The organism is Pseudomonas syringae group sp. J248-6, assembly GCF_032586995.1.
In the GTDB taxonomy this organism is placed as follows: Bacteria; Pseudomonadota; Gammaproteobacteria; order Pseudomonadales; family Pseudomonadaceae; genus Aquipseudomonas; species Aquipseudomonas amygdali.
The window spans coordinates 452,833-509,218 of sequence record NZ_JAWHOP010000002.1; the positions used below are offsets into that span (position 1 = coordinate 452,833).

The 56,386-nt window shown below is 58.2% G+C and carries 43 protein-coding genes; 15 read left to right on the plus strand and 28 right to left on the minus strand.

All coding sequences use genetic code 11. From position 1 onward, the window contains the following. Positions 1–146: 146 nt before the first annotated feature. The 3 genes from RYC17_RS04155 to RYC17_RS04165 all read right to left on the minus strand — a co-directional run bounded on the left by RYC17_RS04155 (position 147) and on the right by RYC17_RS04165 (position 3,073). The gene (locus tag RYC17_RS04155) at positions 147–1,208 is read right to left on the minus strand and encodes an SDR family oxidoreductase (protein ID WP_005757221.1); all 1,062 of its coding nucleotides are present in this window, start codon (positions 1,206–1,208) and stop codon (positions 147–149) included. Positions 1,209–1,326: 118 nt separating this feature from the next. After that, positions 1,327–1,689, minus strand: coding sequence for an NUDIX hydrolase (locus tag RYC17_RS04160; protein WP_005743561.1), 363 nt, complete (start codon positions 1,687–1,689; stop codon positions 1,327–1,329). 307 nt (positions 1,690–1,996) lie between these two features. Then, a complete protein-coding gene (locus RYC17_RS04165; RefSeq protein WP_316902556.1) occupies positions 1,997–3,073 on the minus strand; it encodes an NAD(P)-dependent alcohol dehydrogenase in 1,077 nt (358 codons plus the stop codon). Between the two features lie 267 nt (positions 3,074–3,340). On the opposite strand from RYC17_RS04165, the gene RYC17_RS04170 reads away from it, so the two are divergent. Both RYC17_RS04170 and RYC17_RS04175 read left to right on the plus strand, forming a co-directional pair. Continuing rightward, a complete protein-coding gene (locus tag RYC17_RS04170) occupies positions 3,341–6,223 on the plus strand; it encodes an EAL domain-containing protein (protein ID WP_316902557.1) in 2,883 nt (960 codons plus the stop codon). Positions 6,224–6,401: 178 nt separating this feature from the next. Further along, a complete protein-coding gene (locus RYC17_RS04175; RefSeq protein WP_044343996.1) occupies positions 6,402–6,956 on the plus strand; it encodes a hypothetical protein in 555 nt (184 codons plus the stop codon). 221 nt (positions 6,957–7,177) lie between these two features. Here the strand turns inward: RYC17_RS04175 and RYC17_RS04180 are convergent, their stop codons facing one another. From RYC17_RS04180 to RYC17_RS04215, 8 genes are all read right to left on the minus strand, one after another. Then, positions 7,178–8,116 (minus strand): carbohydrate kinase, encoded by a 939-nt coding sequence (locus tag RYC17_RS04180; protein ID WP_316902558.1) that lies wholly within the window; start codon positions 8,114–8,116, stop codon positions 7,178–7,180. A 22-nt stretch (positions 8,117–8,138) separates the two neighbouring features. Next, complete coding sequence (xylB, locus tag RYC17_RS04185) at positions 8,139–9,620, minus strand: xylulokinase (RefSeq protein WP_058407473.1); 1,482 nt, start codon at positions 9,618–9,620, stop codon at positions 8,139–8,141. A 9-nt stretch (positions 9,621–9,629) separates the two neighbouring features. After that, positions 9,630–11,111 carry a mannitol dehydrogenase family protein gene (locus RYC17_RS04190; protein ID WP_316902559.1) on the minus strand — a complete coding sequence of 494 codons (1,482 nt, stop codon included), beginning with the start codon at positions 11,109–11,111 and terminating at the stop codon, positions 9,630–9,632. A gap of 17 nt (positions 11,112–11,128) precedes the next feature. Continuing rightward, entirely contained in the window at positions 11,129–12,235 is a 1,107-nt protein-coding gene (locus tag RYC17_RS04195) for an ABC transporter ATP-binding protein (protein ID WP_219171544.1), read from the minus strand. A gap of 30 nt (positions 12,236–12,265) precedes the next feature. After that, positions 12,266–13,099, minus strand: coding sequence for a carbohydrate ABC transporter permease (locus RYC17_RS04200; protein WP_002553633.1), 834 nt, complete (start codon positions 13,097–13,099; stop codon positions 12,266–12,268). A 10-nt stretch (positions 13,100–13,109) separates the two neighbouring features. After that, positions 13,110–14,042 carry a sugar ABC transporter permease gene (locus tag RYC17_RS04205; RefSeq protein WP_316902560.1) on the minus strand — a complete coding sequence of 311 codons (933 nt, stop codon included), beginning with the start codon at positions 14,040–14,042 and terminating at the stop codon, positions 13,110–13,112. A gap of 87 nt (positions 14,043–14,129) precedes the next feature. Further along, the gene (locus tag RYC17_RS04210; protein WP_122281345.1) at positions 14,130–15,461 is read right to left on the minus strand and encodes an ABC transporter substrate-binding protein; all 1,332 of its coding nucleotides are present in this window, start codon (positions 15,459–15,461) and stop codon (positions 14,130–14,132) included. 241 nt (positions 15,462–15,702) lie between these two features. Continuing rightward, positions 15,703–16,608, minus strand: a complete 906-nt coding sequence (locus RYC17_RS04215; RefSeq protein WP_058401567.1) for an AraC family transcriptional regulator — start codon at positions 16,606–16,608, stop codon at positions 15,703–15,705. A gap of 129 nt (positions 16,609–16,737) precedes the next feature. Between RYC17_RS04215 and cobF the strand changes: the two genes are divergently transcribed. Continuing rightward, positions 16,738–17,496 carry a precorrin-6A synthase (deacetylating) gene (gene cobF / locus RYC17_RS04220; RefSeq protein WP_058401461.1) on the plus strand — a complete coding sequence of 253 codons (759 nt, stop codon included), beginning with the start codon at positions 16,738–16,740 and terminating at the stop codon, positions 17,494–17,496. Here the strand turns inward: cobF and RYC17_RS04225 are convergent. Both RYC17_RS04225 and RYC17_RS04230 read right to left on the minus strand, forming a co-directional pair. Further along, on the minus strand, positions 17,493–18,827 hold the full coding sequence (locus RYC17_RS04225; protein WP_316902561.1) for a glycosyltransferase family 4 protein: 1,335 nt from the start codon (positions 18,825–18,827) through the stop codon (positions 17,493–17,495). The two genes, cobF and RYC17_RS04225, sit on opposite strands and share 4 nt — an antisense overlap. After that, positions 18,820–19,179: a response regulator gene (locus RYC17_RS04230; protein WP_058401463.1), complete on the minus strand. Its 360-nt coding sequence runs from the start codon at positions 19,177–19,179 to the stop codon at positions 18,820–18,822. The genes RYC17_RS04225 and RYC17_RS04230 overlap by 8 nt, the downstream gene beginning before the upstream one ends. Positions 19,180–19,512: 333 nt before the next feature. Between RYC17_RS04230 and RYC17_RS04235 the strand changes: the two genes are divergently transcribed. From RYC17_RS04235 to RYC17_RS04255, 5 genes are all read left to right on the plus strand, one after another. Beyond that, positions 19,513–23,025, plus strand: a complete 3,513-nt coding sequence (locus RYC17_RS04235) for a response regulator (protein ID WP_058401464.1) — start codon at positions 19,513–19,515, stop codon at positions 23,023–23,025. 49 nt (positions 23,026–23,074) lie between these two features. Further along, positions 23,075–23,896 carry a CheR family methyltransferase gene (locus tag RYC17_RS04240; protein ID WP_058401465.1) on the plus strand — a complete coding sequence of 274 codons (822 nt, stop codon included), beginning with the start codon at positions 23,075–23,077 and terminating at the stop codon, positions 23,894–23,896. Next, positions 23,893–24,507 (plus strand): chemotaxis protein CheB, encoded by a 615-nt coding sequence (locus RYC17_RS04245; protein WP_058407468.1) that lies wholly within the window; start codon positions 23,893–23,895, stop codon positions 24,505–24,507. Before RYC17_RS04240 ends, RYC17_RS04245 begins: the two co-directional genes overlap by 4 nt. Further along, a complete protein-coding gene (locus RYC17_RS04250) occupies positions 24,501–25,682 on the plus strand; it encodes a hybrid sensor histidine kinase/response regulator (protein ID WP_058401466.1) in 1,182 nt (393 codons plus the stop codon). Before RYC17_RS04245 ends, RYC17_RS04250 begins: the two co-directional genes overlap by 7 nt. A gap of 144 nt (positions 25,683–25,826) precedes the next feature. After that, positions 25,827–26,204 (plus strand): response regulator, encoded by a 378-nt coding sequence (locus tag RYC17_RS04255; protein ID WP_054986020.1) that lies wholly within the window; start codon positions 25,827–25,829, stop codon positions 26,202–26,204. A gap of 69 nt (positions 26,205–26,273) precedes the next feature. On the opposite strand, the gene RYC17_RS04260 is transcribed toward RYC17_RS04255, so the two are convergent. Next, positions 26,274–28,304 (minus strand): response regulator, encoded by a 2,031-nt coding sequence (locus RYC17_RS04260; protein ID WP_122259051.1) that lies wholly within the window; start codon positions 28,302–28,304, stop codon positions 26,274–26,276. Next, a complete protein-coding gene (locus RYC17_RS04265; protein WP_058401468.1) occupies positions 28,301–29,785 on the minus strand; it encodes an ATPase domain-containing protein in 1,485 nt (494 codons plus the stop codon). Before RYC17_RS04265 ends, RYC17_RS04260 begins: the two co-directional genes overlap by 4 nt. A 220-nt stretch (positions 29,786–30,005) precedes the next feature. On the opposite strand from RYC17_RS04265, the gene RYC17_RS04270 reads away from it, so the two are divergent. Together RYC17_RS04270 and nudC are read left to right on the plus strand one after the other, a co-directional pair. Next, the gene (locus RYC17_RS04270; RefSeq protein WP_316902562.1) at positions 30,006–30,818 is read left to right on the plus strand and encodes a crotonase/enoyl-CoA hydratase family protein; all 813 of its coding nucleotides are present in this window, start codon (positions 30,006–30,008) and stop codon (positions 30,816–30,818) included. A gap of 39 nt (positions 30,819–30,857) precedes the next feature. Continuing rightward, positions 30,858–31,694 (plus strand): NAD(+) diphosphatase, encoded by an 837-nt coding sequence (nudC, locus tag RYC17_RS04275; protein WP_316902563.1) that lies wholly within the window; start codon positions 30,858–30,860, stop codon positions 31,692–31,694. On the opposite strand, the gene RYC17_RS04280 is transcribed toward nudC, so the two are convergent. From RYC17_RS04280 to RYC17_RS04305, 6 genes are all read right to left on the minus strand, one after another. After that, positions 31,662–32,441 carry a TSUP family transporter gene (locus tag RYC17_RS04280; RefSeq protein WP_058401471.1) on the minus strand — a complete coding sequence of 260 codons (780 nt, stop codon included), beginning with the start codon at positions 32,439–32,441 and terminating at the stop codon, positions 31,662–31,664. The genes nudC and RYC17_RS04280 overlap by 33 nt on opposite strands. A 92-nt stretch (positions 32,442–32,533) precedes the next feature. Next, positions 32,534–33,682, minus strand: coding sequence for a Gfo/Idh/MocA family oxidoreductase (locus tag RYC17_RS04285; RefSeq protein WP_316902564.1), 1,149 nt, complete (start codon positions 33,680–33,682; stop codon positions 32,534–32,536). 102 nt (positions 33,683–33,784) lie between these two features. Then, on the minus strand, positions 33,785–34,552 hold the full coding sequence (locus RYC17_RS04290; RefSeq protein WP_122281340.1) for an SDR family oxidoreductase: 768 nt from the start codon (positions 34,550–34,552) through the stop codon (positions 33,785–33,787). 27 nt (positions 34,553–34,579) lie between these two features. Then, a complete protein-coding gene (locus RYC17_RS04295; RefSeq protein ID WP_316902565.1) occupies positions 34,580–35,647 on the minus strand; it encodes a phosphotransferase family protein in 1,068 nt (355 codons plus the stop codon). A gap of 215 nt (positions 35,648–35,862) precedes the next feature. Continuing rightward, a complete protein-coding gene (locus RYC17_RS04300; protein ID WP_055008848.1) occupies positions 35,863–36,180 on the minus strand; it encodes an SCP2 sterol-binding domain-containing protein in 318 nt (105 codons plus the stop codon). 55 nt (positions 36,181–36,235) lie between these two features. Continuing rightward, the gene (locus RYC17_RS04305) at positions 36,236–36,946 is read right to left on the minus strand and encodes a histidine phosphatase family protein (protein WP_316902566.1); all 711 of its coding nucleotides are present in this window, start codon (positions 36,944–36,946) and stop codon (positions 36,236–36,238) included. A 205-nt stretch (positions 36,947–37,151) separates the two neighbouring features. On the opposite strand from RYC17_RS04305, the gene sohB reads away from it, so the two are divergent. After that, positions 37,152–38,174 carry a protease SohB gene (gene sohB, locus RYC17_RS04310; protein WP_058401476.1) on the plus strand — a complete coding sequence of 341 codons (1,023 nt, stop codon included), beginning with the start codon at positions 37,152–37,154 and terminating at the stop codon, positions 38,172–38,174. Positions 38,175–38,737: 563 nt separating this feature from the next. Here the strand turns inward: sohB and RYC17_RS04315 are convergent. Beyond that, a complete protein-coding gene (locus tag RYC17_RS04315) occupies positions 38,738–39,232 on the minus strand; it encodes a DUF934 domain-containing protein (protein ID WP_002553657.1) in 495 nt (164 codons plus the stop codon). Next, on the minus strand, positions 39,216–40,874 hold the full coding sequence (locus RYC17_RS04320) for a nitrite/sulfite reductase (RefSeq protein WP_002553658.1): 1,659 nt from the start codon (positions 40,872–40,874) through the stop codon (positions 39,216–39,218). The genes RYC17_RS04315 and RYC17_RS04320 overlap by 17 nt, the downstream gene beginning before the upstream one ends. Before the next feature lie 554 nt (positions 40,875–41,428). Here RYC17_RS04320 and RYC17_RS04325 point away from each other — a divergent pair. Beyond that, the gene (locus RYC17_RS04325) at positions 41,429–42,529 is read left to right on the plus strand and encodes an ABC transporter substrate-binding protein (RefSeq protein WP_316902567.1); all 1,101 of its coding nucleotides are present in this window, start codon (positions 41,429–41,431) and stop codon (positions 42,527–42,529) included. Between the two features lie 11 nt (positions 42,530–42,540). On the opposite strand, the gene metH is transcribed toward RYC17_RS04325, so the two are convergent. Beyond that, positions 42,541–46,260 carry a methionine synthase gene (metH, locus tag RYC17_RS04330; RefSeq protein ID WP_316902568.1) on the minus strand — a complete coding sequence of 1,240 codons (3,720 nt, stop codon included), beginning with the start codon at positions 46,258–46,260 and terminating at the stop codon, positions 42,541–42,543. Positions 46,261–46,592: 332 nt separating this feature from the next. Here metH and RYC17_RS04335 point away from each other — a divergent pair, with 332 nt between their 5' ends. From RYC17_RS04335 to nfuA, 3 genes are all read left to right on the plus strand, one after another. Further along, complete coding sequence (locus tag RYC17_RS04335; protein ID WP_316902575.1) at positions 46,593–48,725, plus strand: fatty acid cis/trans isomerase; 2,133 nt, start codon at positions 46,593–46,595, stop codon at positions 48,723–48,725. A gap of 180 nt (positions 48,726–48,905) precedes the next feature. Further along, positions 48,906–49,928 (plus strand): acyltransferase family protein, encoded by a 1,023-nt coding sequence (locus RYC17_RS04340; protein WP_058409383.1) that lies wholly within the window; start codon positions 48,906–48,908, stop codon positions 49,926–49,928. Between the two features lie 70 nt (positions 49,929–49,998). Continuing rightward, positions 49,999–50,592, plus strand: a complete 594-nt coding sequence (gene nfuA / locus RYC17_RS04345; protein ID WP_002553665.1) for a Fe-S biogenesis protein NfuA — start codon at positions 49,999–50,001, stop codon at positions 50,590–50,592. 68 nt (positions 50,593–50,660) lie between these two features. Here nfuA and RYC17_RS04350 read toward each other — a convergent pair whose 3' ends face one another. From RYC17_RS04350 to RYC17_RS04365, 4 genes are read right to left on the minus strand one after another with little or no spacing between them, the layout of a single operon-like run. Next, entirely contained in the window at positions 50,661–52,610 is a 1,950-nt protein-coding gene (locus RYC17_RS04350; RefSeq protein ID WP_316902569.1) for an acetyl/propionyl/methylcrotonyl-CoA carboxylase subunit alpha, read from the minus strand. Next, the gene (locus RYC17_RS04355; protein WP_058401570.1) at positions 52,607–53,467 is read right to left on the minus strand and encodes a gamma-carboxygeranoyl-CoA hydratase; all 861 of its coding nucleotides are present in this window, start codon (positions 53,465–53,467) and stop codon (positions 52,607–52,609) included. Before RYC17_RS04355 ends, RYC17_RS04350 begins: the two co-directional genes overlap by 4 nt. A gap of 14 nt (positions 53,468–53,481) precedes the next feature. Beyond that, a complete protein-coding gene (locus RYC17_RS04360) occupies positions 53,482–55,089 on the minus strand; it encodes a carboxyl transferase domain-containing protein (RefSeq protein WP_316902570.1) in 1,608 nt (535 codons plus the stop codon). A gap of 13 nt (positions 55,090–55,102) precedes the next feature. Beyond that, a complete protein-coding gene (locus RYC17_RS04365; protein ID WP_122259039.1) occupies positions 55,103–56,266 on the minus strand; it encodes an isovaleryl-CoA dehydrogenase in 1,164 nt (387 codons plus the stop codon). Positions 56,267–56,386 lie beyond the last annotated feature (120 nt).

The window sequence follows — 56,386 nt, forward strand, 5'->3', positions numbered from 1 at the left end:
GCGCCTACCAGATAAAATCCGCTCTGCTGGGCGGTAAAAAAAGGGTCAACCGAGAGGTTGACCCTTTTTTGTTGCGTCTGTTTCGCTCGAAGCCAGTGCCTGCTCTTATGCCAACGCAGAGCCTTGGCACAAGAGGGCAGGCAGCTTCATGGAATCAGTCGGTCACGGCGCAGCTTTTCAAATACCTCGAAAAACGCATCGTCACTTGCCTGGAACGCCGTGAAGCCCAGTTTGCGACTTTTCGACATATCCGTAACCACTTCGATCGGACGGCCCAGGTCGGCGTCGGTGTGCCATGGCGAAATCAGGCGATTGATATCACCTTCCTTGAGTTGATGCTCGCGGACAATATCGGTCCAGGCAGCCTGATCATCGGCCATCTGCGTTTCCAGCGGGGCTGGCTCGCTCGGAAAATCGGCTGGCTGCAGGTCGAAGTACTCGGCGATCTGCCCCCACATCCAGCTCCAGCGGAATACGTCGCCATTGGTGATGTTGAACGCCTGATTTGCCGCAGCAGGCGTCGTGGCGGCCCACAATTGCTGATGGGCCAACTGACGTGCATCGGTCATGTCGGTCAGGCTGTCCCACTGCACACGTGAGCCCGGGAACACGAAAGGTCGGCCGGTTGCCTTGCAGATCGAGGCATAGACGGCGAGGGTGGTCGCCATGTTCATGGCGTTGCCGACGGCGACACCTGTCACGGTGTGCGGGCGATGGACGCTCCAGGTAAAACCGTCTTTCTCGGCGGCAGCGAAGACTTCATCTTCTTGCGCGTAATAGAAGTTCTCGATATCCAGGCGCGCTTGCGTTTCCCTGAACGGAGTCTGTGGCAGCGTACCTTTGCCATAGGCTTCGAACGGGCCAAGGTAATGTTTGAGCCCGGTGACCAGCGCGACATGTTTCACGCTGCCAGCGGGGCGCACAGCGTCCAGCACATTGCGCACCATTGCAGCATTGACGCGAATGTTCTCTGCTTCAGTGGCCTGACGCGACCATGTGGTGATGAAAACGTGGGTGGGCTTCAAATCAGCCAGGGCCGCACTGACGGACTCCGGGTTCTGCAGGTCTGCAGCCACCGGAATTACGCCGGGCCGCGCTGAAGGGCTACGGGAGAGGGCGGCAACCTGCCAATCGTTTTCCAGTAACAACTGTGTGATTGCACTGCCGACAATGCCACTTGCGCCAACAACCAGGGCGGTCTGAGTCATAGGGGATCTCCTGAGACGGGGATGAAGGTAATGAACCGTCTGCTCTCTCAGAACAGCTTCAGGCCTGACCGTTCAACCCGATCTGGCCGATCACCCTTTGGCGTTGCGCCATATGCTCTCAGGCCCGCTGGGCATACGACTTGACGATGGTCTTGGTCGCACTGCTGGCCTTCAAGTCTGCGAGTTTCTTCGGAGCCAGCCATTTGCAGGCGGCAATCTCATTCTGCGGCGAAGGCTCGCTTGAGGCCGGGACCTGCGTAGTGAATACGTAGTGAGTAACCTGATCTTTCTCATAGACCTCGAGGTAGAGCAGATCAAGATTTTTCAGGCCTGTTTCCTCGCACAATTCACGCATGGCGGCCTGAGCAGGCGTTTCACCGGCCTCGATCTTGCCACCAGGCAATGCCCAGCGCGATTTTGGTTTGCGCACGTAGAGGACCTGGCCGTCGCGTTTGCAGATGACTGTCGCTCGTTGTTTCATGATTCGTTCACCTGTTAAAACGTCCGTTGACATGAGTATCTGCAAGGACTTCGTGAACTTGAGACCCAAAGGCAGTCAGTGATAGTCACTAAAATGTAATAAATAGTTCATTTTTCTGGCCGGGACAAGCTCATGCCAGCGTGAGCCAGGCGCAAGTGCCGGCTTCAAGCCGCTGCCGACACTTACAGTGAGTATGAGTATCAGTGGGTTATTGTCTGTAGTCAGTTCATGCCTTGCGACGTACGGCATGTCTGTGCGCGCAGCCGTCCTTGGCAGCGCTAGGCTCTTCAGGTGCATTCAGCCCGCATCATGCGGCGTTTGAGTCAGCAGGAATTTCCTGCTTGAGGCTGGCCATGTCGATGACAAAACGATATTTCACGTCGCCTTTGAGCATCCGCTCGTAAGCCTCGTTGATGTCCTGCATGGCGATCATTTCAATGTCTGAAACGATGCCGTGTTCAGCACAGAAATCCAGCATTTCCTGGGTTTCCTGAATGCCGCCGATCAACGACCCTGCCAGACTGCGGCGTTTGAAGATCAAATTGAAGACTGCCGGTGACGGGTGCGGTTCTGCCGGTGCGCCGACCAGCGTCATGGTGCCGTCACGCTTGAGAAGGGACAGAAATGCATCCAGATCATGCGGTGCTGCGACTGTATTGAGGATGAAGTCCAGGCTATTGGTCTGGGCTGCCATCTGTGCCGCATCTTTGGATACAACAACCTCGTCGGCACCCAGCCGCAAGCCATCTTCACGCTTGTCGGGCGATGTGGTGAACAGCACCACATGAGCGCCCATGGCGTGGGCGATCTTGACGCCCATGTGGCCGAGCCCTCCGAGCCCGACAATGCCCACTTTTTTGCCCGGGCCGACTTTCCAGTGGCGCAATGGCGAGTACGTGGTGATACCTGCGCACAACAGCGGCGCGACGGCGGCCAGATTGGCGTCGTGAGAGATGCGCAGGACGAACTTCTCCTTGACCACGATCTTGTCGGAGTAGCCGCCGAAGGTGTTCTCGCCGCCAAATACCGGGCCGTTGTAGGTGCCTGTGAAGCCGCTCTCGCAATATTGCTCGTCACCCTCTGCGCAGGGTGTACATTGCTGGCAACTGTCTACCATGCAGCCGACACCCGCGAGGTCGCCGACCTTGAAATGTTTGACGTCTGCACCGACTGCAGTTACCCGGCCAACGATTTCGTGGCCTGGAACCGAAGGATAGAGTGTGTTGTGCCACTCATTGCGTGCGGTATGCAGGTCCGAGTGACAAACGCCGCAGTAGAGAATGTCGATCTGAACGTCTTCGGCACCGGGTGAGCGGCGTTCGAACTGATACGGTTTGAGCACTTCCTGAGCAGACTGCGCTGCGTAACTGTAAGTCTTGACCATGACTGTCACCTGTTCAGTGGGGGAAGAATATGTAACGCCGCGAGCAAGCATAGCCGAGCCCTGCTCATTCACCTTGGCGGTCTCGCGACACACCTGAATCTGACCCGTATGGCAGCCGTGTAGTGCCCCACGTCACATGGATGTCATCTGACAGGCAAAGGGTCTGCCAAAAAGGTATGAACTTTGCAACAATGCAGCAGCACACTTGTTACCTTTGGTCATGGTTTTTACGGATGACCGTCGTCGGCTCATGCATCTGGTGTTTCCATGACAGTCTCACATCTGGCCACGGGTATATGCCCGAGCGTAGCGTTCAGTCCAGACACCACGTTGGCTGCCAACCATGACAGATTCGCCAGTCACGCGCCCATCGACGCACTTTTGAGCGCTGCACGGGAACAGATACCGGATATCGCCTGGGCAGCCTACGCTGCAGGCGAGCTGAAATGTCTGCTCGGGCAGGGCGACCCTGCAGTCGTCTGGCCTGCGCACATCGCTGCTGAAGACTTCGACACATACTGTGCTCAATTGCAGCTTCATTGCCGAGTCGCCGGGCAGGGCGAGGGCGTGTTGGGCTGGGTGCTGGCACCAATGGCTGAAAAAGACCATCCCGCGCTGGTGGATCTCGCTGCCAGACTGGGTTCACTGTTGCAGACCGCTGCGTTGATCCGGGCGCAGAACACCCAGCGGGTTCTCTATGAAATCAGCCTGCTGGCCAGCTCCACGCTGGATCGCGGGGCTTTTCTGCAGGGTATTCATGAGCAGTTGAGTGCGCTGATCGATGCCGAGAACTTCTACGTCGCGCTGTATGACCAGCAAAGCCGCAAGATCACTTATCCGTATTACATCGACCGTTTCGATGACGAAGCGATGGGCCACGAGACGTTCGAATTCATCGACGCCGATCGAATGTCGCTCACCGGGTATGTCTTGAGCACCGGGCAACCCTTGTTTCTCGAAGCAGCCTGTATCGAGCGGGCAAAAGCCGAAGGTCGTTTTTTCTGGGTGGGGCGTCTGCCGGAGTTCTGGATGGGCGCGCCCCTGAAAAACGCCTCGGACGAAGTATTCGGCATGGTAGCGATGCAGGTCTATGACGTGTCCCGCGTCTACAGTGCTCAGGATCGCGCGTTGTTTTCCGTGGTGTCGCGGCATGTGGCGATGGCCTTGGACCGGCTGCTGCGCCGTACCGACCTGGAGCAGATCGTGGCACTGCGCACGCAACAGCTTTCGGCAGCCAACGACGCCCTGCGCCAGGAAGTGCGCGACCGTGAACGCGCCGAGCATTTGCAGAGTGCCCTGTTCCAGATTGCCGAGCTGTCCAGCCAGCCCGGCGACATGAATGAGCTGTTTCGCAGCCTGCACATGATTGTCGGCGAGCTGCTGGTAGCGCTCAATTTCTACATCGCCCTTTACGACAGCGCCACGGGCGAAGTGACCTTTCCTTATTACATCGACGAATTCCAGCCCACGCCGCCACGTTCACGGCGTGGGCAGCGCGGCTTTACCGAGTATGTGATAGGCCAGCGGCGACCGTGCCTGATCGATTACGACGATGCCCGCCGGCTGGAAAGCCTGGGCGAAATCGAGGTGCAAAAAAATACCGGTCGTTCTTCTTCCTGGCTGGGCATTCCGTTGTTCGATGGCGAGCAAGTGCGCGGCGTTCTGGTGGTGCAAAGCTATTCGAAGGATGTCAGCTATACCTTGCGTGATCAGGAACTGCTGACCTTTGTCTCTCGCCACATCGACACGGCACTGTCCCGCCGCAGCGCGGCAGAAGCGATCCACACCGCCAATGTGCTCCTCGAAGCCCGGGTTCGCGACCGGACCCGGGAACTGGATCAGGCCAACGCCAGGTTGCAGCATGAAAACTCCCACGACTCGTTGACCGGGTTGCCCAACCGCAGTCACTTGCAACATCGCCTGAAACAGGCGTGGCAGGACTTTTGCCTGAACGGCCAGCAGCTGATTGTCATGTTCATCGATCTGGATCGTTTCAAGATGATCAATGACAGCCTTGGCCACCACTGCGGCGATATCCTCCTGGTGCAGGCCGCCGAGCGGCTGCGCAGTTGCATGCGTGAAGGGGATCTGCTGGCCAGGCTTGGAGGTGACGAATTTGCGGTGCTAAGCATCGATGCACCGTTACAGGCCGGTACGGATATAGCCCAGCGGATCCTGACCGCGTTCGAGCAACCGTTCGTGATTGACGATCACAGCGTCTTTTCTTCCTGCAGTATTGGCGTGGTGGGTGCCGACAGCCGCTTTCATCAGGAGCCGGCAGACCTCTTGCGTGATGCCGACACCGCCATGTACCGGGTCAAGAATGGTGGGCGTGACAGCTTCGCCGTGTTCAATCAGGCTCTACGTCGGGAGGTTTCGGATCAGGTCGAACAAGAGGGTGCGTTGCGCACGGCCCTGAAGCGTAGCGATCAACTGATCCCCTATTTTCAGCCGGTCATCTGTGTCAGGACCGGAGAGTTGCTGGCGTTTGAAGCCCTGATCCGCTGGCGCATGCCGGATGGACGGATCGTCGGGCCGGAAAGCTTTTTGCCCGCGCTGGAGGGGTTGCGCCTGATTGGTCGTCTGGATATCTACATGCTCAAATGTGTAGTGAACATCCTGGCGCAACCCGAGAACGGCCGCTGGCCGCCAGTGCATGTGAACTGCTCCAGCTACAGCATCACCCGTCCGGCATTCGCTGCAGAAGTGCTGGCGATGCTTGCTGAACAGAATGTTGCGCCCTGGCGTCTGTGTCTGGAGCTTACAGAGGGGGCTCTGGTGGCCGACCCCGAGCAGGCACGCCTGTCAATGAAGCAACTGGCCGAGCAGGGCATGTCGGTCATGCTGGACGATTTTGGCGCGGGGTTTTCTTCGCTCAGCTATGTGCATCAATACCATTTCAGCGGCTTGAAAATCGACAAGTCGTTTATCTTCGGACTGGCCTCCAGCGTACGCAGCCGGGCCATCGTGCGGGCCATCGTACGCATGGCCGAATCCCTTGATCTGAACGTCGTCGCCGAAGGTGTCGAAGATCTGGAAACACTCGAGCTGCTGCGCGAGATCGGCGCGACCCAGGCGCAGGGTTACTACTTCTCTGAACCGTTGCCGATCGAGCTGTTGAACGTCAATACCGGTCGTGCGGCAGGCTGAAAGCGGCCTGTGTCGGTGAATGTTTGCCGCAAACGGCAGAACGTATGGGTTTTTTTGACAGTGCTGATCCTGAGATTCTGAATTTAAGGTTTAAAAATCAGTAGCTTATGAATTTATTGCGCACTTGGCACTGGACTTGCTGTTGAACCTGCGCAACAGGTTCCTCAGGAGGTGAAAGATGATTATTGGCACGAGTGCGCTTGAGCAGCTTGTTTCCCGGGCTGTGGTTGGGCGCAAAACCGTAGATGAGGTGTCTCAGGACGCATTCAGCTCGGTTGCCGCCGCTGGCCTGACATCAGGTTCGGCACCGGTTACCACGCCGGTCAGCAATTCAACATCGCAAGACAGCAAGCAGGACAACAGCGGTTACAACGAATCCTTCGCGCGGATGATGATCAACCTCAAGTCTGCCGGTGATTCGTCACTGTCGGAAAAGACGGCTGATCGCGACAACGGTGTCATCGGTTCAGTGGCCAGCGCCACCAGCACCACTGACACTGCATCGACGGGTTCGGTAGAACAGAAGTTCATGGACTCTCTGAAGCAGACAGCCGAAGAGAAAGTGCGCGAGAAGCTGACGGGCGTCACCCAGAAAGACTACGACGCCATGGCACCTCAGGACCAACTGGCCATCGACCAGAAAGTCCAGGACGCGCTCAAGGACAAGCAGAACAACGTTGCGGATGACATCAACACCCGCATCAGAGGTATCAAGGCCGGGATGGTGGCTTGACCAGGCAGTGGGTTCAGTTGCTTGTTCGGCGACTGTAATGGCTCTTTCGTGAGCAAGCTCACTCCCACAAATGGAATGCTTTCCAAATGGGAGTGAATCCTGAAACTTCTCCCGCTTGGAACAGGTTCGGAATGTGGGAGTGAGCTTGCTCACGAAGACTTTATTTCATGCGTTACATGTTGCGGATGTACCGCTGTTTTTGTTTCTCGTCGAAAACTGAATCACCCCAACTGATGCCGATACGGCAGATCCGGCCCGACCTTTGTGCAGGTCAGCGCGGCTGCGCCGACGGCAAAATTCAGCATCTCGTCCAGTGTTTCCCGTGACAGCGTCGACAAGCCTTCTGGCGTATCGAGCTGACGCTCGCTGAGGAAGGTCAGCAGCGCCGCCTGAAAAGTATCCCCGGCCCCGACGGTATCGGCGGTGACCACCGTTTTTGCCGGCACTGACCAAGTACCATGCTGCCGGGTAAAGACGCTGGCACCTTGCGTGCCGCGGGTGACGATGACCAGTTGCGTACGCTTGCCGAGCCAGCCTTCGGCGATTTTTTGTGGATCGCTGTCCGGGTACAACAGGTGCAGGTCTTCGTCACTGACCTTGATCAGGTGCGCATGTTCGGCGAACGCTGCGACCTGGCTGCGCCAGCGCTGAATGTCCGGTGCCGGGTTGAGGCGCACGTTGGGGTCCAGTGAAATCAGGCGCGTCGCACTTTCGCGGGCGACCAGCGCCAGCAGTGTGTCGGCAATCGGCTGCACCACCAGCGAAAACGAGCCGACGTGAATGCCGCGTACCTGCGCATCGAGTTCCGGCAGATGTTCAAGGCGCAACTGCCGGTCCGCGCAGCCGTCGCCGCGAAAGCTGTAAGTCGGCGAGCCATCGCTGCCCACGGCGACCATGGCCAGTGTCGTGGGCGCGTCGAAGTCGATCAGGTGATCGGTATTGACCGTTTCCTTTTCCAGCACGGCACGCAGCCGACGGCCCAGGTAATCGGTGGACAGCCCGGCAAGAAAGCTGGCTTCCACACCCAGACGGCGCAGTCCGATCGCAACGTTGAACGGCGAGCCGCCAGCAATCGCATCGAACCCCAATCTGTTCAGGGAACCGCTGTCATCAGCGCGGGTGAAAATATCGAACAGTGCTTCGCCACAAACCAGAAACATAAGTGCTCCATGAAAAAACGGTTCAAACCTTGCGCAGTTGCGCCTGATAACGCTGATAGACCTGCTGATAGGCGGCCACATTATGCACCACGGGGTGCGTCTCACTGCTTTGATCAAGGCTCACACAGCGTTCGCACAGTTGTTGCAGGTCCTCAGCCTTGCCGTGGGCATGCGACCAGCACCATGCGGCCTGAATGGCCGCGCCCAGCGCGGCGGCTTCTGCGTGGTCGGTGCAGATCACCGGAGTGTCCATGATGTCAGCCACGATCTGCCGCCATACTGCACTTTTGGAACCGCCGCCAATCAGGCGGATTTTCTCGCTTTTGATGCCGCTGTCGCGCAGCAGGTCCAATCCGTAGCGAAGGCCGAAGGTGGTGCCTTCGACCACGGCGCGGGACAGGTTGGCCTGGGTCAGATTGGTGCTGTCCAGGCCGACGATGCTGCCGGTAGCATCGGGCAGGGCGGGCACGCGTTCGCCGTTCAGAAAAGGCAATATCAGCACGCCTTCGGCCCCTATTGGCGCTTGGGCGACGGCCTGGTTGAACCCGACGATATCCAGAGCGAACAATTCACGAATAGCCGTGGTCGCATTGGTCAGGTTCATGGTGCAGATCAATGGCAACCAGCCACCGGAGGATGAGCAGAAGGTAGCGACCGACTCATGCTCGCTGACCCGCGCCTCATCGGCGTAGGCATAGACAGTGCCTGACGAGCCCAGGCTCATGGTGATCAGACCGGGCTGGATATTGCCCGTGCCAATGGCGCCCATCATGTTGTCGCCGCCACCACTGGACACCAGTGCGGCGGGGTTCAGGTCCAGCAAACGGGCGATTTCAGGACGCAGCACGCCAACCGCTTCGTGTGCTTGCACCAATTGCGGCAGCGCCTTGCCCAGACGGCCGCTCGGGTCGATGTGCGCGAGCAGCGGCAGGTCCCATTCACGGGTGCGCACATTGAAATAACCGGTGCCCGATGCATCTCCGAATTCAGTGCAGCAGCGGCCGGTCAGCCAATAGTTGAGGTAGTCGTGGGGCAGCAGCACCTTGTCTATGCGCTCAAACAGCTGCGGGTACTGCTCCTTGGTCCACAGCAGTTTGGACACGGTATAGCCCGGCGCAATGACCAGGCCAAGGCGTTGCAGAGAACCCTGCGCGCCGCCCAGGTAATCCAGCAAGCGCTGGTTTTCCGGGGCCGATTCAGTGTCGCACCACAGTTTGGCCGGGCGCAGCACCTCACCTTGAGCATCGAGTAGCACCAGACCATGTTGCTGGCCCGATACGCCGATGCCGAGAATCTGCTGTCCCGACACACCCGATTGCGCCAAAGCATCGCGGGTGGCCTGTTGCAGCGCGTTCAGCCATTGCCCGACGTCCTGCTCGCGGCGGCCGTTATGGTCGCTGATCAGGCCATGCGAGGCCGAACCCTCGCCCAGTACAGTACCGCGTTCGGTATCGAGCACCAGCACCTTGGTGCCTTGGGTGCCGCAGTCAATTCCAAGAAACATGGGCGCACCTCAAAGGCGGTTGGCCAGAAGTTTTTCCAGCGTGCCGCTGACGCCCAGCGTGCGCAGGTCATTGAGGTTCTGCTCGAACGCTGCGACGAACTCGGCTGATTTCGGAATGGCAACGCCAAATATTTCCTCAACCTGCAACAGCCGCTGGGTAATCAGCGCGTCGTCGGCCACCAGTGCCTGACAGAAATCGGCGCGTGGGTCGGGAATTTTGTAGGTCGTGCCGTTCTCGTCGACACCCTTCAGATACAGCGCCCACGCGGCGACCACCAGCGAGGCGCGTTCGAAATTACCCTGATCGACGATCAGACGATTGATCGTCGGAATAGTGAACTTGGGAAATTTGGACGAACCGTCCGAACAGACCCGTTCCAGCTGATCAGCGATTGCCTGGTTGGAAAAGCGCTCGATCAGTGTGTCTTTATAGCCTTCCAGGTCGATGCCCGGCACCGACGCCAGCTGCGGCGTGACGTCCAGGTCCATGTAAGCGCGGATGTAGCGTACGAACAGCGGGTCATTCATGGTTTCGTGGACAAAGCGATAACCCTTGAGGAAGCCCAGATAGGTCAGGGCAAGGTGGCTGCCGTTGAGCAGCTTGATCTTCATTTCCTCGTAGGGTGTTACATCATCGGTGAACTGCACGCCGACCTTTTCCCAGGCTGGGCGACCGTTGACGAACTTGTCTTCCAGCACCCATTGCACGAACGGTTCGCAGACCACCGGCCAGGCGTCGTCGATGTGCTTCTCGTCCGCCAGCTTCAGTCGGTGAGCAGCGCTGGTCATGGGGGTGATGCGGTCGACCATCGCGTTGGGAAAGCTGACGTTGTGTTTGATCCAGTCATGCAGATCGGCATCGCGCAAGGTGGCAAACGCCAGCAACGCCTTGCGAGTGACTGCGCCATTGTGCGGCAGGTTATCGCAGGACATCAGGGTAAAGGCTGGCGTACCTTCGGCGCGGCGGCGCGCCAGTGCGGCGCAGAGGAAGCCGAATACCGTCCTGGGCTGATCCGGGTGTGCCAGGTCGTGCTGGATCTGTGGCAGATGCGCCATGAACTGGCCATTGCTGTCGTCGATGCAATAGCCGCCTTCGGTGATGGTCAGCGAGACGATGCGGATGTCCGGGCTGGCCAGCTTGTCGATCAACGCCTGCGGGCTGTCACCGGCCAGCAGCATGCCGCTGATCGAGGCAATCACGCGGGTTTCGGTATCTGGCGTGTCGCCCAGTTCGTAGAGCGTGTACAGATAGTCCTGCTGCGCCAGTGCGTCACGTACGGCTTTGTCTTCAGGGCGCAGACCGACGCCGCAGATGCTCCATTCAAAGCCTTCGCCGCTGTTCATCAGTGCATCGGTGTAAAACGCCTGATGCGCCCGATGGAAGCCGCCAACGCCGATATGGGCAATGCCCTGACGGGTGCTTTCGACGGTGTAGGCGGGCAGGGCAATGTCGGCGTCCAGTCGGGACAGATTGTTTTTGCTCAGTTTCATGAAGGGCTCTCCGGAACTCAGGCGGCGACAGTCTGCAAGGCTTTGGCAATCACCAGACCTTGAGCGTCGAACAGGTGGCATTGGGCACTGTCCAGGTGCAGGTTCAGCGTCTCGCCGTACTGGCTGGCCAGGTCGCCACGAATACGCATGGTCAGCGCCTCGCCCGAGCGGGTACGCACATGGCAATAGGTATCGCTGCCGAGGCGTTCGCTGACATCGGCGATAACCTGCAACTGGCAATCGCTGTTCTGGGCAAGATTCAGGTGTTCCGGGCGAATGCCCAGCGTCACGGGTGCTCCGACACTCAACCCTGCGCCGTTGACCGGCAGGCTGATGCGGGTTCCGGCGTCCAGTTCGACTTCACAGCTGGCGTTGTCCACTCGACTGATCTTGCCCTTGAGGAAGCCCATTTTTGGCGTGCCGAGAAAGCCTGCGACAAACAGATTGGCAGGGTGGTGATAAAGCTCCAGCGGCGAGCCGACCTGCTCGACCTTGCCGCCGTTGAGCACCACCACCTTGTCGGCCAGCGTCATGGCCTCAACCTGATCGTGGGTCACATAGATCATCGTGGCCTGCAGCTCTTTGTGCAGGCGCGACAGCTCCAGGCGGGTTTGCACGCGCAACGCGGCGTCGAGGTTGGACAGTGGTTCGTCGAAGAGAAAAATCTTCGGATTGCGCACGATGGCCCGACCAATCGCAACACGTTGGCGCTGACCGCCGGACAACTGCTTGGGCTTGCGTTCCAGCAACGGGCCGAGCTCCAGAATACGCGCGGCTTCATCGACCTTCTTCTTGATCTCGGCCTTGTCGCCACCCGCCAGGTCCAGCGCGAATGACAGGTTCTTGCCTACCGTCATATGCGGGTAAAGCGCGTAGGTCTGGAACACCATCGCCAGATCGCGCTTGGCCGGCGTGACCTGGGTAATGTCGCGGCCATCGAGTTCGATGGTCCCCGAGGTGACTTCCTCCAGCCCGGCGATGAGTCGCAGCAGGGTGGATTTGCCGCAGCCCGAAGGCCCGACGAAGACCACGAACTCGCGGTCATTCACGTCCAGATCGATACCCTTGATGATTTGATGACCATCAAAGCCTTTTTGCAGGTTGCGGATGCTCAGGTTAGCCATGTTGGATTCCTTCTTGTTCTTGGGGTCGGGCTATTTGACAGCGCCGAACGACAGGCCGCGAACCAGTTGTTTCTGACTGATCCAGCCGAAAATCAGGATGGGCGCACACGCCAGGGTCGAGACCGCCGACAGCTTGGCCCAGAACAGCCCTTCGGGACTGGAGTAGGAGGCGATCAGTGCCGTCAACGGTGCTGCTGCGGACGAGGTCAGGTTCAGTGACCAGAACGCTTCGTTCCAGCACAGGATCAGCGATAGCAGTGCTGTGGAAGCCAGCCCGCCCTTGCAGATCGGCATCAGCACGCGAAAGATCTCCTGGCGGGTGCTGGCACCGTCCAGCCGTGAGGCCTCGAGGATCTCGCCAGGAATATCCTTGAAATAGGTGTAGATCATCCAGACCACGATCGGCAGGTTGATCAGCGTGTAGATGATGATCAGCGCCAGCCGCGAATCCAGCAGGCCAAAGGTCTTGGCCAGCAGGTAGATCGGCATCAGCACGCCCACTGGCGGCAGCATCTTGGTCGAGAGCATCCAAAGCAGGGTGCTTTTGGTGCGTTTGGTTTCGAAGAACGCCATGGAATACGCCGCAGGAATGGCGATCAGCATGGCCAGGGCGGTGGCGCTGAAGGAAATCAGCACCGAGTTCCAGGCAAAGTGAAAGTAATCGCTGCGTTCCTGGATGTGCAGGTAGTTTTCCAGCGTCGGGGTAAAGAACAATTGCGGCGGCGTCGCAAATGCGTCGATCTCGGTCTTGAAGCTGGTCAGCACCATCCAGAAGATCGGAAAAAACACCAGCGCAGCGATCAGCCAGGACAGGCTCCCGAGCAGCAGGCTTTGCAGGCGGCGTGATTGTTTGAGGGTCATCATGGCAAGGTCCTCATGACTTGTCGGTGAGGTTTTTGCCGATCATCCGGATCAGGATGATCGCCGCGATGTTGGCGATTACTACCGCGATCAGTCCGCCCGCCGAGGCCATGCCGACGTCGAACTGCAGCAGCGCCTGTATGTAGATCAGATATGCCAGGTTGGTCGAGGCAAAGCCGGGTCCGCCATTGGTGGTGGTGAAGATTTCAGCGAACACCGAGAGCAGGAAGATCGTCTCGATCATGACCACCACGGCAATCGGACGTGCCAGGTGCGGCAGGGTCAGGTGCCAGAAGATCGCAATCGGGCCGGCTCCATCCAGACGTGCCGCCTCTTTCTGTTCCTGGTCCAGCGACTGCATGGCGGTCATCAGGATCAGAATCGCGAACGGCAGCCACTGCCAGGACACGATGATGATGATCGACAGCATCGGGTAATGGGCAAACCAGTCGATGGGCTGCGCGTCGAAGAACTTCCACACTGCCGCGAGTACGCCGGACACCGGATGGAAAATCAGGTTTTTCCAGATCAGCGCGCTGACCGTGGGCATGATGAAGAAGGGCGAGATCAGCAGTACGCGAACGATGCCACGGCCGAAAAACTCACTGGCCTCGAGCAGCGCCGAGATCAGCACGCCGAGGATCACACTGATGGCCAGCACGCTGCCGACCAGCAGCAAGGTGTTACCGGCACCGGGCAGAAAGCCGCTGTCGGTGACGAAATACTGGAAGTTCTCCAGCCCGACGAATTCGTTTTCGCCGGGGGAGAGCAGGTTGTAGCGGATCAGCGAGAAATAAATGGTCATGCCCAGTGGCACGATCATCCACACCAGCAGAAGTGCCACTGAAGGACTGACCAGAAACCAGCCCGGCTTGAATCGACGGCTTTTGAGCGGTTGCTGCTCGCCGGACAGGTCCGTGCGTTCAGGGGAGGCTGAGGTATTCATGGGGAGCTCCGAACCGGATTGCACCAGAGTTGTTGCGCAGGTTAGCGGCAGGGTGAAAGCGTTCGCCTTCACCCTGGTACAGGACGGTTACTCTTTCTTCTCTTTCGGGTAACCCGCTCGTTTCATGTCACGCGCAGTCGCTGTTTGCGCATTCTGCAAGGCTTGATCCACAGTGGACTGGCCTATGAGCGCTGCGGAGAACTGCTGACCGACGCTGGTGCCGATGGCCTGGAACTCAGGAATGGTGACCAGTTGAATACCTACGTAAGGCACTGGTTTGAGCGCTGGCGATTTGGGATTGGCCTTCTTCAGCGACTCCAGCGTGATGTTGGCGAAAGGTGCGGCTTTCTTGTATTCATCGGTGTAGGTCGAGGCACGGGTGCCTGGCGGCACGTTGGACACACCGTCGGTATCGGCAACCAGTTTGGCGTACTCTTTCGAGGTGGCCCACTGGGTGAACTCGGCAGCGTCCTTGGTGTTCTTGGCGCTGGTCGGGATCGCCAGCGACCACGAGTACAGCCACGACGAGCCCTTGTCGGTCACCTCATGCGGGGCGTAGGTGAAGCCGACGCTGTCGGCCACTTTGCTCTGCTTCTTGTCGGTCACGAACGAACCGGCAACGCTGGCGTCGACCCAGATGGCGCACTTGCCGCTGTTGAACAGCGCAAGGTTCTCGTTGAAACCGTTGCTGGAGGCGCCCGGCGGCCCGGACTGCTTCATGGTGTTGACGTAGAAGTTCAGCGCATTCTTCCACTCTGGCTGATCGAACTGTGGCGTCCACTTCTCATCGAACCAGCGTCCGCCAAAGGCGTTGGCCAGCGTGGTGATCAGCGCCATGTTTTCGCCCCAGCCAGCCTTGCCACGCAAGCAGATACCGTACTGTTCCTTGGACTTGTCGGTCAGTTTGCCAGCGAATTCGGCAATCTGTGTCCAGGTAGGGCGCTCGGGCATGGTCAGGCCAGCGGCCTTGAACAGGTCGGTGCGGTAGTAAGTGATCGATGCTTCAGCATAGAACGGCAGGGCGAACAGTTTGCCATCCACCGACAGGCCGTCACGTACCGAGGGGAATACATCGTCCAGTTCATAACTGGCAGGCAGGTCTTTCATTTCCTGCAGCCAGCCTTTCTCGCCCCAGAGTGAGGCTTCGTACATGCCGATGGTCAACACGTCGAACTGACCGCCTTTGGTGGCGATGTCGGTGGTCAGGCGCTGACGCAGGACGTTCTCTTCAAGCACAACCCAGTTGAGTTTGATGTCAGGGTGTTTTTCTTCGAAAGTCTTGGAGAGGCGCTGCATGCGAATCATGTCGCTGTTGTTGACCGTGGCGATGGTCACGGTCCCGGCCGTGGCGCTGCCACTGAACACGAAACAGGTGCTGAGGACGGAGCTGGCGAGCAGAAGTTTTGCTGAGTTCTTCATTGATCACTCCTCTTCCACGCCCAGTGAGCAGTAGAAGGATGGTTATTGTTTTTTTTCTCTTCCGGAGGTGAGGAAGATGTGGATTGATTACACCGGCGTTTGGCCTGAAAGACAAATCCTGCGCCGCACTCTGACTGATACTTTTTTGCACTGACGCACGAAAGGCCGATAGAGCCGAATCGCCCATAGGCTGGCTTCGCCGCAACTGCAGCGTAGACGATAGGCGCAAGGGCAGGGTGAATCAGTACAGGTTTTGTTCGGTCAGGCGCTGCATGGCCAGGCGGCGATAATGCGAGGGCGTCATGCCCTTGAGTTGCTGGAAGCGCCGATTGAAGTTGGAAATATTGTTGAAGCCGGATTCAAAGCACACATCAGTGACCGGTTTGTCGCCATCAGCCAGCAATTCGCACGACTTGCTGATGCGCAGTCGATTGACGAACTCCACAAAGCATCGGCCTGTAGCCTGCTTGAACACTCTGGAAAAATAGGTTGGCTTCATGCCCAGATACTCGGCAACTTCCTCCAGCGGCAGCTCCCGGCCATAGTGGGCAAAGATGTAATCCACCGCCCGGTTGGTGCGATCGACGCTGTGCTCGTCCGCGGTATGGGCGACCGCAGTGCCGGAGAGCAACTGATAATCGTCGCTGGCGGCCAGCAACTCGAGAAGAATGAAGAAATGCCCCAGGCGGGTGATGCCACGTGAGTCGGCAATCTTCTGCATCTGCTTCATGGCCTGACGAATCGTGCGCTTGCAGCGAAATTCGATGCCGTAGCGGGCGCGTTCCAGCAGCGGGGTGAGGGTTTTTAGTTCGGCAAACACCTGATTGCCACTTTCCAGCAGTTCATCGGTGAAGTTGACCAGCATGTCGCGCTTGGCCACAACTTCACCCTCGTCGATCTGGCTGATCCAGTTATGCGGCAGGTTGGGGCCGGTCAGAAACAGGCTGGCAGGGTTGAAATTGCCGATGTAATCGCCGACAAATACCTTGCCGGAGCTGGCAACAATCAAATGCAGCTCATATTCCTTGTGAAAGTGCCAACGCACCAGCGGACAGGGGAAACCGTGCTCGCGATAAATGATCGACAGCCCGTTGTGGTCGTCCATCAGTTCGTAGGAAGGGTCGGCGATTCTTGTTGTTTTACTCATGGCTATGTCGTGTTCAGCAGTTGCCAGAACGATAATGTGCCTGATTTTCAGCTTCAATGCCCGGTCGCTGACAAAAATCACCTACGATCACGCGTCTCACATGATTTGCCACAGTGGAGTGGTTATCCGATGAAACAGATCCTGCTGATCGGCATGGGGGCCGGTGATCCCGAGCAGATCACCTTGCAGGCCATTGCTGCGCTGAACCGTGCCGATGTGATCTTCATCCTCGACAAGGGCTATGTCGACGATGAGTTGCTGCGCCTGCGCAAAGAGCTTTGCCAGCGCCATATCACTCATCAGAGCTACCGTCTGGTACAGGTTCAGGACCCACGGCGCGAAGGCGACCCTGACGTCTACGAGCGGGGTATCGAGAGTTGGCACGAACAGCGCGCTGCATTGTTCGAACGGCTGTTGACCGATGAGCTTGGCGCAGATCAGGTCGGCGCGTTTCTGGTCTGGGGCGATCCGTCACTGTATGACAGCACCATGCGCATCCTTGATCGCGTATTGGCGCGCGGCAGGGAATCATTCGAGTATCAGGTAATTCCCGGCATCACCAGTGTTCAGAGCCTGGTGGCGCAACACCGGATACCGCTCAATCGCATTGGTGAGTCGATTCATATCACCACAGGGCGACGCCTGGCGACGGCTGCGCTTGAGCAGCACAGCAATGTCGTGGTGATGCTGGACGCACAGTGCACATTCGAGCGTTACCTCGGGCAGGGGCTGGATATCTATTGGGGTGCTTATCTGGGCACCGCGGACGAGATACTGGTGTCTGGCAGGCTCGATGACGTGTGCGAGCAGATCAAGCTATTGCGCGCCGAAGCGCGCGACCGCAGGGGGTGGATCATGGATACCTATCTGCTGCGCAAACCAGCTTAGACCGTATCTTCAGCCTTGTTACGGTTCTTGGCTTCGATCCACTGCGCCATGTATTTGGTGCTCTTGTGGTGATGGTGGCGCAGCATGGCGCCGGTGAAGTTCGCCAGACGATGCTCTGCCAGTCCGTTGCGAAGGGTCTGAATACGCTCGATCAGGCTCGTGCAGTGTTGCCGATGCTGGTAACGCGCCTGCAGCAACGCCAGCCCGGCGCTCTGCGCCTCTAGCCAGCGGGGCTGGTCTTTATAGAGTCTGACCGCCGCATCAGCGATGTCTTTCGGGTTATCGGCAATGACGCCAGGCCACGGCAGCCCGCCGCCCATGGCTTCTGCGCCAATCGCAGTGGTGATTGACGGAGTGCCGCAGAGCATGGCATCCATCAGTTTGCCCTTGATGCCGGCACCGAAACGCAACGGCGCAAGACAAATACGTGCAGATGACATGACCTGCAGCGCGTCTTCGGCCCAGTGCTTCACATGAAACCCTTGAGCGCCATTGTGCAGCGCCGTCGCCTTGGGTGGCGTGTAGGCACCGTAGATATGCAGCTGCGCTTCAGGCAATTGCTGGCGGATAAGCGGCCAGATCGCGGTTTTCATCCATAACACCGCATCCCAGTTGGGGGCGTGACGGAAATTGCCGATGCTGAGGAAGTGCGCGCGCTCTGCAAAAGGCCGAAAGCTGTCGGGAACGCCGTCAATCATCAGCGGACACCAGTGCAGCAGCGAGGCGGGCAGCCCAAAGGAACCGGTCAGCAATGCTATTTCAACGTCAGATGTCATCAGGTTCAGGTCGCAGCGATACAACGATGCGACCTCGCGCTGCGCCAGCTCGCTGGAAGCTATCTGCTTGAAAAGCCGAGGCGTTGAGGCGTCACAAATATCGCCCCGTTCAGCCGCCGAATCACTGTTCAGCGAATCCTTCAGGATCTGATAGCGTGCATGGCGCAGGCTCTGGAAATCCGACGTTTCCAGAATGCGCAGAGCGTCGGGGCATTGCTGCTCGACGCGCCAGCCAAACTGCTCTTCAATCATGAACTGATCAAAAACAACGACATCGGGCTGCAATTCGCTGACAAACAGGTCAAAACTGCTGTCGTTGAGCGCGATGCGTACTTCCTTGACGCCCAGGCTGACCAGATCGGCCCGATGCTCACCTTCAGTGGCAGGGCTGGCGAAGGTAATCTGCCAGTCCTGCTCTAGGAAACATTGAATCAGTTGCATCATGTGCCCGCTGGCTGCCGAAGAGCGTGGCTCTGGCCATACGTAGCCGATGATCAGTACGCGTGTACTGGCGTGCGTGTCGGTGTGACTGACAACAGTTTTGATATCAGTCAAGGATGCTTTTTACCTTGTCACGCAACTGGTCGATGGAAAAAGGCTTGCCGATCGAGTGCATGCCTGGCGGCACCTCAATGTTTTCGGAGTAACCGCTGGCGAACAGTACCGGCAATTGAGGCCGCAGTTCGATGACCTTTTTGGCCAGTGCGGTGCCCTTCATGTCGGGCAACCCCTGATCAGTCATCAACAGGTCGATGTGCCTGGCGTCGTCAGCAACAAAAGTCAGGGCTGAAGTGGCGTCCTCGGCTTCCAGTACCTTGTATTCCAGCTCTTCGAGCACATCGACAATCAGCATGCGCACAATGGCGTCGTCTTCGACCACGAGAATGGTGCGGGCTGTGTCCGGCATTGTTGACTCCTTAAACCTGAAAAATGGTGATCGCGCAGACAGCATGGAATGCCATGCATCCTTTCCCGGCAGCTCAGAGTAACCGAGCGGCGGCCTGCCCACTGTTAATACAGTCCTTGTATCAGTAAATAAAAACCGGGTGGAAGTTCAATCAACGTTCAAATACTGCGAATTGTGAGGGTGATTGACGGCTTTACGTCATGAACGCGATATGTGGGTGAGCTTATCGCCGATTTATGTGTGAAATTTCAATCCTCTATGTCAGAAATAAGAGTGTTTTTCGTGGCTTTGCGGCAAACTCTACGGTTTTGATCCACTCGTCAGGGATATTTCATGAATCGGACGTCTGTTGTCGATGAGCAACGCTTTCGAAAACTGCTGGGGCGTAACGTCGGCTTGCCATTGGGTGTGGGGGTACTGAGCGCCGTTTTCTTCATTTTGCTGATCAGTTATCTGCTCACGGCCATACAGTGGGTCGAGCACACTGACCGGGTGATCAATAACACCAACCGCTCGATGAAACTGTCGATAGACATGGAAACCGGCATGCGCGGTTTTCTGCTAACCGGTGATCAGCATTTTCTTGACCCCTATGAAATCGCCAAACCCTTGCTGGTTGCCGAGCTGGAAGGGCTCAAGGGTCTGGTCGAAGACAACCCGACGCAACAGGACCGCTTCAGGCGTCTGTCCACGATGCAACAGGAGTGGAATGCGTTTGCTCAGGAGATGATCAATCTACGGCGCAACAACGGCGACTATCAAACCGCCGTGCTGGCCGGACGCGGCAAACGAATTACTGATCAGATCCGCACCGAGTACGATCAGGCTGTCGAAATGGAGCAGCAACTTCGCTTGACCCGCAACGCAGAGGTCACGCGCAGTACCATTCTTTCCGTCAGCCTGTATCTGATATTCGTGGTCATTGTCAGCGCTATCCTGGCGTATATCGGGCGACGGGATTTGCTCTCGCTTTCGGCCACCTACAGTGAAAACCTCAGGCTGCAGGAAATCAATGCCGAGCGTCTGCAGAAAGTCGCCTGGCTGCGCAACGGTCAGAGCGAACTGGCCGAACAGGTACTCGGGCAGTTGACACTCAATATGTTGGGTCGAAACATCCTTCAGTTTCTGACTCAGTATCTGGGCGCGTCGGTGGCGGCGGTCTACATTCGCCAGGATCACGGCGGCTTGACGCGTGCTGCTTCCTACGGTTTCTCTCGCGAACAGGAGCAGCAGGATCAGACCATTCACAGTGATGAAGGCATTGTCGGGCAGGCCGCACAACAGGACCGGATCATCACGCTGGATGAACTGCCCGAAAACTACTTCAAAGTGGCTTCCGGTCTGGGTGAAGGCTCGCCGCGCAGCATAGTAGTGGTGCCGACCAGCAATGACGATCAGGTCAACGGGGTGATCGAACTGGGCTTTTTGCGCCCGCTCACCGAGCAGGATGTAGAGTTTCTTGAACTGATTGCGGACAACATCGGCACCTCGATCGAAGCGGCCCGTTATCGCCAGCGTCTTCAAGAGGTGCTGGCCGAGACCCAGCAACTCAACGAAGAATTGCAGGTACAGCAGGAAGAATTACGCACGGCCAACGAAGAGCTGGAAGAGCAGTCGCGTATTCTCAAGGAGTCTCAGGCACATCTGGAAACTCAGCAGGCCGAGCTGGAACAGACCAACGAGCAACTGGCCGATCAAAGTCAGGCACTGGCCGATCAGCGTGATGCGCTGGACCGCAACAACGAAGAGCTGAGCATCGCTCAGGCCGAGTTGCAGGCGCGAGCGGACGAGCTGCAGCGTGCCAGCAAATACAAGTCCGAGTTCCTTGCCAACATGTCCCATGAGCTGCGTACGCCGCTCAATAGTTCGTTGATCCTGGCCAAACTGCTGGCCGAAAACCCGGGCGAAAACCTGACCGCCGAACAGGTCAAGTTTGCCGAGTCGATCTATTCGGCGGGTAATGATCTGTTGAACCTGATCAACGACATTCTGGATATTTCCAAAGTTGAAGCTGGCAAGCTCGAAATGCGCCCGGAAAACAGCAGCGTATCTCGCCTTGTCGAAGGCCTGCGCAGCATGTTCCAGCCGCTGGCCGCCGAGAAGAAGCTGGCGTTCACGGTCGACATCCAGGCAGGCGCGCCGACCATGCTGTTCACGGATCGCCAGCGTCTCGAGCAGATCCTCAAGAACCTGCTGTCCAATGCAATCAAATTCACCGAGGCGGGCGCTGTCAGCATGGTCGTTTCGCGCCAGCCGGGCGCAGGCATCGTGTTTATCGTGCGCGACTCGGGCATCGGCATCGCCGAGGAGCATCAGCAGGGTATTTTCGAGGCATTCCGTCAGGCAGATGGCACCACCAACCGGCGTTATGGCGGTACCGGGCTGGGGTTGTCGATTTCCCGTGATCTGGCGGCATTGCTGGGTGGGTCCATCAGTGTCACCAGCGCGCCAGGGCAGGGCAGTATTTTCAGTCTGGTGTTGCCGGAAAGCTATGTCGAGCAAGGCTCTCAGGAGCCAGGCAGTGAGTCTGCGGTTGTACTCGCGCCTCCCGCGCCACCGTTGCCGGTTCCTGCCGCGCCGGTCATCCAGCAGTCGGCCCCGCTGCCGGTGGAAACACCTGTGGCTGTGTTCGCCGATGATCGTGACAAGGCACCGTTCCAGCGGCGCTGCATTCTGGTCATCGAAGATGAAGTGCGCTTCGCTCAGATCCTCTTCGATCTGGCCCATGAACTGGGTTACGACTGTCTGGTCGCGCATGCCGCGGATGAGGGCTTCAACCTGGCATCACGTTACACGCCGGACGCGATCCTGCTGGACATGCGCCTGCCGGATCACTCGGGCCTGACCGTACTGCAGCGTCTCAAGGAGCTGGCACCTACCCGACACATCCCGGTGCATGTGATTTCCGTCGAGGATCGCCAGGAAGCTGCGCTGCACATGGGGGCCATTGGCTACGCCGTCAAGCCGACCACTCGCGAAGAACTCAAGGATGTGTTCGCCAAGCTGGAAGCCAAGCTGACCCAGAAGGTCAAGCGCATCCTGCTGGTCGAAGACGATGCGCTGCAACGTGACAGCATTGCACGCCTGATCGGCGACGATGATATTGAAATCACTGCGGTAGGTTTTGCCCAAGAGGCACTGGACCTGCTGCGCGATAATGTCTACGACTGCATGATCATCGACTTGAAACTGCCGGACATGCTCGGCAATGAATTGCTCAAACGCATGTCCACGGAAGACATCTGCGCCTTTCCGCCGGTGATTGTCTATACCGGGCGCAACATGACCCGTGATGAAGAAGCCGAGCTGATGAAATATTCGCGCTCTATCATCATCAAGGGCGCACGCTCGCCTGAGCGCCTGCTGGACGAGGTCACGCTGTTCCTGCACAAGGTCGAGTCGCAACTCTCCAACGAGCGGCAAAAGATGCTCAAGACCGCGCGCAGCCGTGACAAGGTCTTTGAAGCGCGCAAGATCCTCGTGGTCGATGACGACGTTCGTAACATCTTCGCCCTGACCAGCGCTCTGGAGCACAAGGGTGCAGTGGTGGAAATTGCCCGCAATGGTCTTGAAGCGATTGCAAAGCTCAATGAGGTCGACGACATCGACCTGGTCCTGATGGACGTGATGATGCCTGAAATGGACGGTTACGAAGCGACCATCGAGATCCGCAAAGACCCGCGCTGGCGCAAGCTGCCGATCATCGCCGTTACTGCCAAGGCCATGAAAGATGATCAGGAGCGTTGTCTGCAGGCAGGTTCCAACGATTACCTGGCCAAGCCCATCGACCTGGATCGACTGTTCTCACTGATTCGCGTCTGGCTGCCAAAGATGGAGCGCATTTGAATGAGGGCTCAATGTTTGCGCTTTCCGGAGCGCAAAAACGGATGGCATCATGCACCTTGATCGAAGCATCGAGATCGAGCTGCGCCTGCTGATAGAGGCGATCTACCTCCAGTACAGCTACGATTTTCGCGACTATTCCGGTGCGTCAATCAAGCGCCGCGTGATCCATGCGTTGCGCCAGTTCGATTGCGCGACCATCTCGGCCCTGCAGGAGCGTGTGCTTCACGACCCGGCAGTGTTCATGCAGCTGTTGCAGATTCTCACCATACCGGTGAGTGAGATGTTCCGTGACCCTTCGCACTTTCTGGCGATCCGCAACGAGGTCGTGCCGGTGCTGCGCACTTACCCGTCGATCAAGGTGTGGATTGCCGGTTGCAGTACGGGTGAGGAGGTTTATTCCACGGCGATTCTATTGCGCGAAGAGGGGCTGCTGGAGCGGACCATCATTTATGCGACCGACATCAATCCCAGCTCTTTGGAAAAGGCCAAGCAGGGCATCTTTTCCATGGATAACCTGCGCACCTATACCGAGAACTACCGTAACTCGGGAGGGCAGCGCAATTTCGCCGATTACTACACGTCTGCCTACGATTACGCGATCTTCGACAAGACACTGTGCGAGAACGTCACTTTTGCCGATCACAGTCTGGCCACAGATAGTGTATTCTCCGAAACGCAATTTATTTCCTGTCGTAACGTGCTGATTTACTTCAACAAAAAGCTTCAGGATCGAGCTTTCGGGTTATTTCATGATTCGCTGTGTCATCGCGGCTTTCTGGCGCTGGGCAGTAAGGAAACCCTGGATTTCTCTGCCTACGGCGGGGCGTTCGAGACGCTGGTGAAACCCGAGCGGATCTACCGGAAATTATGAGAACCGCCTTTGACGATGACCTGTCCTGCGGCCCGTTGCCCGTGGTCGATGCTATTGTCGTAGGCGCGTCAGCGGGTGGTGTAGAGGCCCTGCTGAAAATATTCAGAAACCTGCGGCCAGGTTTCAGTCTGCCTATATTGATGGTGTTGCATTTGCCGGATGACCGGCGCAGCCAGTTGGCCCATGTATTTCAGAATCGCTTGGCTATCCCGGTCAAGGAAGCCGATGACAAGGAAGATATCGTGCCGGGCACTTTGTACGTTGCGCCAGCGGGTTACCACGTCTCGGTGGAGTCTGACTTTTCACTGTCATTGAGTCAGGAAGACAGGGTGTTTTACTCAAGGCCCAGTATCGACATTCTGTTCGGTTCGGCCGCGGATGCCTACGGCCCGCGACTGGCTGGCGTATTGTTGACCGGCGCCAATAATGACGGCGCACAAGGTTTGCTGCAGATCAAGAAATATGGTGGTTTCACGGTGATTCAAGACCCCTCGCAGGCCCAGGCGTCGACCATGCCCGAGGCGGGCCTGGCGTTACACTCGCCGGATTACCTTCTTTCCCTGAACGATATTGGCCGCTTGCTGGTCGAGTTGGAACGAACCGCATGTTAAGTGAAATTCAGGCAAAACTGCTTATCGTTGATGATTTGCCGGAAAACCTGCTGGCCCTCGAGGCGCTGATCAAGCGCGGTGATCGACTCGTCTACAAGGCGCTCTCGGCGGACGAAGCATTGTCTCTGCTGTTGCAGCATGAATTCGCGCTGGCCATCCTCGACGTCCAGATGCCTGGGATGAACGGGTTCGAGCTGGCCGAGATGATGCGCAGCACCGAGAAAACCAAGAGCATACCGATCGTTTTCGTCAGTGCTGCCGGTCGCGAGCTCAATTATGCCTTCAAGGGCTATGAAAGCGGTGCCGTGGACTTCCTGCACAAGCCGCTGGATATCCATGCGGTAAAGAGCAAGGTCAATGTTTTCGTTGATCTGTATCGGCAGCGCAAGGCCATGAAACTGCAGGTCGAAGAGCTGGAGCGCAGTCGTCAGGAGCAGGAAGCCTTGCTCAAGCGTCTGCAGTCGACCCAGGGCGAACTGGAGCACGCGATCCGTATGCGTGATGACTTCATGTCCATAGTTTCCCACGAGGTGCGTACGCCGCTCAACGGTCTGATTCTGGAGACCCAGCTGCGCAAGCTGCACCTGGCCAAGGACAACGCGTCGGCGTTCACCATGGAAAAGCTGCGGGCAATGGTCGACCGCGACGAGCGGCAGATTCAGAGCCTTATCCGCCTGATCGAAGACATGCTCGATGTCTCCAGAATTCGCACCGGCAAGTTGTCGATCAGGCCGAGCCCGTTTGACTTGAGCGAACTGGTCAGTCAGTTGCTGGAAAGTTTTGCCGCACAGATCGCCGCCGCCGATTCGACGATCACCCGGTTTGCCGACGAGCCGGTGATCGGTGTCTGGGACGAGTTCCGTATCGAGCAAGTGGTTGCCAATCTGTTGACCAATGCACTGCGCTACGGTGCGCGCAAACCGATTGAAGTGCATGTGTACAGCAGGGAGAGTGAGGCCTTCATTGAGGTTCGGGATCAGGGCATCGGCATCACGGCTGAAAACCAGAAGCGCATCTTTCAGCAATTCGAGCGGGTTTCGAGTAGCCATGCTGTTGCCGGGCTTGGCCTGGGGCTGTTCATTTCCGATCAGATCGTCATGGCTCACGGCGGTCGTATCGAGGTAGAGAGCGAAGAGGGCAAGGGTTCGGTCTTTCGTATCTGCCTGCCTTTATAGATGACAGCTGCTGTCGATACAGGTGAAAGCCGCTGGCGATGTAGATGATAGCCACTGGCAATCAAGTTTAATCACACATCGGCGCAACCTCCCATGCATGCCGTGGTCGTAATGGCAGCTATTTATAAGATCAAAGGCAGTTCAATGAGCGCTGATGCAGAAAACGTCGTATTAATCGTCGAAGACGAACCCCTGATCCTGATGCTTCTGGCCGATTATCTGTCTGGAGAGGGTTATCGTGTCCTGAAAGCCGAGAATGGCGAGCAGGCTTTCGAGATTCTGGCGACCAAACCCCACCTTGACCTGATGATCACCGATTATCGGCTGCCGGGTGGTATCTCGGGTGTACAGATTGCCGAGCCTGCGGTGATGCTTCGACCGGAGTTGAAAGTGATCTTCATCAGCGGCTATCCGGCGGAAATACTCGATTCGGGCAGCCCGATTGCGCTGAAGGCACCCATTCTCGCCAAACCGTTCACCATGGAAACGCTGCATTCGCGTATTCAGGAACTGCTGGCCTGAAGACGCGCTTTAACCGTCGAGTGAGCAGGCCGTCTTACAGGTCGGAGTCATGCACAGCCTGAGCGTTTCTCAGGCTTCTATCATTTCCCGCACTTTCGAGGTCAGGTGGTCGAACGCAAAGGGTTTGGTAATCAGTTGCATACCGTTATCCAGAAAGCCTCCGCGGACGGCGGCATGCTCTGCATAACCGGTGATGAACAACACTTTGAGTTCCGGTCGCAGCTGCCTGGCGATTTCTGCAAGCTGCCGGCCATTCATGCCCGGCAGCCCTACATCGCTGATCAGCAGGTCAATACGCTGGCCTGATTCCAGTATCGGCACGGCGTCCAGTGCTTCGCCGGCCTCGATGAAGGTGTAACCCAACTCGCTCAGTACCTCACTGACCAGCGTCCGGACAGCCGGGTCGTCTTCGACGATCAGCACGGTTTCGCCATTTTCGGCGTAAACGGCATTGCTCTGGAAACTCTGCTCGGCTTCATCTGCAAGCCCCTTAAAGCGCGGCAGGAACAGCTGTACCGTGGTGCCTTGGCCTACTTCACTCTTGATTGAAACATGACCATGCGACTGTTTGCTGAAACCATAGATCATTGAAAGACCCAGGCCGGTGCCCTGACCGATAGGCTTGGTGGTAAAGAACGGGTCAAATGCACGGCTGATCACTGTTTCCGGCATGCCGCAGCCATTGTCACTGACGCTCAGCACCACGTAATCACCGGGCAGCAGGTTCTCATGGGCATTGGTAAACGACCTGTCCAACTGCTGATTGAAGGTCTCGACCACCAGCGTGCCGCCGTCGGGCATTGCATCGCGGGCATTGAGCACCAGGTTGAGCAGGGCGCTCTCCAGTTGGTTTGGGTCCGCTTCTGCGGTCCACAGATCGCTGGCCATGCGCAGTTGCAAATGTATGCTTTCGTTGACACTGCGCTGCAGCAATTCGTCCATGGCATTGACCAGACGGTTCATCTCCACCGGCTTGGAGTCCAGTGACTGGCGCCGCGAGAATGCCAGCAGGCGGTGGGTAAGTGCTGCGGCACGGTTCGCCGAGGTCACTCCCAGGTCGATCAGGCTGTTGAGGTCCTCGATATTGCCCCGCGCCAGCCGTCTTCTTATTAATTCCAGGCTGCCGATGATACCGGTCAGCATGTTGTTGAAGTCATGAGCAATGCCGCCGGTCAATTGGCCGACTGCTTCCATTTTCTGTGACTGACGAAGAATGTCTTCCTTATGGCGTAACTGCGAGGTGCGTTCTTCAACCTGTTGCTCGAGTGTTTCATTGAGGCGTCGCAATTGCGACTCGGCTTGCTTGCGCTCGGTGATGTCCGAGGTCACACCCGCCAGAGAGCTGACCAGACCGTTCTTGCCGCGAATCGCGCGAGCGCGCACATCGACCCAACTGAGTGAGCCATCCGGCCAGACGTTGCGGTATTCGATGATCAGATCGACACCGGTGTCCAGGCTGCGCTGAAGCGCAGACTGCATTCTGGGCTGATCTTCGAAATACACAGCGGCGAGCCAGTCTTCGTAATTGAACGTGTCCTGCTCGTTGCGGCCATAGTGACTTTTAGTAATATCCGAACAAGTCAGTTTGAGGTATTCCGCTTCCAGCAACCACGAGCCCAGCCTGCCAGCCTTCAGCGCATTCTGCAGACGGCCTTCACTTTCGTGCAGGTCCTCCATGCGTGCCCGCGCTTCATACTGACGCCTGCGACCGCGCACAGCCGTGACGACCAGGCTGACCAGTGTCACAGGATGAAAGGGGCGCTCGAGAAAGGTCACATTGCCCAGCAGATTACCCATCCGTGCAGACGGATTGTGATCCGGGCCACCATGATGAGTCATCAGGACGATAGGCAGATCCGACCACGCCGGCTGGCGACCGATGAGGTCCAGCAGCGGTTTAATGTCACTATTACGCAACGCCTCATCGGCGATGATTGCCAGGCCTGCGCCCGCGCTCAACTCTTTGACCAGTTCGAACAAGTCCTGGGCCACCGTTGCCAGGTAGCCGGCCTCATCGAGGATCCGCATAGCGATCTGACTGTCTCGACCTCTTGGCGCCAGAATGATTGCGCGCTCCGACAACAGTCCTGGAGTACTCACAGGTCGTCATCCTCAAGCAGCGGTTTCTTGTCGCCAAAGTATGACGGCACCCCGCGCAGTACGCCCTGAAAGGCTTCAAGCGGCTCGCCGATCTTCAGACCGCTGGCACTGATGCGGTATTCACGAATAGTGGACTCGTGAGTGCCCGTGCGCTTCTTGATGATGGATATCGCGCGCCGCACCTGGCCCAAGGCTTCGAAGTAACGCAACAGAATAACGCTGTCGGCAAGGTAGGTTATGTCGACCGGTGAGCGCATGTCGCCGACCAGCCCGTGTTGTGCAACGGTCATGAAGGTCGACGCACCCTGGCGGTTGAGGTAGAGCAGAAGCTCATGCATGTGCAGAACCAGCGCGCTCTCTTCCGGCATTGCCGCCTGATAACCATTGATGCTGTCGATGATCACTGTTTTTATCTGCTTGCGGTCCACTGCACGCCTTACGCGATGCGCAAATTCGCCAGGAGAAAGCTCTGCCGCGTCGATCTGCTCGACCACCAGATTGCCGGTCTCCTGAAGCGCCCGCAGGTCAATGCCGAGCTTGAGCATGCGTTCGAACAGCAGGCCCATTTCTTCGTCGAATATGAACAGCCCCACGCGCTCGCCACGTGCCACTGCCTGCACCGCGAAAACCAGCGAAATGAGCGATTTCCCGGTCCCGGCAGGGCCTAGAATAAGCGTGCTGGAGCCGCTTTCTATACCGCCGCCCAGCAGATCGTCCAGCTCCGTGATGCCACTGCTGACCTGAGTGCGGGCGTAATCGGAACGGTGTTCGGCCGCTACCAGACGTGGGAATACATGGATGCCGTTCTCGGCGATGTTGAAGTCGTGGAAACCGCCGCGGTACTTCTGGCCGCGGTATTTGACGATCTTCAACCGTCTGCGCTCGGCACCATAGGTAGGTGTCAGCGCTTCGAGACGGATAACCCCGTGGGCGACACTGTGTACGGTTTTATCCAGCGCTTCGGTGGTCAGGTCATCGAGCAGCAATACCGTCGCGTTATAACGCGTGAAGTAATGTTTGATCGCCAGAATCTGGCGTCTGTAGCGCAATGAACTTTGCGCCAGAAGACGAATTTCCGAGAGGCTGTCGATCACCACGCGAGAGGGTTTGACCCGCTCGACAACCTCGAATATCTGCCGCGTCGCTTCGCCCAGCTCCAGATCCGAGGAGTACAGCAGGCTTTGATGGTGGTCCGCATCAAGCAGGCTTTCAGGCGGCGTCAGCTCGAAGATATTGATTTGCTCGTCAAGCTCCCAGCCATGTGAGGCGGCACCCGAGCGTAGCTCGCTTTCAGTCTCGGACAGGGTGATGTACAGCGATATTTCACCCGCTGCTGCGCCTGCCTGCAGAAACTGCAGTGCCACGGTTGTCTTGCCGGTTCCGGGTTCTCCTTCAAGGAGAAAAACATGACTGCGTGAAAGACCACCCGCAAGGATGTCATCCAGACCTTCAATACCGGTTGCCGCTTTTGACGTATTCAAGTATCGCCCTCTAATAACCTATATAGGTTTTGCTATCACTGATTACTGGACCTCCCTGCATTCTGACCGTTCACACTATTTAACGGTAGCGGGTACAGTGAATATAGAAGAGCGGCTGGCACACGGTCCGGCAAATGTCACTTAAGCCCGGTTACGATGATTACGCAGCTGTTGTTATAGTCCAGCGCCTGAACACTCAACATGCCCTGAGGATCACGTCGTGACCGATTATCAAAGTTTCCGGGTCGAACTGGCTGACAGCATTGCTCACGTACAGATCAACCGGCCTGAAAAGCTCAACGCAATGAACGAGGCGTTCTGGACCGAAATAATCGGCATATTCGACTGGATCGAGCGCAATGACGAAGTTCGGGTAGTAATACTCAGCGGAGCGGGTAAGCACTTTTCGTCGGGTATCGATCTGGCATTGCTGGCTTCGGTTGCCAACCAGATGGGCAAGGATCCAGGCCGTAATGCCCGGCTGTTGAGGCGCAAGATCCGTGACATGCAGGCTTCGTTCACGGCAGTGGCAAATTGCCGAAAGCCGGTTCTGGCTGCCATTCAGGGCTATTGCCTGGGTGGTGCCATAGACCTGATTTCGGCCTGTGACATGCGTTACGCCGCCGCCGACGCCCAGTTTGCCATTCGCGAGATCGACATGGGCATGGCGGCGGATGTAGGCACCCTGCAACGTCTGCCGCGGATCATCGGCGATGGCGTGCTGCGCGAAATGGCTTATACCGGGCGCACTGTCGGTGCTGAAGAGGCGCAGAGGATCGGTCTGGTCAATCGCACCTTCGATGACCTGGAAGGTCTGTTGCAGGGCGTCTTCGCGGTGGCCCGGGAGATAGCCGGAAAATCACCCATCGCCATTGAAGGCACCAAGCAAATGATCAGCTACATGCGCGATCACCGAGTGGAGGACGGCCTGGAACACGTTGCCACCTGGAACGCAGCCATGCTGCAATCACCTGACCTGAAGCTGGCGATGGTTGCGCAGATGAACAAGCACAAGCCGGTCTTCGATAATTGATTCATGATAGAGCTCGAGTCTGAGCAAAGGAGTTTTTCCATGGCGCGCCCGGAGCGTTGGACAACTGCAGTTCTGGATGTCGAGGCCGATGGTGGTTTGGCTGTGGTCCAGAGTGATCAGGGGTTTTTGCTGGATAGCAACGGGGTCATGTTCCCCAGAGGCTGGCTGGCGGGGCTGGATTTGCCAGTGCAGAGCGAGCACGGCATCGGCTATTTTGAGGGTGAGCCTGTCTACCTGCTGGTGCTTGAGCGCTCGGTTGTGGTCGAGGGCTGTTCCTGGCAAGGCTTGCGTCAGTTCATGCTGGAAGGCGATTTTGCGGTCTTCCAGATGCTCGGCTACGCCGCGCAAGTCAGCACCTGGGCCAGAGAACATCGCTTTTGCGGGGCCTGTGGTCGTGCGACGGTGCAGATCCGTGGAGAGCGGGCGATGTTCTGCGAGCACGACAACCTGCGTCTGTACCCGCGTATTTCCCCGAGCATGATCGTGCTGGTCACGCGGGGTGATGAAATACTGCTGGCCCGCTCACCACGTTTTGTCAGCGGCATGTACAGCGCGCTGGCCGGGTTTGTAGAGCCGGGCGAGTCTGCCGAAGACTGCGTGCACCGCGAAGTGATGGAAGAAGTGCAGGTGCGCATCAAGAACCTGAAATACATGGGCAGCCAGTGCTGGCCGTTTCCGCATTCGATGATGCTTGGCTTCCATGCCGAATATGACAGCGGTTACATAGTGCCCCAGGTGGAAGAAATCGAAGACGCACGCTGGTTTCATGTCGATGACTTGCCGCCGTTACCGGCCAACCGCTCTATCGCCCGCTATCTTATCGAGGCGTATCTGGCCGAGCGCTCAGGCGCCCCCGAACCAGTGCTGCCAGGCTAGGCGCACGGTCAGGCCCAATACCACGGTGATGAACACAGGGCGGATGAACTTGGCACCGCCCTTGATTGCAGTGCCTGCGCCGAAGTAGGCACCCAGCATTACCGCAAGGCCCATGCTCAGGCCGATGATGTAGTCCACCTGGCCGGAAAATATGAACACCGAAAGTGCCACGGCATTGCTGACGAAATTCATGCTGCGTGCCACGCCGCTGGCCTTGACCAGATCCACCGGGTAAAGCAGCAGCGTGCTGACTGTCCAGAAGGCACCGGTACCCGGCCCTGCAACACCGTCATAGAAGCCCAGCCCCAGCCCTTGTGGCAGTTGCCATTTCTTTTTGATCGGCGCGTTGCTGTCCAATGGTGCCTTGGGCGTGCCGCCAAACAGCAAGTACAGCCCGCAACCGAAGACAATGACCGGCAACATCTGGTTCAGCCATTCGGCTGGCAGGTAATGAGCAATGACCGCGCCAACTGCGGCACCCACCGCGGTGCCAACCACTGCGTGTATCCACTGCCTGGGGTGAAACAGTTTGCGGCGATAGAATGTGAAGCTGGCGGTTGCCGAGCCGAACGTCGAACTGAGCTTGTTGGTACCCAGCACCAGATGCGGCGGCAGGCCGGCCGTCATCAGGGCGGGTGTGGTAAGCAGTCCGCCGCCACCGGCGATGGCGTCTATAAAACCCGCGATGAACGCAACGACAGCAAGAATGGCGAGGGTGGTCAGGTCGACGCTGAGTTCAAAAGGCATGGTGGCAAGCGTGCTTATAGGAAAGGCGGGAGGGGGCAGAATGGCTGCCTGAACGTGGCGCATTCTACCCCCTTGCCAAGCGTTGCAGGAAGTCAGATATCGCTGAGCGCAACCCAGCGCTGTTCGGCGGCGGCGAGGCGAATGGCAGTCGCCAGACGCTCGATCTGCCAGGCTTCTTCGAAGTCCGGACCACGGCTGCCCTTGCCGCATACCGCAAGAATCAGTGCCTGTACCTCAAGTGCCTTGAGTTCGTTGTAACCCAGCTGGTGACCCGGAGCCGGGCAGAACGCCGCGTAACCGGGTTGCGCAGGACCTGCCAGAAGACGTTGAAAACCATCGCGCCCAGCTGCGCCAGTGCGGTAAATGCGCAGTTCGTTAAGGCGCTCCTGATCGAATGCCAGTGTGCCCTTGGTGCCGCTGATTTCGAAGCTCAGGTGGTTTTTGTAGCCGTGTTTCAGCCAACTGCTACTGAACGTTCCGCGCGCACCATTGGCAAAACGCAGCAGTGCGTGGGTCTGGTCATCCACTGCGATGCTACGCATTTCCTGGCTTCCGTTACTCGCAGGGCGTTGGCGGTGTACGGTGCTGGAGTCTGCGCAGACCGCTTCGACATCGCCCAGCAAATGGCGAGCCATCGCCAGCAAGTGACTGCCCAGATCGGCCAGCGCGCCGCCCGCATGGGCCGCTTCGCAACGCCACGACCAAGGGGAAGACGGACTAGCCATGAAGTCCTCGCTGAACTCACCCTGAAAACTGACGATATCGCCCAGTTCGCCCGCGTCGATCATTTCCCTGGCAAGGCCGATCATCGGGTTGTGCTGGTAGTTGTAGCCAACCTGAGTAACAACCCTGGCGGCCTTGGCGCTACGGCGCATTTCGTCGGCCTGGGCGAGGCTTACCGCCAGCGGTTTTTCGCAATACACCGCCTTGCCTGCAGCGATGGCGGCCATGGCCATGGGGAAGTGCAGGTGATTGGGTGTCGTGATCGCCACGATCTGCACCTGCGGATCACTGATCAGGTGCTGCCAGTCAGCGTGGCTGTGATCGAAGCCCCAGGCGCTGGCGCACTGCTCGGCCCTGACGCTGTCCGCATCCGCAAGGGCGGTCAGCCGAATGCGTGCCGGCAGATCAAGGGCGGCATTGGCATTGCCGAAGGCCAGGGCGTGGGCACGGCCCATGAAACCGGTGCCGATCAGCCCGATGCCCAGTTGCGCCTGCGACGTAGAAGGGGATTCCCGCATGACATTCTCCAGAGAGGATTGTTGTTATGCGGAAAATATATTCCATAAATTTAAAATATGGAAAATTAATTCATTTTTCGGCGTGGCAGTCAGTTCAAGCCATCAAGATAAAAATCCGCCGTCTACATTAAGCGCTACGCCGGTGGTGTAGCTGGATGCTGCGCTCGCCAGATACAAGACCGCGCCAGCCATTTCGCTGGGCGCTGCGACGCGTTTCAGCGGTATCTGCGCCAGGGCCATATTGAGAATCGCATCGTTCTTGACCAGCGCCGATGCAAATCGGGTATCTGTGAGACCCGGCAGCAGAGCGTTGCAGCGAATTCCGAACTCGGCGCATTCCTTGGCGAACACCTTGGTCATGTTGACCACCGCCGCCTTGGTCATTGAATAGACACCTTGATAGGCACCTGGCGACACCGCATTGATGGATGCAACATTGATGATGCTGCCACCGCCGCCTTCGCGCATCAGCTTGCCGGCTTCTACCGACATGAAGAAATAGCCGCGAATATTCACGTCGATGGTCTTTTGAAACGCGCTGAGGTCGGTGTCCAGCACATTGCAGAACTGCGGGTTGGTGGCGGCGTTGTTGACCAGTATATCCAGGCGGCCGAATTGCTCGTGAATCTGGGCAAAAACGCTTGTTATCTGTTCCATCTCGCCGATATGGCAGGCAATCGCCGTTGCCTTGCCGCCCTCGCTGATGATGGCGTCGGCAACCGCCTGACACCCGTCGAGCTTGCGGCTCGACACAACAACATGTGCGCCTTGCTGAGCGAGCAGTCTGGCAATGGCTTCACCGATTCCCCGGCTGGCACCTGAAACAAAAGCAACCTTGCCATCAAGGTCGAAAAGCTGGGTTCTGGACATGTCGTTTCCTTGTCTTGGCGTTAGCGGTCAAAGGCTGGATTTGGTGATCACATTCAGGCTCATCTGCTCCAGCAGCCTGTTCATGTCAATGAACCGGGCAAAGCGCTTGTCCTGAGTCTGTCCATGGAAAAACCGGTAGTAAATCTGTTGCACGATACCGGCCAGACGAAACAGGCCGTAGGTGTAGTAGAAGTCGAAATTGTCGATACGGATGCCCGAACGCTCGGCGTAATAGTCGACGAACGCCTGGCGCGTCAGCATGCCGGGCGCATTGCTCGGCTGGCGGCGCGTCAACTGAACCGGTAGCGGGTCGTCAGCCTGGACCCAGTAGGCGAGGGTATTGCCCAGGTCCATCAGCGGATCGCCGAGCGTGGTCAGTTCCCAGTCCAGCACGCCGATGATGTTCATCGGGTTGTCAGGATCGAGGATCACATTGTCGAAGCGGTAGTCGTTATGCACGATGCTGAAGGTGGGCGAGTCGGCGGGCATTTTGTCTGCCAGCCAGGCCTGGACCTGCTGCCATGCCGGGGCGTCCGGGGTTCGCGCTTTTTCATAACGCTCGGTCCAGCCCGAAATCTGCCGCTGCACGTAACCCTGGGGCTTGCCCAGATCACCCAGGCCGCACGCCTGGAAGTCAACGCGGTGCAAGTCCACCAGTTTGTTGATGAAGCTCTTGCACAGGTCTTCGGTCTGTCGTGCATCAAGCGCCAGCTCGGGCGGCAGGTCAGAGCGCAGGATGATCCCCTTGACGCGCTGCATCACGTAAAACTCCGAGCCGATCACTGACTCATCCGTGCAGTGCAGGTACGCTTGCGGGCAATAGGGGAAGGCATTCCTGAGCTGGTTGAGAATGCGGTATTCACGACCCATGTCATGTGCCGATCGCGCCTTGTGTCCGAACGGTGGGCGCCGCAGCACCAACTCGCGCTCGGGGTACTGAATCAGGTAGGTCAGGTTCGATGCGCCTCCGGGGAACTGACTGATCGCCGGGGTGCCATGCAGATTCGCCAGATGCGCCTTCAGGTACGGATCTATCAGGGAGGCGTCCAGTTCTTCGCCGCTGCGAATCCCGGTGGACTGGTCAGTCAGTGCCATACGTATACCTTGTGTTTATTATGGTCAGCTCAAACTATTGACTAATCTAATGATCGTCTGATTCGCGAGCAAGCTCGCGGCAGCGTTATAGACTAGCGTGTTGCCGGGCAATCAGCGGCTCTGATTGCTGCTTTGTACAGAACGGCACAGACAAAAAAACCGAAGCCGGCGGGGCTTCGGTTTTTTGGTGGTGCTACCTGCAAAGCGCCAGGTGTTTACACCGGGAACAGTTCGCTGAGCTTCATGGCCAGCATCATGTCGCCTTCGGCGCGCAGCTTGCCGCCCATGAACGCCTGCATGCCATCAGTCTCGCCGCTGACAATGCCCTTGAGGGTTTCGCTGTCCATGACCAGGGTCACGTTGGCGTCCGGGTTTTCGCCTTCCTGCAATTCGCAGGTGCTGTCCTTGACGATCAGGGCGTAGTGTTTGTCTTCGTCGGTAATATTGAAACCGAAGACCAGGTCCAGACCGGCAGCAGCAGCCGGGTTGAACTTGTTCTTCATGGTTTGTACGGCGTCTGCTACTGAGGTCATGTCTTGATCCTTTTGTGGTGAGTACTTGCGTCCGCAAGGACGCGATTGGCCGGGCTCAGCGATAGGTAATGAGCTCCGGCGTCTTCAGCAGTTGCAAGTGTGTGTAACCGTTGAAGGAAGCCAGGGTAACGTCGTTGCCTTTGAATTTGAGCTGATGCAGCGAAGTGTTGACGATATGCCAGTGCAGCTCCAGTGCCTTTGCTGCAGGCATTCCGGTAACAAGGTGGAGCAGGGCAGTAATGGTGCCGCCGGACGTGAACACGGCAATACGCTCATGCGGACCTGCGTCCTGAAGAATTCTGTCCAGGCCTGCCTTGACGCGGTCCACGAAACCTTGCCAGCTTTGCAGCCCCGGCGTGTCGTGCTCGCCACTCAGCCAGCGTTTGGTGATCAGGTTGAACAACCGGTGAAACCCTGCAGGGTTGCCAGCGACGTCGCGCAGAATATCCAGCGCTTGCGGCTCATCGACAAGCATCGCGGGTATCAACACCCTGATCACGCCCTCAGCGTCGAATTCATCGAAAGCGCTGTCGAGCTGCACGGGAGGCGTTTCGATACCTGCTTCGGTGTACTGGCCCAGCACATGCTGTGCGGTGTCTTTCTGGCGCAGAAGCTCACCCGATACACACCGGTCAAAGGTCATGCCCGACTGCGCGAGGTGAGTCCCCAGCACCTGTGACTGACGAACACCCATAGGCGACAGGACGTCGTAATCGTCTGCACCAAATGAGGCCTGGCCATGTCGTATCAGGTAGATGCTGCCCACGTCCGTGTCGTCTCGGTACGTTGAAGGTGGGTCGAGGTTATGAGGGATGCCGGGCGACTGTCAATGAAAAAACATACGCTCGTTTGAAATCACCGTTTTAATGGTTTGTAACGGCTCGATAGCTGGTGCGTCGCACAGGGCGTCGGTATGCTGCATTCATTGGGGCCCTTGATTGGTAAGGGCCTGACGCAAATGAGGGATATTCGTGGATTTCGTTGTCGATTACGCAAGTTTTCTGGCTAAAACCGTGACGCTGGTAATCGCCATCGTGGTGGTGTTGGTTGCCATTGCGTCCATGCGTGGCAAGGGACGTCGCAAAACGGCGGGGCAGCTCCAGGTCACCCGGCTCAATGACTTCTATAAAGGCCTGCGTGAGCGGCTTGAGCAATCCTTGCTCGACAAGGAGCGCCTCAAGGCACTGCGCAAAGAGCAGGGCAAGGCCCTGAAAAAAGAAAAGAAGCAGGCAGAGCCAAAAGCCCGTGTCTATGTGCTGGATTTCGACGGGGACATCAAGGCCTCGGCTACTGAAAGCATGCGTCATGAAATTACCGCTCTGCTGACGCTGGCCACCGACAAGGACGAAGTGGTCCTGCGTCTGGAAAGCGGTGGCGGCATGGTGCACAGCTATGGTCTGGCGTCCTCGCAACTGGCACGCATTCGGCAGGCCGGTATTCCACTGACCGTATGCATCGACAAGGTTGCGGCCAGTGGCGGGTACATGATGGCCTGCATCGGCAACAAGATCATCAGCGCACCCTTCGCTATCCTCGGGTCCATTGGCGTTGTTGCGCAGTTGCCCAACGTCAATCGCTTGCTGAAGAAGCACGACATCGATTTTGAAGTGCTGACCGCGGGTGAATACAAACGCACCCTGACGGTGTTTGGCGAAAACACCGAGAAGGGTCGCGAGAAATTCCAGCAGGACCTGGATATAACCCACGACCTGTTCAAGAACTTCGTTGCCAGCTACCGCCCGCAATTGTCCATCGACGAAGTGGCCACGGGCGAGGTATGGCTTGGCATGGCCGCGGTCGACAAACTGTTGGTCGATGAACTAAAGACCAGCGACGAGTACCTGGCCGAGCGCGCCAAGGATGCAGACGTGTTCCACCTGCACTACGTGCAACGCAAAAGCCTTCAGGAACGCATGGGGATGGCTGCAGCCACCTCGGCGGATCAACTGGCTGCTAAGTGGTGGGGACGTTTGACTCAGCAGCGGTTCTGGTAGGTGTAAATGACAAGGTGGCCTGAGTCGAGCCTCAAGTTACCCGATATCACAGAACCGCTGTGTGACGCAAAGCGTCACGAACTGCATGCCGACGCGGAGCGTCGGCACGATCGTCATTAGTATCTAAGCCGTGTCTTAGCCACCTGCTTTAAAGTGCTTTTCAACCGCGATGGCACTGACGACGCAGAGTGCGACGTTAGTGACGGCTGAGTCCTGACGCTGATCCGGGGGATGCGAGGCAGGACGCCGAGCAAGCCGCACCGGGCCAAGGATGGCCCGTTGCGGCGGCCCCCGGATCAGTGACAGGGCGAAGGAACCCGACGAAGTCGGGCCGGAAACAGGAGCGAGGACTTTGCCTACTTTGGTCCCTCAAAGTAGGGCGCCGAGAGGCGAAAAGGGGGGCTTGAGTCTTATCTGAATTTACATGACATCGCAGAACCCGTTTGTGACGCGCAGCGCCACAAACGAGGACGCAGAGCGTCCAGAGCTGCGTTCCCACGCTGGAGCGTGGGCATGATAGTCATCTCAAGTGAGCACAGAGACGATAATGCAGGTCGCCTGAATCAGCGGCGCCGGAACAGCGGCAGCGGCTCGTCGGTTGCAGCCTGATAGGTGACCGAGAAGTCCTTCAGGCCTTCCAGCGCCTCGTACGGATCCTTGTCGGCACGTACCGCGAACGCATCGAAGCCACAGCGGCGCATGTAGAACAACTGATCGCGCAACACGTCGCCGATGGCGCGCAATTCGCCCTTGTAGCCAAAACGATCACGCAACAGGCGCGCATTCGAGAAGCTACGACCGTCAGTGAACGCCGGAAAGTTCAGGGCGATGACCTGAAACTGGTCCACATCTGCGCCGATCTCTTCAGCTTCTTCATCACTGTCCAGCCATACGCCCAAACCGCCATCGCGTGCCTTCAATGCATGCGCGTGTTCGCGCCACAGTGCCAGCGGCACGATCAGGTCGTCGCAGTTCGACAGGCTGTCAAAGGTGGTTTCCTTCGGCAACAGGTGCCAGGTTTCATCAATGACTTCGTTGTTCTTAATGATTCGCTGCATAGACGCGCTCCTTGAAAGGGTCAATGCCAATACGTTGGTAGGTGTCGATAAAGCGCTCGTCTTCGGTACGTTTTTCAACGTAGACGTCGATCAGCTTCTCGATCACGTCCGGCATCGCCTCCTGGGCAAAGGAAGGGCCGAGGATCTTGCCGAGGCTCGCATCACGGCTGGCACTGCCGCCGAGTGAGACCTGATAGAACTCTTCACCTTTCTTGTCCACGCCCAGCACGCCGATATGGCCGACGTGGTGGTGGCCGCAAGCGTTCATGCAGCCGGAAATGTTCAGGTCCAGCTCGCCGATATCGAACAGGTAGTCCAGATCGTCGAAGCGGCGCTGGATGGATTCTGCAATCGGAATCGATTTGGCGTTGGCCAGCGAGCAGAAATCCCCGCCAGGGCAGCAGATGATGTCGGTCAGAAGACCAATGTTCGGTGTGGCAAAACCATTGTCGCGCAGCTCGTTCCACAGGGTGAACAGCTCGGCCTGCTCGACGTCGGCCAGGATGATGTTCTGCTCGTGGGAAGTGCGCAACTGACCAAAGCTGTAGCGATCGGCCAGATCGGCGATTGCGTCCAGCTGCTTGTCGGTCACGTCGCCCGGCGCAACACCGGTGGGCTTGAGCGACAGGGTGACAGCAATGTAGCCAGGCTTTTTGTGCGCCAGCACATTGCGTTGACGCCAGCGAGCGAAGCCTGGGTGCTGAGCGTCCAGCGCTGCCAGTTCGGCGTGCTGGTCGCTGAGAGCCTTGTATTGCGGGTCGACGAAGTGCCGGGAAACGCGCTGCACTTCGGCTTCGGTCAGGGTGGTCTGACCGCCACGCAAATGAGCCATTTCGGCGTCTACCTTGGCGGCAAAAACCTCAGGCGTCAGTGCCTTGACCAGAATCTTGATCCGCGCCTTGTACTTGTTGTCGCGACGGCCATAACGGTTGTAGACCCGCAGGATGGCGTCGAGATAACTCAGCAGGTCCTGCCACGGCAGAAACTCATTGATGAAGGCACCGACAACCGGAGTACGGCCAAGGCCGCCACCCACCAGGACGCGGAAGCCCAGCTCGCCGGCTTCGTTGCGCAACGGCTCAAGACCGATGTCATGTACTTCGATGGCGGCGCGATCACTGGTCGAGCCGTTGATTGCGATCTTGAACTTGCGCGGCAGGTAGGCGAACTCCGGGTGGAACGTGGTCCACTGACGGACGATTTCGCACCATGGACGTGGGTCCACCAGCTCGTCTGCGGCAACACCGGCAAACTGGTCGGTGGTCACGTTGCGCAGGCAGTTGCCGCTGGTCTGGATCGCGTGCATCTGCACGGTCGCCAGTTCAGCGAGAATATCCGGTACATCTTCAAGCGCAGGCCAGTTGAACTGTACGTTCTGGCGGGTACTGATGTGCGCGTAGCCCTTGTCGTAGTCACGGGCAATTTTGGCCATCATGCGCGCCTGACGCGAGGTCAGCTGGCCGTATGGAACCGCCACACGCAACATCGGCGCAAAGCGCTGCACATAAAGACCGTTTTGCAGGCGCAACGGTCGAAATTCTTCTTCGCTCAGTTCCCCGGCCAGATAGCGTCGGGTCTGATCCCGGAACTGCTTGACGCGGTCCTCGATGATCTTCTGATCGTAATCGTCGTATACGTACATATAGGTCCTGTTCTCAGGCTTCGTCATGAAGCAGGGCAGTTGCGTCAGTCCGGGCACACGCCCGTCACTCGCGGTAGCCTGCTTCATCTGGTCAATTCTGCGCGCACGGCCGCGCACTCCGTCGGGAGCGAAGGCGACGATAGCAGTTTGCAGATATCGATAAAAGTGATGTTTATATATATGCAAATCACTAAAAGCGATAAGCAAAACCGCGTCCGTGCATATCCCTGCTTGCCGTGTGGGCAAGACTCGACTTAACTGAACGTTGACCGATGCCGAGCAGGTGTCGGAACACTCCTATTCATGTGCAATCACCCACAAGACCGACAAGAGGCGATGCGATGAGCAAGCACCCGAAAGTAGCCAAGCCAGGCAGATCCGTGGACACCTGGGCCATTTTATTCATTGTCATTCTGGCGGTAGGCGCAGCGATGTTCTGGGCCAGCAGCCAGTGAAGGGCTGGTAAAGAATCTGCCGGAGTCTCCAGAACCTTGCTGCCGCAGCCGATAACACGCTCGTAGTGCTAAATCCCTGCTGCTTCAAGGTTCGTTGATATGAAGGCGTTACATGCTGGCTGGCTGTTACTGTGCAGTTGTCTCTGGGGCGGGACGACACATGCCGCCTCGGTGGTTTTTCTGAACCCCGGCGCACCATCCGATGGCTATTGGCAGAGTTACTCCCGGGTCATGCAGACGGCTGCCGACACCACCGGCATGTCACTGAAAATACTCTATACCGAGCGCGACACCCGCAAGTTGCTCGATCTGGCGCGAGCGGCGCTGCAAGGGGATGAGCGCCCGGATTACCTGTTGTTTTCCAATGAGTTGAATATCGCCCCTGAAGTCCTGCGCATGTCCGTGGGCAGCGGGGTCAAGCTGTTTGCCGTCAACAATACGCTGACCGAGGACCAGATTCGGATTCTCGGTGATCTGCCATCGCGTTATCCGGACTTCATCGGCAGCCTGGTGGGCAACGATGAACAGGGCGGCTATCTGACGGCAAAGCGGCTTATCAGTCTCGCGGTGCCTGGCGCAGACGGTCAGGTCATCGACATGCTTGCGTTTTCCGGGACCAACACCACGCCCGTTTCCCTGCTGCGTGAAAAAGGCATGCTGCGTGCCTTGTCAGAGCACCCAGAGGTGCATCTACGGCAGATTGCGCTGGGTGGCTGGCGCCGTGATCGCGCGCTCGAGCAGGCGCGCGTGCTGTTCAAGCGCTATCCGCAGACACGCCTGGTGTGGGCTGCCAACGAGCAAATGGCGTTCGGTGCGATGGATGCATTGCGCGAGAGCGGCGGCAAGCCGGGGCAGGACGTGCTGTTCAGTGCGATCAACGGCACGTCGCTTTCACTGCGGGCACAGCTCAATGGCAGCCTGAGTGTCGTAGCTTCAGGGCATTTCACCCTGGGCGGGTGGGCCATCATTCTCTTGCACCACTATGACACTGCTCAATGGCAGGCCCGGCAACAGATCGGCACACGAATCATTGATGTGATTCACGTGGTCGAGCCACAGGATGCGCAGCGCTTTCTGGATGCCGCCCGGGACGAGCATTACCGGCTCGATTTCCAGGCATTCAATATGGAAACTTCTGGCGAAGCGTCGCCATTTTCGCTGAAAGGCATGTTGCCGCCTGACCACTCAGGCGGCAGATAACCGGTCAGGCGTTACTCGTCGTAGCCCAGGTTGGGTGCCAGCCAGCGCTCGGTGACGCTCAGGTCCTGGCCTTTGCGGGCGGTGTAGCTTTCGACCTGATCCTTATCCACCTTGCCTACCGCAAAGTACTGCGCCTGAGGATGGGCAAAGTACCAGCCGCTGACGGCCGCAGCCGGGAACATTGCGTAGTGCTCGGTCAGGAACACGCCGCTTTTGCCGGGCGTATGTTCGGGTGTGCCTTCCGGCAGCGGGTCGAGCAGGGCGAACAGGGTGCCTTTTTCGGTGTGATCGGGGCAGGCCGGGTAGCCGGGAGCCGGACGAATGCCCATGTACTGCTCCTTGATCAACGCCTCGTTGTCCAGCGCCTCGTCTTTGGCGTAACCCCAGTATTCCTTGCGCACCTGCTGGTGCAGCCATTCGGCACAGGCTTCGGCCAGACGGTCGGCGAGAGCCTTGACCATGATCGAGTTGTAGTCGTCGCCCTTGTCCTGATAGGCCTTGGCAACTTCTTCGGCACCAATGCCGGCGGTGGTGATGAAGCCACCGATGTAGTCGGTCAGGCCACTGTCTTTCGGCGCGACGAAGTCGGCCAGCGAGAAGTTCGGCTTGCCGTCAGGCTTTATGGTCTGTTGGCGCAGGTGATGCAGCGTCGCCAGCGGCTTGCCGTCGTCGCCATAGACCTCCAGATCATCATCGTTGACCTGATTGGCTGGCCAGAAGCCGAATACTGCACGGGCGCTGATCAGTTTCTCGTCGATCAGCTTGCGCAGCATCTGGGTGGCGTCCGCATACAGCGCGGTGGCCGCTTCACCGACCACTTCGTCGGTCAGGATGCGCGGGTATTTACCGGCCAGGTCCCAGGAGATGAAGAACGGTGTCCAGTCGATGTATTCGGCCAGCACGTTCAGGTCGATGTCCTGCAGTACCCGCGTGCCGGTGAAGGTCGGCTGGGCAGGGGTATAGTTTTCCCAGTCGAATTGCGGCTTTTTTGCCACTGCCGCGCCATAACTCAAACGCTCGGTGCGCGCGCTGCGTGCCGAGGTGCGCTCACGTACTTCGACGTATTCCAGACGGGTCTTTTCAATAAAGGCCGGCTTCAGCTCTTTCGACAGCAACTGGGTCGCGACGCCGACCGCTCGGGAAGCATCGGTGACGTAGATGACTGCGTCATTGCTGTATTTAGGCTCGATCTTCACCGCCGTGTGCGCCTTGGATGTGGTCGCGCCGCCGATCATCAATGGCAGGTGGAAGTCCTGGCGCTGCATTTCTCTGGCGACATGGACCATTTCGTCCAGTGACGGCGTGATCAGGCCGGACAGGCCGATGATGTCGCATTTCTCGTCGCGGGCCACTTGCAGGATTTTCTCTGCAGGCACCATCACGCCCAGGTCGACAATGTCGTAGCCGTTACAGCCCAGTACTACGCCGACGATGTTCTTGCCGATGTCATGTACGTCGCCCTTGACCGTCGCCATGAGGATCTTGCCCTTGGCTTCGGGCTTGTCGCCCTTTTCCAGCTCGATGAACGGAATCAGGTGCGCCACTGCCTGCTTCATCACGCGCGCGGACTTGACCACCTGAGGCAGGAACATCTTGCCTGCGCCAAACAGGTCACCGACCACGTTCATGCCCGCCATCAGCGGGCCCTCGATCACTTCGATAGGGCGGGTGAATGCCAGGCGCGACTCTTCGGTGTCCTGGACGATGTGCGTGGTGATGCCCTTGACCAGCGCGTGTTCCAGACGCTGATTGACCGGCCAGCTGCGCCATTCCTCGGTTTCGGCCTCCTTGACGCTGCCATCACCCTTGAACTTGTCGGCAATTGCCAGCAATGCATCCGTGCCCTCGGGATTGCGGTTGAGCACTACGTCTTCGACGCAGTCACGCAGTTCAGCGGGAATCTGGTCGTAGATTTCCAGCTGCCCGGCGTTAACGATGCCCATACTCAGGCCATTGCGGATCGCATGCAGCAGGAACACCGAGTGGATCGCTTCACGCACCGGGTTGTTGCCACGGAACGAGAACGACACGTTGGACACCCCACCCGAGGTCAGGGCATACGGCAGCTCATCACGGATGTAGGCGCAGGCGTTGATGAAGTCCACGGCATAGTTGTTATGTTCTTCGATACCGGTAGCGATGGCGAAGATGTTCGGGTCGAAGATGATGTCTTCCGGCGGGAAGCCCACTTCGTTGACCAGAATGTCGTAGGAGCGCTTGCAGATTTCCTTCTTGCGCGCCTCGGTATCGGCCTGACCCTGTTCGTCGAAGGCCATGACCACCACGGCCGCGCCGTATCGCTTGCACAGCCGCGCGTGATGAATGAACTGCTCGACGCCTTCCTTCATGCTGATGGAGTTGACGATGCCCTTGCCCTGGATGCACTTGAGGCCGGCCTCGATCACTTCCCACTTGGAGGAGTCGATCATGATCGGTACGCGGGAAATGTCCGGCTCGCCTGCGATCAGGTTGAGGAAGGTCACCATGGCCTTCTTCGAGTCGAGCATCCCTTCGTCCATGTTGATGTCGATCACCTGGGCACCGGCTTCGACCTGCTGCAGGGCGACTTCCAGGGCTTCGGTGTAGTTGTCTTCACGGATCAGGCGGGCAAAGCGGGCAGAGCCGGTGATGTTGGTGCGCTCGCCGACGTTGACGAACAGCGACTGACGATCAATGGTGAACGGCTCGAGGCCCGACAGGCGGCAGGCTTTTGGAATGTCCGGAATTTCGCGTGGCGCGTAGCCCGAAACAGCCTCGGCAATCGCCTTGATGTGCGCTGGCGTCGTACCGCAGCAGCCACCGACGATGTTCAGGAAGCCGCTTTGCGCGAACTCTTCGATGATCTTCGCCGTCTGGCTCGGCAGCTCGTCGTATTCGCCAAAGGCGTTGGGCAGACCGGCGTTGGGGTGCGCAGATACATGGGTGTTGGCCTTGTTGGCCAGCTCTTGCAGGTAGGGGCGCAGTTCGCTCGCGCCCAGTGCGCAGTTCAGGCCGACCGAGATCGGTTTGGCATGACTGATCGAGTTCCAGAACGCTTCGGTGGTCTGGCCGGACAGGGTGCGTCCCGATGCGTCGGTGATGGTCCCGGAAATCATGATCGGCAGTTCAAAGCCCACTTCTTCGAACACGCCCTGCACGGCAAAGATCGCCGCCTTGGCGTTGAGGGTGTCGAAAATGGTCTCGATCAGGATCAGGTCGGCGCCGCCCTCGATCAGCCCCTTGGTGGCTTCGCTGTAGTTCTCGACCAGTTCGTCGAAGGTGACGTTGCGATAGCCGGGGTTATTGACGTCCGGCGACAGCGAACAGGTGCGGCTGGTAGGGCCCAGCACGCCCGCCACGAAACGCGGTTTGTCCGGGGTTTCCAGTGTCTTGGCGTCTGCGACCTTGCGCGCCAGGCGTGCACCTTCGACGTTCAGCTCGTAGACGATCGATTCCATGCCGTAATCGGCCTGGGAGACCTGGGTGGCGTTGAATGTGTTGGTTTCGAGGATGTCGGCACCGGCATCCAGGTAAGCCTTCTCAATGGCGCCGATCACGTCAGGTCGGGTCAGGATCAACAGGTCGTTGTTGCCCTTTACATCACTTGGCCAATCGGCGAAGCGCTTGCCCCGATAATCCTGCTCTTCAAGCCTGTAGCTCTGAATCATGGTGCCCATGCCGCCATCGAGGATCAGAATCCTCTGTTTCAGAGCAGTGAGAAAGGCTTGATGGCGGGCGCTGCGGTCAGACATGGGGGCTACCTTGAGAAGGTCGATACTTTAAAGGACGGGATGATAGCAAACCGGAACGGTTTTGGTGGTGCTGCGGCTTTTGCATGAAAATCATTCATGTTGGAGGCAATTACGGCCTAGTAGAATTGTTCCATTTTTAATGACAGAGCCTACGGGATATGCCGCACCGTTTGTTGGCAAGCATCGCCTTGCTTTTTATCTGCTGTGCTGCACAGGCCCAGACACCCTCAGCCACACCCGCAAGCCCGGCTATTTCCTACGTAAAGGATATTCAGCCGATTCTTACCGAGAAATGCGTTGCCTGCCATGCCTGCAACGATGCTCCCTGCCAGTTGAACCTGGGCAGCGGGGAAGGCGTGAGCCGTGGTGCCAGCAAGACCCCGGTTTACCAGGGCGAGCGTAGTGAAGCGGTAGCGCCGACCCGACTGTTTTATGATGCGCGTGATACCGAGGCTTGGCGCGGCAAGGGGTTTTACTCAGTGCTGGAGACCCAGGGCAGTCAGGCTGCCCTGATGGCGCGCATGCTCGATCTGGGGCGCAGCGCGCCGTTGCCGGCCAACAGCAAAATTCCGGACGAGATCGCGCTGGGCATCAATCGCGAAAATGTGTGCCCGCTGCCCGGCGAATTCAACGCCTATGCCGCAGCTCATGCGCAACAAGGCATGCCACTGGCGGTGGCTGGCCTGACCGATGCCGAATACCAGACGCTGCAGCGCTGGCTGGCTGCCGGTGCGCCGGTGGAGCAGCAGACCATTACCCCGAGTGTCACCGAGGCCGCGCAGATCAATGCCTGGGAGGCGCAGCTCAACGAGCCTGGCGCGAATCAGGCGCTGGTCGGTCGCTGGCTGTTTGAGCACCTGTTCCTGGCGCACATCTATTTCGAAGGCGGTGAGGCGGGGCACTTCTTCCAGTGGGTGCGCTCGCGAACTCCAAGCGGCAAGCCTGTGGACCTGATCGCTACTCGTCGCCCCGACGATGATCCGGGCAGTGACTTCTATTATCGATTGATCCCTGTGCAGGGCGTGATCGTTCACAAGACCCACATTACCTATGCCATGAGCCCACAGAAACTGATGCGGGTCAGGCAATTGTTCTATGGTAAAGACTGGAAGGTCAACGCACTGCCTGGCTATGGCCCTGGCCATCGGGCCAATCCGTTTCTGACCTTTGAAGCGATCCCGGCAGCGGCGCGTTATCAGTTCATGCTCGACAATGCCGAGTATTTCGTCCGCACCTTCATTCGCGGGCCGGTCTGCCGCGGGCAGATCGCGACCGATGTGATTCGCGATCAGTTCTGGGTGCTGTTCCAGGACCCGTCGCACGATCGCTACATCACCGATGCGACGTATCGCGGGGAGGCCACGCCATTGCTGGCCATGCCGGGGCAGAACGATGACGTGGGCAGCGTGCTGAGCCTGTGGCTGTCCTACCGCGACCGGCGCAATGAGTATGAAGACCTGCGCCGCGACAGTTACGCGAAAATGCCAGCACCGGGCTGGAGCACGCTGTGGGCAGGCAATGACAATGCCTTGCTGACCGTTTTCCGTCATTTCGACAGTGCGTCGGTCAATAAAGGGCTGATTGGCGACGTGCCGCACTCCATGTGGCTGTTCGACTACCCGCTGCTGGAGCGCACCTATTATCAGTTGGCGGTGAACTTCGATGTCTATGGCAACGTTTCACATCAGGCACAGGCCCGGCTGTATTTCGACTTGATCCGCAACGGTGCCGAAATCAACTTCCTGCGCCTGATGCCTGCCGATCGCCGGGAAGACATACTCAGCGATCTTTATCAGGATGGCGGCAAGATCAAGATGTGGCTGGATTACCAGAAGATCGACGACGATACGCCAACCGGTATCAAACTCGATGAAAAGGCCGCGCAGCGCGACTTTGCGTTCAAGCTGATCGAGCGTTCCGGCAGCCTGAATGCCGCGCCTGATCCGATCAACCGCTGCAGCGGGGCGTATTGTTCTCGGCCAAACCTCGACAGCAGTTTTGCCCAGGCGGAACAGGCACTGAGCCGTTTGACCTCACGCCCGGCGGCGGGCCTGAAAGTCATCGATCAATTGCCGGAAGCAAGCATGCTGCGCATCGAGGGCAGCGACGGCAAACGCATGATCTACAGCATGCTGCGCAACCGTGCGCACAGTAACGTCGCGTTTCTGCTGGGCGAGTCTTATCGCTATATACCGGGGCTGGACACACTGACCGTCTACCCGGGCGTGCTCAGCAGTTATCCGAATTTCATCTTCAATATTCCGGTCGCACAGGTGCCGGCCTTTGTCGATGCCATGCAGCAGAGCAAGGATCAGGCGAGTTTCGAACAAATCGTCCAGCGTTGGGGCATCCGTCGTACTCATCCACTGTTCTGGAGTTACTTCCACGATCTGAATCGCTACGTTCAGGAAACTGAACCACGCGAAGCGGGTGTGCTGGACATGAATCGCTACGAGAACCTCTGAAAAACCGGGGCTTCACGCCGCAGGCCCTTGTGCAACATGGCCTGCGGCCATCTTTACTTCCTGAACGAAATGTATCTCGCGCGATCTTTTTTCCAAAAAGGTGGTCCGAAATGGTGCGCGTCATAGGCCGGTTTATCAAACGACCCATGATTGAAAGTCAGGCAGTAGAGGTTTTTTGTGATGTTGATTTCAGTTCAGGCGCTACGTGCGTTCGCAGCGTGGGTCGTGGTGTGTCATCACTTCATGCAGATTTTTTTCGATTTCAAGGCCAGCGGCCCGGTAGGACAGTTCTTTGTGTCGAAGGGCGCGGTCGGCGTTGATATCTTCTTTGTCATCAGTGGTCTGGTTATCTTTTTGTCGACGCAGAACAGCGATATGCCTGCACGGCGCTTCATTCTGCATCGTCTGATTCGAATTGTTCCGGCCTATTGGCTGTATACCGCCGCCATGGCGTTGTTGTTGCTGATTGCAGCACCGATGCTCCCGCATCAGGTCATCGGCTGGCAGAACTTCCTCTTGTCACTGGTATTCATTCCTTCCGAAAACCCCGGCGGTTATGGCCTTTACCCGACGCTTAACGTCGGCTGGACGCTCAACTATGAGATGTTTTTCTACCTGCTGTTCTCGGTGGTATTCCTCTTTCAACAGCGTCACCGGCCGCTGATCATTGCCGCAGCGCTGTTTGCGGTCAGTGAGGTTCTGGCCCGCACCGGACTGATCAGCCGCTTCTATGGCAACGACATTATTTACGAATTCCTGCTGGGTATCGGCATCGGCATCCTCTATCGCCGTGGCTGGATCAAACAGGCGCTATGGCTGCCGCTGGCGGGTATTGCGGTAGGGCTGTATGCGATCAATCACCTGACCAATGAGCAGCGTCTGCTCAACTGGGGCCTGCCGAGTGCCTTGATCGTACTATCGTGCATCTCGCTGGAACCGTATTTCCAAGGCAACAGGCTGCTCAAGGTACTGGGCGACTGCTCGTACTCGGTCTACCTGCTGCACGTTCTGGTGCTGTACGGCGGCTTGCTGATGGCGCAACGCTTTGGCCTCAGCCCCTATGTGGTGTTCGCGTTCTGCGTGCCGATCATCGCCATCGGTGCCTGGGTCAGTTATGAGTGGATCGAGAAGGGCCTTTACCGCCGGATGAAAGCCTGGCTGGATGGACGCCGAGCGGTCAGCCGGGCGCAGGCATTAACCTGACAAAAATACTAGGACTTTGTGTGACGGTGCCGATTGGCGTAAACTGCTGGCACGTCTGCGAGGAATTTTCATGACCGCTATCACTATTACCGATGCCGCCCACGATTATCTGGCCGATCTGCTGGAAAAGCAGAACACCCCGGGCATTGGCATCCGCGTATTTATTACCCAGCCCGGCACTCAGTACGCTGAAACCTGCATTGCCTACTGCAAGCCGGGTGAAGAAAAGCCGGAAGACAAGGCTATCGGCCTGAAGAGCTTCACCGCCTGGATCGATGGTTTCAGCGAAGCGTTTCTGGATGATGCCGTGGTTGACTACGCCACTGATCGCATGGGCGGCCAGTTGACCATCAAGGCACCAAACGCCAAGGTGCCGATGGTCAATGCCGACAGCCCGATCAACGAGCGCATCAATTATTATCTGCAAACCGAGATCAATCCCGGCCTTGCCAGTCACGGTGGTCAGGTCACGCTGATCGACGTGGTCGAGGAAGAGGCGAAGAATATCGCCGTGCTGCAGTTCGGTGGCGGTTGCCAGGGTTGCGGTCAGGCCGATGTCACGCTGAAGGAAGGTATCGAGCGCACACTGCTTGAGCGTATTCCCGAGCTGTCGGGCGTTCGCGATGTGACCGACCATACGCAGAAAGAAAACGCTTACTACTAAGCCTTTCTCTGCTGCGCAAAAACGCCCTGACTATTCAGGGCGTTTTCGTGTGCGGCCGTCGCTGGTGGTCAGGTCAGTTCCACCAGTACTGCGCCTTCGTTGACCATCTCTCCCTCATGGCAGTAAAGCGCTGTGACAACGCCGGCACTGGCAGCGCGGATGCTGTGTTCCATCTTCATGGCCTCCAGCACCACCAGTTGCGCCCCGATCTCGACCGTCTGACCCACTTCAACCAGCACGCGCACGATGCTGCCATTCATGGGGGCTGTCAGGCCGCCATGCTGGCTATCACTGGCATCGGCCTGCGCGATGGGGTCAAGTCGGGTGATGGTGTGCAGGTCGCCTTGCCATTTGAGGTAAAGCGCATTGCCACGGCGTATCGCCAGATGCGAGCGGCGCACGCCGTTATGTTCGACAGTCAGATGCTCGTTGCTGAGTTTGAACGGTGAGTCGCTGCTGTTGCGCAGGTAGACGGTTCGGGTTTGACCATTGCAGCTCAGTCGCAGATCCGTCTCTGCAGGCAGGCCAGCGCGAAAGCCTGTGCTGGCCGCCCAGGGCGAGTGCAGGTCGGCTTGATCGACGCGTGCCGTTTCGCTCTGGCTGAAGGTCTCGGCGGCGGCCTGCCAGAGTTCCTCACACAGTTCACCCGCTTGCGGCAGCAATTGATCCTGATGGCGGGGGATGAAGCCCGTGTCCAGCTCAGCGGCGGCAAACGCCGGATGGGCGATGATTCTGCGCAAAAATGCCAGGTTGGTTCTGACACCGCCCACTGCGAACTCCTCCAGCATGCCGAGCAGGCGCAAACGGGCCTGCTCACGGTTTTCGCCCCAGGCAATCAGCTTGCCGAGCATGGGGTCGTAGAAGGGTGAAATGCTGTCGCCCTCGCTAACGCCGCTGTCCACGCGCCTGCCGGAGCCGGACGCGGATTCTCTGTAGAGCTCCAGCGTGCCGGTTGCAGGCAGAAAATCGTTGGCCGGGTCTTCGGCATATAGCCGGACCTCAATGGCGTGGCCGATCAGTGGCACTTGTTCCTGAGTAATGGGCAGTGGTTCGCCTCTGGCCACCCGAATCTGCCATTCCACCAGATCCAGGCCCGTGATGTATTCGGTCACCGGGTGCTCGACTTGCAGGCGGGTATTCATCTCCATGAAGAAAAACTCGCCGCGCGCGTCCAGCAGGAATTCCACCGTGCCTGCGCCCACGTAACCGATGGCCTGTGCGGCCTTGACCGCCGCTTCACCCATGGCCTTGCGCAGTTCGGGTGTCAGGCCGGGCGCAGGTGCTTCTTCGACGACCTTCTGATGTCGGCGCTGAATGGAGCAGTCGCGCTCATTGAGGTAGAGACAGTGACCATGGCGGTCGGCAAACACCTGAATCTCGACGTGGCGCGGAGTGAGGACGTATTTCTCCACCAGCATTCGCGCGTCGCCGAACGAAGAAAGCGCCTCGCGTTGAGCGGAGGCCAGCGCTTCGGCCAGTTCGCCGCTGTGCTCCACCACCTTCATGCCTTTGCCGCCACCGCCTGCCGTGGCTTTCAACAGCACGGGGTAACCGATGCGTTCAGCGGCGCTGCGGAACGTCTCGATGTCCTGTGCGTCGCCGTGATAGCCAGGTACCAACGGCACGCCAGCCTGCTCCATCAGCGACTTGGCGGCAGATTTGCTGCCCATGGCGTCGATGGCCGAGGCGGGTGGGCCGAGGAAAATCAGCCCTGCCTCTTCAATGGCACGGGCAAAGTCGGCATTTTCGGACAAAAAACCATAACCGGGGTGAATCGCTTGCGCGCCGCTTGCCCTGGCCGCATCGATAAGCTTGTCGATCGCCAGGTAGCTTTCTGCTGCCTTGCTGCCTCCAAGATCCACACGGATATCAGCCTCATGGCTATGCCGTGCGTCACGGTCAATGGCACTGTGCACGGCGACTGTGGTGAGCCCCATGGTTTTCGCGGTCCGCATGATGCGACAGGCAATTTCACCGCGGTTGGCGATCAGCAGCGTGGTCAGCTCTGGGGTACTCATGATTGCGAGTCCTTCTGTGATTCTTGCCGGGCTGCAAGCGCTGCTGGCGATTGATCGCAGTCTGGCTGCCAGCCGGGTGTGCGTTTTTGCAGGAAGGCGCGCAGGCCTTCCTGGCCTTCGGCGCTGGTACGGATGCGCGCGATGGCGCTTTCACAGTAGCGGCGCAATGCAGGTGTGAGTTCGCCGCTGCCGACTTCGCGTAGCAACTCCTTGCTGACCCGCATGGCCTGCGGGCTATTGAGCAGCAGGTTGTCGACCCACTCCTGTGTGCGGGCTTGCAGGTCGGCAGCCGGATAGCACTCGGCTATCAGCCCCATCTGCTGCGCTCTCTGGCCATCGAAACGCTCTGCGGTCAGGGCGTAGCGCCGCGCCGCACGTTCGCCGATGGCCTGCACCACAAACGGACTGATAACCGCTGGAGCCAGGCCGATGCGTACTTCCGACAGGCAGAACTGCGCATCCGCTGCCGCAATGGCCATGTCGCAGCAACTGATCAGGCCCAGCGCGCCACCGAACGCTGCACCTTGCACCACCGCAAGCGTCGGAATTTTCAATTTTGCGAGGCTGTACATCAGCTCTGCCAGTTCACGGGCATCGTCCAGATTGGTGTTGTAGTCCAGCTCTGCTGCCTGCTGCATCCAGGCCAGATCGGCACCCGCGCTGAAATGCCTGCCACGCCCGCGCACCAGCAGGAAGCGCAGGCTGGCATCACTTTGTACCTGGTCCAGTGCGAGGATCAGCTCGCGAATCATCTGCGCATTGAAGGCATTGTTCTTGTCCGGTCGATTCAGCCACAGCGTGGCGAAACCACGTGGGTCGGTGATCAACTCTATGGTTGCGAATGAGGTCGACGTCATGGTCATTTCCCGTCTTACATCCGGAACAGGCCGAAGGTAGTAGGTTCGATGGGCGCATTGAGCGAGGCGGACAGGGCCAGCGCAAGAATGTCGCGGGTTTGTGCAGGGTCGATGACTCCGTCGTCCCACAGTCGGGCGCTGGAGTAATAAGGATGCCCTTGATGCTCGTACTGATCGAGAATCGGCTGCTTGAGCTCGGCCTGCTGTTCGGCGCTGAAGGCCTGGCCGGCACGTTCCGCCTGCTCGCACTTGACCTGCACCAGCACGCCCGCTGCCTGCTCGCCACCCATCACGCCGATTCGCGCGTTGGGCCACATCCATAGAAAGCGCGGGTCGTAGGCGCGGCCACACATACCGTAATTTCCTGCACCGAAACTGCCGCCGATAATGACCGTGAACTTCGGCACCTTCGCGCAAGCCACGGCGGTCACCAGCTTGGCCCCATGCTTGGCGATACCCCCGGCTTCATACTTCTGACCGACCATGAAGCCGGTGATGTTTTGCAGAAACAGCAGGGGAATTCCTCTCTGGCAGGCCAGTTCGATAAAGTGCGCGCCTTTCTGGGCGGCTTCTGCGAACAGGATGCCATTGTTGGCCAGAATCGCGATCGGGTAGCCATGCAGGCGAGCGAAACCGCAGACCAGCGTGGTGCCAAACAACGCCTTGAATTCATCCAGTACCGAGCCATCCACCAACCGCGCGATGACTTCGCGTACGTCAAACGGCTGTTTTGTGTCGGTCGGGATGATGCCGTACAGGTCCTCGCTGGCGTATAGCGGTGCAATGGGAGTGACAGCGTTCAACTGGCCTTGTTTGCGCCAGTTCAGATTGGCGACGCTGCGTCGCGCCAATGCCAGCGCGTGCTCGTCGCTGTCGGCATAGTGATCGGCCACCCCGGAAGTGCGGCAATGCACATCCGCACCGCCCAAGTCTTCAGCGCTGACTATTTCGCCGGTGGCGGCTTTTACCAGTGGCGGGCCTGCGAGGAATATGGTGGCTTGCTGGCGCACCATGATCGCTTCGTCGGCCATGGCTGGAACATAGGCCCCGCCTGCAGTACAGGAACCCATGACCACGGCAATCTGGGGAATGCCTTGTGCGCTCATGTTGGCTTGATTGAAGAAGATGCGCCCGAAGTGTTCGCGGTCCGGAAACACTTCGTCCTGGCGCGGCAGGTTGGCACCACCGGAGTCCACCAGGTAAATGCACGGCAGGCGGTTTTGCTGGGCGATGGTCTGCGCGCGCAGGTGCTTTTTGACGGTCAGCGGGTAATAGGAGCCACCTTTGACCGTCGCGTCGTTGGCGATGATCATGCATTCGACGCCCTCGACCCGGCCGATACCGGCAATTACCCCGGCGGCCGGAACCTCTTCGCCATACACCTCATGGGCGGCCAGTTGGCCGATCTCCAGAAACGGTGATCCGCTGTCCAGTAAACGGTTGATACGCTCGCGGGGCAGCAACTTGCCGCGTGACGTATGGCGCTCCTGGGCCTTGGGCCCGCCGCCTTGGCGAACGATGCTCAGCAACATACGGAGCTCTTCGACCTGCTTGAGCAGCGCGGTGCGATTAAGGGCAAATTCCGGCGAGCGGGCGTTGATGCGAGTCTGCAGAATGGTCATGGTAGCTCCGCAATCAACGGGTTTCGTTGAACAGTTCGCGACCGATGAGCATGCGCCGGATCTCGCTAGTGCCTGCACCGATCTCGTAGAGTTTGGCGTCGCGCAACAATCGACCGGCCGGGAACTCGTTGATGTAGCCATTGCCGCCCAGAATCTGGATGGCATCCAGCGCCATCTGCGTGGCGCGTTCGGCGCTGTAGAGGATCACGCCCGCTGCGTCCTTGCGCGTGGTCTCGCCACGATCACAGGCCTGGGCAACCGCGTACAGGTAGGCGCGGCTGGCGTTGAGCTGGGTGTACATGTCTGCGACCTTGCCCTGAATCAGCTGGAACTCGCCGATGCTCTGGCCAAACTGCTTGCGGTCGTGAATGTAGGGCACCACCACGTCCATACAGGCCTGCATGATTCCGGTCGGCCCGCCAGAGAGCACGACGCGTTCATAATCGAGGCCGCTCATCAGGACCCTGACACCACCATCAAGCACGCCCAGCAGATTCTCTTCGGGCACCTCGACGTCATCGAAAAACAGCTCGCAGGTATTTGAGCCGCGCATGCCCAGCTTGTCGAACTTGCTGCCGCGCGAGAAGCCCTTCCAATCGCGTTCGACGATAAACGCGCTGATGCCATGGGCTGCCTTTTCCAGGTCGGTCTTGGCGTAGATCACGTAGGTGTTGGCGTCAGGCCCGTTGGTGATCCAGGTCTTGCTGCCGTTGAGTACGTAGTGATCGCCGCGCTTGTCGGCGCGCAGCTTCATCGATACCACGTCCGAGCCTGCATTGGGTTCGCTCATGGCCAGCGCGCCAACGTGCTCGCCGCTGATCAGCTTGGGCAGGTATCGGGCTTTCTGTGCCGGGCTGCCATTGCGGTTGATCTGATTCACGCACAGGTTGGAGTGTGCGCCGTAGGAGAGCGCCACCGATGCCGAGCCACGGCTGATTTCTTCCATCGCCACGACATGCGCCAGATAACCCAGGCCTGCGCCACCGTATTCCTCGCTGACCGTGATGCCGAGCACGCCCATCTCACCGAATTTGCGCCACATGTCGACGGGGAACAGGTTGTCCTTGTCGATCTGTGCGGCGCGCGGGGCAAGCTCTGCGGCGACGAAGGATTGCAACTGATCGCGCAGCATGTCGATGGTTTCGCCCAGGGCGAAGTTCAGGCTGGGGTAACTCATGGGTAGCGTTCCTGTTTTATTCTTGGAGATGGTTCTATGCGGATTGGCTATGACCTTTACGTTAACGTAAACCTGTGGGTGTGTGCTGTCAATCAGGCTTGTGCGCGGAGGGTGGGGGAG

Coding starts and splice junctions, on each gene's coding strand:
- RYC17_RS04155 (WP_005757221.1), bottom strand. CDS start 1,208: ATGACTCAGACCGCCCTGGTTGTTGGCGCAAGTGGCATTGTCGGCAGT.
- RYC17_RS04160 (WP_005743561.1), bottom strand. CDS start 1,689: ATGAAACAACGAGCGACAGTCATCTGCAAACGCGACGGCCAGGTCCTC.
- RYC17_RS04165 (WP_316902556.1), bottom strand. CDS start 3,073: ATGGTCAAGACTTACAGTTACGCAGCGCAGTCTGCTCAGGAAGTGCTC.
- RYC17_RS04170 (WP_316902557.1), top strand. CDS start 3,341: ATGACAGTCTCACATCTGGCCACGGGTATATGCCCGAGCGTAGCGTTC.
- RYC17_RS04175 (WP_044343996.1), top strand. CDS start 6,402: ATGATTATTGGCACGAGTGCGCTTGAGCAGCTTGTTTCCCGGGCTGTG.
- RYC17_RS04180 (WP_316902558.1), bottom strand. CDS start 8,116: ATGTTTCTGGTTTGTGGCGAAGCACTGTTCGATATTTTCACCCGCGCT.
- xylB (WP_058407473.1), bottom strand. CDS start 9,620: ATGTTTCTTGGAATTGACTGCGGCACCCAAGGCACCAAGGTGCTGGTG.
- RYC17_RS04190 (WP_316902559.1), bottom strand. CDS start 11,111: ATGAAACTGAGCAAAAACAATCTGTCCCGACTGGACGCCGACATTGCC.
- RYC17_RS04195 (WP_219171544.1), bottom strand. CDS start 12,235: ATGGCTAACCTGAGCATCCGCAACCTGCAAAAAGGCTTTGATGGTCAT.
- RYC17_RS04200 (WP_002553633.1), bottom strand. CDS start 13,099: ATGATGACCCTCAAACAATCACGCCGCCTGCAAAGCCTGCTGCTCGGG.
- RYC17_RS04205 (WP_316902560.1), bottom strand. CDS start 14,042: ATGAATACCTCAGCCTCCCCTGAACGCACGGACCTGTCCGGCGAGCAG.
- RYC17_RS04210 (WP_122281345.1), bottom strand. CDS start 15,461: ATGAAGAACTCAGCAAAACTTCTGCTCGCCAGCTCCGTCCTCAGCACC.
- RYC17_RS04215 (WP_058401567.1), bottom strand. CDS start 16,608: ATGAGTAAAACAACAAGAATCGCCGACCCTTCCTACGAACTGATGGAC.
- cobF (WP_058401461.1), top strand. CDS start 16,738: ATGAAACAGATCCTGCTGATCGGCATGGGGGCCGGTGATCCCGAGCAG.
- RYC17_RS04230 (WP_058401463.1), bottom strand. CDS start 19,179: ATGCCGGACACAGCCCGCACCATTCTCGTGGTCGAAGACGACGCCATT.
- RYC17_RS04235 (WP_058401464.1), top strand. CDS start 19,513: ATGAATCGGACGTCTGTTGTCGATGAGCAACGCTTTCGAAAACTGCTG.
- RYC17_RS04240 (WP_058401465.1), top strand. CDS start 23,075: ATGCACCTTGATCGAAGCATCGAGATCGAGCTGCGCCTGCTGATAGAG.
- RYC17_RS04245 (WP_058407468.1), top strand. CDS start 23,893: ATGAGAACCGCCTTTGACGATGACCTGTCCTGCGGCCCGTTGCCCGTG.
- RYC17_RS04250 (WP_058401466.1), top strand. CDS start 24,501: ATGTTAAGTGAAATTCAGGCAAAACTGCTTATCGTTGATGATTTGCCG.
- RYC17_RS04255 (WP_054986020.1), top strand. CDS start 25,827: ATGAGCGCTGATGCAGAAAACGTCGTATTAATCGTCGAAGACGAACCC.
- nudC (WP_316902563.1), top strand. CDS start 30,858: ATGGCGCGCCCGGAGCGTTGGACAACTGCAGTTCTGGATGTCGAGGCC.
- RYC17_RS04280 (WP_058401471.1), bottom strand. CDS start 32,441: ATGCCTTTTGAACTCAGCGTCGACCTGACCACCCTCGCCATTCTTGCT.
- RYC17_RS04285 (WP_316902564.1), bottom strand. CDS start 33,682: ATGCGGGAATCCCCTTCTACGTCGCAGGCGCAACTGGGCATCGGGCTG.
- RYC17_RS04290 (WP_122281340.1), bottom strand. CDS start 34,552: ATGTCCAGAACCCAGCTTTTCGACCTTGATGGCAAGGTTGCTTTTGTT.
- RYC17_RS04295 (WP_316902565.1), bottom strand. CDS start 35,647: ATGGCACTGACTGACCAGTCCACCGGGATTCGCAGCGGCGAAGAACTG.
- RYC17_RS04300 (WP_055008848.1), bottom strand. CDS start 36,180: ATGACCTCAGTAGCAGACGCCGTACAAACCATGAAGAACAAGTTCAAC.
- RYC17_RS04315 (WP_002553657.1), bottom strand. CDS start 39,232: ATGCAGCGAATCATTAAGAACAACGAAGTCATTGATGAAACCTGGCAC.
- RYC17_RS04320 (WP_002553658.1), bottom strand. CDS start 40,874: ATGTACGTATACGACGATTACGATCAGAAGATCATCGAGGACCGCGTC.
- RYC17_RS04325 (WP_316902567.1), top strand. CDS start 41,429: ATGAAGGCGTTACATGCTGGCTGGCTGTTACTGTGCAGTTGTCTCTGG.
- metH (WP_316902568.1), bottom strand. CDS start 46,260: ATGTCTGACCGCAGCGCCCGCCATCAAGCCTTTCTCACTGCTCTGAAA.
- RYC17_RS04340 (WP_058409383.1), top strand. CDS start 48,906: ATGTTGATTTCAGTTCAGGCGCTACGTGCGTTCGCAGCGTGGGTCGTG.
- nfuA (WP_002553665.1), top strand. CDS start 49,999: ATGACCGCTATCACTATTACCGATGCCGCCCACGATTATCTGGCCGAT.
- RYC17_RS04350 (WP_316902569.1), bottom strand. CDS start 52,610: ATGAGTACCCCAGAGCTGACCACGCTGCTGATCGCCAACCGCGGTGAA.
- RYC17_RS04355 (WP_058401570.1), bottom strand. CDS start 53,467: ATGACGTCGACCTCATTCGCAACCATAGAGTTGATCACCGACCCACGT.
- RYC17_RS04360 (WP_316902570.1), bottom strand. CDS start 55,089: ATGACCATTCTGCAGACTCGCATCAACGCCCGCTCGCCGGAATTTGCC.
- RYC17_RS04365 (WP_122259039.1), bottom strand. CDS start 56,266: ATGAGTTACCCCAGCCTGAACTTCGCCCTGGGCGAAACCATCGACATG.